This is a genomic window from Candidatus Methanoperedens nitratireducens (genome assembly GCF_900196725.1).
GTDB classification, from domain to species: domain Archaea; phylum Halobacteriota; class Methanosarcinia; order Methanosarcinales; family Methanoperedenaceae; genus Methanoperedens; species Methanoperedens nitroreducens_A.
Map to the genome: position 1 here is coordinate 1 of NZ_FZMP01000219.1, position 56668 is coordinate 56668.

Here is a 56668-nt window from a genome sequence, read left to right on the forward strand (position 1 = left end):
ATTAACATTACAATGATTCAATACTTCCAGGCATTTCATCCATCTTATATTTCCACTTAAAAATCACAGGCATTTCATTGATTTCATCAAGATACTGACCTATGCGTTCAATCAACTCATTTTTAGATGACACCCTTATTCCTCTTAACATACTTCTGGTCATTTTACTGAATAAACTCTCAATAATGTTCAGCCAGGAAGCATGTTTTGGAGTAAAAACAAACTGAAATCTTTGCGGGACAGTTTCGAGATATTTTTGGGTTTCTTTTGATGTATGCATTCTGAGATTATCAAGAATTACAACAATTTTTAATTTTTCAGGATAGTATGAATCCATTTCTTTCAAAAATTCAATGAATTCACTGCTCCGATGCTTTTCATGTATTTTGTAATGAATTATACCAGTCAATAAATCAATTCCAGCCAGTAATGAAAGGGTCCCAAATCTTTTATACTCGTAATCACGTGATACCGTTGAATATTCCCCTGCCACTGGCATTAAATCTGGATACTTATTACCTATTGCCTGTATTCCTGGTTTTTCATCGCATGAAACAATCGCTATATCGATATCGTTTCCTTCATTCTTCAATTTTTTTAATAATTCAACCTTCTTGTAGGTATGTAAGACAAGGACACTCTTTGATTCGAATTCGGGATCTACACGATGAATATATGAAGAAATTTTATGGGGTTTTATATTACTTGCTCCAAGAATTTTTGAAATTGTTCCGGAAGATATCTTTGACGCTTCGGGAAATCCCATTGCTACACAATTTTTTTGAATATATTTAGCCAGCAATTGATGTGTCCAGAGTTCATGCGGATATCCAAAATCCTTTGGTTTCATGCAAGCAATTGAAATAATCCAGGCACGGGCTTCTGCAGTGATGTCCCGTGGTTTTCCGCTTCTTGGAAGATCATCGATTGCTTCTTTGATCCCATATGCAAGAGCTTTCTTGATGCATCGAATGACTTTTTGACGATTTGTGCCTAATTTCTCTGCAATTTTGGAATCGTTTATCCCTTGATAAGTTAACAGCAAAATTTTTGCTCTTTCTATTTCTCTCATAGGTTTGGTGCGAGAAATGCTTAAAGAAGTAAGATATTCGATTTCCTTTTCGGTCAATTGTAATTTCGAGCGCGTGCTTAAAAATGGCATATTATTATATTAGCGCTCTTTAGTAATAAATGTTGTTATGTTATTTTGGAATTGTTATACTAGATTTCTTCGGAGGATAGCGAACGCATTTTAGATGTGCCTCTATCGGACCTTCCCAGCCTTTTAATTTATCTGGGTCCTCATCAATAAGCTTAAGAAGCTCATCCTCGTCTTTTGCTTCATATTTCTTTAGTTTCATAATATTCACTTAGCTTTATCATTATATATCTCTTTGTATTCAGAAGCAGGTCTTGCACTTAACACTTTAAGCCCGCTTTCTTACGGGATAGCAATAACCATTATCAGTCTTCCGAAAGCCTCCCCAATTACTTGATATCTTAGTTCTTTATTTACATATATCTTTCTTTTATAAATTTTACCTTTAAAAATTTGCTCGATTTCATAATCTTTCACCCTATGTTTAAAAGCATGCTCATGTATCTCTATTTCTAAGTTTTTCCAATTAACCATACCTTTGGCTCGTGGGGCTTAATTACATGCTCTATTTAAATTATTTTTGCAAAAGTGCGCCCTTGCTGATATTTTGAGTTTTACACAATCTATGCCACATTTTTGTACTATTCAATTTCACCCTTCTCAAACACCACAATTCCCGTTCTCAGCCCTTCAGCTTCCTTTTCCGTAAGCCCCCTGCGCATCGCATTAGTGGCAATAATGGCGCTATTGCCTATCGGGTCTTCGATTATAACAGTGATCTCAAAATCCCCCGCCTTTACTTTCTCGATTATACACAGGAGTTCCTGCGCGCGCTCAGTCTTATCCGGCTCGTCCCATCGCGTTACCATCTCAAGTATGTCCTCCACTCTATCGAGAACCCCTTCGACGTTCGAGACAAAGGATTCCGAGGCAGGTCCGGGCTCTATATCCACACCAAGCTCAGGTATCCTTACCGTACCGGAAGTTGAGCGAACGACCCGCGCATCCAGGTCATCTCTGCCGCTTATCTTTAATTCGTAATGCACAGGCTCGTGCTGTGCAAGGATAAGCGTGTCCGAGTACTTGAATCCGCAATCGCACAGGGAAGTGATATGCATCACCTCTCCAAAAAAAGGGATGTCGTCAGGGACCCAGAGCGTTACAAGCTCCTTACAGCACAGCGGACAGGTATTCCTGGTAACTGTCAGAGGGGCAGGGTATTCCGGGTTCACTTTAGCTTTTGCCTGTCGATACGTATGCTGCGCGGGGTCACAATGACCTGGTCTTCTTTTACCAGCGCAATATCACCATGTACATCGGTAACGACCTGTTTCAGGTCTTTGACCGCCCTGTCGAACAGCAGCTTGTCGTGTTTTGCAGGCGATACATCAATAATAACAACGTTTCCTTCATACACCTGTTTCTTCAGTTCAGGCAGTATATCAAGTCCTGTAAGCTCTGCCACGCGTATGAACATACTCGTCGGCTCATCCTTAAAACCTTCCTCGAATTCAGAAAGATCAAGTTCCTGATACTCCTCTACCTCAGATTTTGCCTTCTTCCCGCTTCCAATGAGCTTATCTAAAAATTTAGCCATGAATTCATCACCTGTCCTTTTTAATGTGTATTTCTATTTATAACTATGGTGGCCAATGAATTAATCAAATATAAGCGTCGGATGCATGCTGAAGCAAAGAAAAGTATAGTGTGGTTATTTATTGCTAAGGTTTCAATCCCTTATGGGTTTTCCAATGCGCTGCGATTCGATGAGAGTATCGGACTACCTGAATATCGAAGTGTTTCAATCCCTTATGGGTTTTCCAATGCGCTGCGATGGCATAGTAAAAATGCTTCTTTTGCCGTATAATCCTTTCCAAATCCTCAGAATTATGTGGTCATTTCAGAGACCTTATGCATACCCGTTATTTATATACGTTCAAGAAGAATGACCAGAAATCGATGGTTTATATAACATTTGATTTTTTCACTTGCGTTTGTTCGCCAAGTTCGGATATGTTATTAATGCATCTTTCGCATAAAGAATAAATCCGGATCTTATCATTGCTCTCAATAATGCTCTTCAACCTGTCTTCCAGTTCAATCCTCTCAATGCTATCAATCTCAAGCTCAAAAACACTGTACTGTTTCCAAGCGCCAAATTCCTGAAGTGTCCTGAAAACATGCCTTCGGATGCCGTCATCGCTAATATCGTAGGTGATTACAAGTCTCATTTAGGATACTCCAGTGGATAATACTCTTTCAGTTCGCCAGTAATGGCTTTTCGCAAAAGTATAGCCTGCATCCTGATGGCTTTTCTGCGATTGACAGTATATTCGAACTTGGGATGGTTGAACTCTTCCTTCATATACTCATCGTACTTTTCAAGATATTTCTTGAAAGCATCCTTTATCAGCCGATTATCCACCCCAAAATCATCATGTGTAATCTCACCGCGGTTCACAAGCCTGAGCACGAATGCATCAGCGAATATAGCCCTGAACTCCTCTATCAGATCAAGCGCCAGTGCCGGTCTCCCGTGTCTATCAGCATGCATTATACCGAGGAACGGGTCAAGGTTGTACTGGCGCAGTCCGCTCTGCACTTCGTTCTTTATCATCGTGTATGTCAGGGACATAAGCGCATTGATATGGTCTTGCGGCGGGCGCCTGGTGCGTTTTTCGAAAGTCCAGTCACCTACAAGGCACTCGTTGAGCAGGCTGAAATAGATATCTGAAGCCATCCCTTCAAAACCCATCAGATCATCGATGTTTTTGATATTCTTATCTTCGAGTACCCGCACCTCAATATCCAGCAGCTTGTCCGTGGATTTCACGCCTTTTCTTGAAAGGAGTATTCTTGAATTGTGTATCTTTGCCCGGATTATCCTTTTGGCGATGACAAGTTTTTCAGCATCGGTCTGAGCATACTGGCGCCGCCTTATCTCAGCGATAGTGTTCATCTCAGGCACAAAACTGCCGCGGTAGGCGCCGTTCTCTGTGAAATAATTGAGAACGATGCCGTGTTCATTTGCGCTTGCGACAAACGGCGTGGTGAAATTTACACCTCCGAAGACGTTGATGGTGTCCACTTTGCCAATCGGGAAAGAAGCAAGCTCCCCCTCGCCTTTCTTCGTTACCCTGATTCTCCCGCCGTCGATGCCAATGACGCTTCCCTGCGTGGTCACGAATATCACGCTGTCGTCGAATATGCCTTCGCTTTCTTTCATTTCATACACTCTCCAGTAATTTTGATTCAACAGGCAGGCAGTACTGCGATGTACTGCATTTTGTGCATTTTTTCGGATTGTCGGTGAAATCGGGAATGGAATCAAGCGACATGTTCCTTATTTTTTCCACCGTCTCGATCACCTTTTCACGGTGCCATCCTGTTATTGTGATGGCGTAGCGTTCGTTTGTGCCGAAAAGGTAGATGTAGCCCAGGCGCACGGGTTCTTCGAGATAATCTTCAAGGAGCATGCAGTAGGCGGCGAGCTGGATCTCGTCGTTGTCGAAATAGGAATCGCCATGTTTTCGCTCGATTGGGATCATGTCAGCCTTCCCCTCTATAATGTCGATCTTGCCATGCATGTGCATTTTTTCAGACTTAAGGTATATTTCGCGATACCAACCGCCTCTCCTGCTCTGGTTCTTATGTTTTGAGCGCCCGTCCGCGAGGTAGTAGTTCAATCCCTGCGTCTGGTAGAACATAAGGTAGTAGAGGCGGCGCGGGCAGTAGAGGTACTGATTGAGGTCGGAGACATTGACGAGGTAGAGGTCGTTATCAGTTATCATCCATAGCATCCTCTGATAGTGATATGACCTTTCTATTCCAGAGAATTATCTCATCTGGCAGTATTATGTGGTCAGGCTCGATTGAATAGTACAATGACCGAATACAAGCAAGGAGAAATCCTTGCTGTTTTTCAGGGAAAACATCAACTGCTTTTTTGGCGATAGTCTCTATTTTTTCATTAAATTGCTCTCTACGCTTTTGATAATCCATTAAATCTGGAAAATAGGGAAGTTTTATTGCACTTATGAATGGACCGGTTTCTTCACTTTCGACCTCTCTAATAATGAATCCCTCAGTTGTTCTTTCCACAACCGCAGAAACTCGATTCAAAACTGAAAGAAGATCATACATCGTTTGACGTATTTCGTGCCCCCGTGTGTAAATAACTGGATGTCTCAGGGATCTGCCGCGCAAACTTTTGCATGCATCTTTAATGTCATCAATGAGCAATTTTAATCTTTTCAAGTTCGGATTACTTAATCCACCGTTGTTGTATTTGTTCAGCAAAATAAAAAAATTAAGCCATAACTTATAGCTATATCCGGTATCGACTGCAAAATATGCTCTGAGGTCATCTTTTCGGTGTACATATTTCTCAATTGCGATTGCCTGTCTAAATGTGAATAATGTCCTTACACTTTTTGTTTGAATATTAAATTCACCTGTGATATACGACATCTTCTCTAAAAATGTATGATATGCCACAATTTCATCTGTAAATATTGGATTTGCTTCTTTTTTTGTATAAATGTAACAATTGGCAGGTTCATGTCGAGCAGCACGACCAAAACGCTGGACAAATGAATCGATACTGAAGCCATCTTCCATGAACAGCATTTTTATTGGGTAATCAAGTCCTACCTCACTTTTATTGGTTGAGACCAGAATAGGTTTTGTGAAATCCGGTATATCCCCAATCTGATTTGTATCATAACCGTTATCTTTCTCAGCATACTTGTATATTTCAGGATATTCCTTGAATAAACGAGTAAAAAACAAATTGCTATCCTTCACAGTATCAAAAATGAATAGAATTTGTGGACTTCCTGGTTTTAGTTCTCCAATTACTTTATGAAGCACATCCGCAATATCTTTAATATTCTCAAGGATTTTTCCCTGGTGAAATTCCACTTTCGTTTGATATCGAATAATTTCGCCTTCTTCCATAGAGCAAGGTGTGGCAAAGATATTCTCTATTATAGGAGCATGTCTCTCCTTTCCGATTCTGACAAGATTGAGAAGTTCGATTATTTCTTTTTTTGGAGTCGCGCTACTCAAAATCACTTTACAAGCACTCATATTTTGAAATAACGCAATCTGTGTAAGGATTCCGCTTAACTCAAATTCCCTATATGCATGAAATTCATCATAGATAACATACTCAAAAAGATGAAATGATTGCTCCAAATTCTCTTCAGGATTGACATACATACCCCCAATTATCGCTTGAAAAATATCTGGATTGGTTAATATAATATCATATCTCTTTATCAATCCATATAGTTCTTGGGCGCGCTCGTATCCTTTTTTGAGAGAATTTTTGATGAAATATATATCGGATTGAAACCCTTTTTTTTAAACCGTTCCATCTGGCTCTGAATTAGCGCATTGGTTGGATAGACGAGAAGTACCTTATTCCCTTCATGCAACAGATATTCAAAACAGAGTGTTTTTCCAGCACCTGTCGGAGCTATCAATTGAATAACATCTGCTTTATTATATTTCACGCAATCGATGAATTCTTTCTGGAAAAGACGCAATTTTCCCGAAGGAGTAAAATTATGTGTATCCTCCATCACTGGAAGATGAACCTCCCCGACGATCACCATGAGTTATCACCTTAATACCATTGGTATGAGATTCTCATTGACAAATTTGAAATCCACATCGAGAAAATGCTGTTTTCTGAAATCACTGCCTCGTGAAAACTTTCCTGATATTTTAATTATATCATGAAGATTTTTCTCACTTATCCCATAAACTTCTTTCAGCATATACATATTCAGGTGAACCTTTTCAGCAAGTTTTGTTTTTTTCAATCTCAATTCCCCACTTCTTCGTATCCCTAAATTTAACAAAATATCATCCGGCAGTGATTCTTTTGACCAGACTGTAAATTCAAATATACTCCCAGGAGCAAGTCCGATATACCGTCTTACTTTACTTATGCCTACTGGAGAATCCATACATCGAGGTTCAGATTTTTCGAATCTGCCCATATCTCCTTTTGGCTGAGATGTAACAGTAACTGTCAAACTTCGCTCGGATAGATATTCCGTGCTTTTGAAAGTCTCTTCTTTAAAACTGACATCGATTGGCTTCCCATCACTTATGAATAAACCGATATCGTTAAGTTCCTTATAATTATGGTTGGCAGCTTCTTCATCAATGAGCCTGTAATGTTTTTTTAATAATCCTAGGGAATAGGCAAATGAATATGTGAGTGCTGTGCTTCCTAATATTCGATCAGCGTTAATCAGAACCCCTTCTGAACTCGAATAAAAAAGGGGAGAATAGAGAGTTGCATTGTATGTTGTTATCTCCACATTTATCACCAATAATGTTCTTATTTCTTCAGAGGGTTGCTGTTATTAGGAACTTGTGTTGTTTTATCATCTGGTTTTTTATTAACAATTTCAAGTCCTTGTGCGCGCAAAATTTCAAGCACATTCTTGAGAACCAAGGATTGCTCTTTTTTTAAGCGACTTCCTACCTCAATTGAATCTAAAATCCATTGAGGAAACTCACTGCCTTCATCCAATTTAAAATCTTTAGCATGATATATTTTCCAATCAGCGCGTTTATGTTCCTCGATATAGGCTGAAATCGCTGCTTGAATAGCTGACCTTGATAATTCATTTTTTACATCTTTAATATGATCACAAATGAGTTCACCACAACTGAGACTGCTATCACTCTCGGAGGTAATCAAGCCAATAATTTCGTTTTTCATGTTTCTGCCAGTACGGGTTTCTCGCGCTCCATATCGTCCCGTGTTAAGGATGTTGTGGATCAGATACAGAAACATCTCTCTTGTACCAGCTTCAAGCGTAATGAAATGAACAAAATGTGTTCCAGGCTGCACTTTTACAGGATTGAACAGAGCTTCAGATTGACCCCCAGCTTCATCTCGCATCGTTCCACTTTCAAAGAGAGCATTATGTGTTTCCTTATTCATCAGGTCGTAAGGTTCTAAACTGTATGTATATCCCTCGATCACTCGGCTTTTTTGAGAAAAGGTGGCGCCTGAAACTGTGCCTGCAAGACCATATGTTAATAAATCGGCTGTCTGGGATTTCGGTAGGCTTGGAATTGGTTCATTGTATGTATATTCTGCTGAGATTATATTTTCTTTTTCATCAAGCTCGCGGCAGAGGTTCAATCCAGTTAATCTCTCCTTACTTACAAACTTCTCTCCATTCACCTGCGCGTGGATAGTGCTATTGAATTCCTGTGTTTCAGCGCGTTCAGAATCCGTGCTTCTAAAGAGAATAGGATCAGTAACAGTTCTTAAAACTACTAACGTTACTGTTGGTCTTGCTCTTCTATATATTTCATACTTTTCAGCAAATCCATCATCTGGTATGCTTTTCTTAAGTTCATTCCAATCCATTATTGATCACCTCATGTCTTAATAGCTAAAATATATTCAAATTCATACAAATCAGTCAATGGATTTCCCCATTGCGATATCTTCTTCACATTCCATAGTCCGTGCTTTTTAAGATATGCTACAATGCTCTGAATGTAGTCAAGACAATCTGCGGGAATATCTTTTCCTTTTTTAGGAGAATATTGCTCCCTTTCAACATCTTTCATGACTTCTGCTGCTGCAAATCGTATGGCTTCTTCTTCGGAATATTTCTGTGCCATAGATGACATCAGTGAATCAAGTGCTGTTCTGAATATTTTAACTCGTTTATAGGAACTGTTACCAAAGTGTTTTCCAAAAAGGATTTCCCCTTTTTTGGCTATTTCTTTCATTTCCAAATTCTCATCTCCTGACAATTTTTTCAAATAATCTCCATTTCTATTTACCCAGTTTGCGAAGTTTTCAACATTACTTTTCACAAAAGGAACTACATTTATTGGAATAAATTTTTGAACACGATGTAGTCCTTTCAATCCATCAAGTTGATTGATTAATTCTAATTGTTCTGTTTTTAATCCTGCATCCCTAAAATTACTGATCTGGTCAATCCCAATATTCTTTTCAAGTGTTGTTGGTTTTTCATTGTAAAAAACTTGATCATATGTTCTCATCAGAGTGTATGGACTGGTTGAAACGCATTTACATCCGCAATTAAGACAAGCTTTTATGGCAGTATGAATCGCCCTTGCCCGCCTTGTGCTTATACTTGAATTATCTTTTTTTGAACGAATAGCCATCGGCTCGATGTGGAATGGCGTATTGAAATCTCCAAGTGTAAAGTCTAAGCCAAGTTTTTCTGTTTTTGTTCCTTGTACATCAAAATCAACTTTGCTCATTTGTTCGTGGAATGGATCCACATTAATAAAAATCGAATCAAAATAGAAATAGAAAAAAATCAAAATGTCGATTTCTTTAAATTGTCTAACTTTTATAATATCATTTATTAATTGAAATTCTATCTGACAGGCTTCACAATAACGCTTATATTGGTCTATAAGTGAAGTACGTTTGGTAAAGCCACGTGTTTGTAAGAAGTGTTTTCCTGGTTTATATTCCATTTCAGCGATTGCACCACACATAAAGCAAACCTGTTTTTTACCATTTGGAAAAGTTTCAGCCACAATCCCTTTTGATGTTTCTTCATTATATGTGCAGATTAATTGGATTATCGAATCTAATAAAGACGATTCTGCTTCTAATTTAGATAAGATGGCATTTTTTACAGAATCATGCAATAATTTGAGAGGTTCAATGTAATTATTGTTATTTTGCACAAGTTCGTGAACAGTATATGGCTTGCATTTTTGCCCACCAACATCCTCTTTATCTGAAAAATTCTGGCGAATTTGTCCAATTTTATGCAATATCTCTTTTAAATTATCATCATTACAGAATTTTTCTAAATCTGGAAACTTTGTCCAATCAGAGCCTTTTTTATCACTATAAATAAAATACGTGATACATGCGAGAGATTCTTGAATTACTTTATCTTGTGGATATATTGTTTTTCCAAGAGCTGTTAATAGACCGGATTCTGTTTTCTTACGTACAGCTTCAACGTAAACTTCGAAACGTTCATTTTTATTGAGAGGAACCGAAAGAAGAGGTGCTAAATCAAATTTTCTATCCGTAAAATCGGGTTTAGCATGCATTTTTTCAATAAGTTCTGTAGTGATCAACAATTTTAATTTTGAGGGATCAATATTAATTCTATTTTTGATAAATATAGTATGCCTTGAGGAGATATTAATAGTGGAATACCACCGGACGTTACCAAAAACTTCTTTGCGTTTCGATATACAATTTGAGATAAAAGTTGCTGAGGCATTTCAGGTAACAAAAGAAGATGAACATCATGACCTTCATTTTTTAATCTTTTGTAAATCTCTTGCAAAGGATACTCTGATTTGCTTAAACTCGAAACTTTATCTCCCAATTTTATATAAGGCATGAGTCTGGCATATTTAGGTCTTGAGAACCTTGTTTCGTACTGCGCTTCATCAGATTCTTGTGCATGCTGGACAAGAAATGCAATCTCTTCAAGTTCATCCTCCCATTCAGGAAAATAAGTTTTGAGATTGAATGGGTCTGTTACAAAATAATCCTTTATCAATGCAACGTGATTTCCTGAAAAATCAGCATTTCTGGTTTCATTATAATATTTATTGGCATCATGGAGCGTCAGCGCCGTACAGAGTAATTTAATTTCATGTGGTTTTGGAAGCGCCTGTCCGGTCGAATAACGGTCATGGATATAAAGAATTGAACCTGTAAAAACTGCTGTAATAGTGTGTGCTGGGAAACTCAGCGCCCGCTGAAATTTTGCGTCTAATCGAGCGGAATTTTTGAATAGCGGCGCAACAACTGTTGAGACATAATCTGTGAGATATAATTTAATAGTTGTATATGCATCATCCTTTTCACTGATTATCTTTTCCAGATTCTCTTCTGAGAACTTTTCTAATGGATCTTCTATATTATTCATCTCTCCGCCTCCTCCACCCTCACTTCCACCCACCCGCACCCCCGGCTCACCCCGCTCCCCAGCCCGCTGTATTCCGCGAACTGCGCAAGGATGAGCGCCGCATTCCTGACAGATACAGGCGCATCCTTTGTGAACCAGTATGTGCAGCTTCCTGTAAAGCCCTGTTTGAAGATGGGGCGCGGATGCCCTTTGTTCCCGTCAAATACTGTGTTCACCATCACGGAATGAGTTCTATATGCCTTTGCATCTGGTTTTTCCACAAGATATCTCTCAATATCATCATCTGAGAGCGCAAGCCTCATCTCTTCAGGGCACACGCTATTCCACTTCGACTGGAGAGACCTGAAAACAGCCAGCCTGTGGGGGAACATCTCAGTTACCTCGCTGTTCCTGTACTGGATGCAGGTTGGACTTAAGAAGTCAAAAATGAGTTTCGGGCGGATACATCTTGATGCAGACTCAAGTATCTCTTCGAAGGTCTTTGTTGTGCTTGAAAAATCTTCGATCATGAGTTCTCCGCTTTCAAGGTCAAGATTTCGTCTGTCAAAGATGAGGGGCTTCACCATCGCCTGAAATATCTTTGTCTCAGCAGGGTCTGTCACGCCAATATGGAACATGTACCTCTCACCCGGCGCCACCCTCTTGAAGTTGGGGCGGTCGCTTCTGAAGAACCTGCCCTTCAGCCCGCTTAAATGGATTGAACTCCTGTATGAATCATGCACAAGGCTGCTTGCTTCATCATCTGCCTCTTTCATACACGAAAGGAGAGATGAGTACAGCCTGTACCCTTCACTTGTGGGAATATCGAATTCTGATAGGGGTCTTGTGGTGACCTTGATTTGCTGCACCATGCAGATTACCTATGAGACGCTTATATATAAAGTTTCCTAAATATTGAAATAGTTTCATAATTGTGCATATTTGATATTTTGATTGCACAAATTTGAAATATAAAACTTAATATGCAATAAATGCATACTTTAATTCGATGAAGACATATATTTCAACTATCGGATTCGATGTTTCCCAGATCATCTCTCTGATAGTCAAATACGGTATCGAGAAAGGTGACCGCTTCGTGCTCATACGACCTGAAGAAGAGAATGACAAAAGAGCTGAAAATACGCTGAATGAGATTCAGAAATTCACAAATCAGATACATCATGAGATAAAAATCGAGGTATTCCGTGTTCCTCATAATGATTTTGAAGGGTGTGTGATAAAACTGATGGAACTCATTAGTTCCTCAGAGGGTGAGGTCATAGCCAACATGTCAGGCGGTCCGCGCGAGGTTCTTGTTCCCTTTGTAGTTGCCTGCCTTGTGGATTCTCATAAAATAAAGAAGACGGTCTCCTTCAGCGATATAGACAGAATGGCTCGCGAGATATCGCTTCCCCGGATAACCTGCTTATTGGATGAAAAGACAAAGCGCATATTATCAGATATAGCAAAACATCAGCCCACAACCATCACCGGGATAGCAAAAAGGACAAAACTCTCGGAAAGCACGATCTCTCGATTCATAACAAGACTGGCAGATATGAATGCTGTTCTGATCGGTCAGAAAGGCAGGATAAAAAAGATTACTGTATCATTTACAGGTAATGTTTTATTGAGGAGCAGCTAATGCAATGGATTCTTGATGTGCATTTCAGGTATATATAAAACTTTTTTAAGTCATATGAGAGTAGTTTACTCATTTCTGTTCCAGATTCCACAACTCATCCCCGACGTAATGTATGGATTTGATAGCCTTGCCTTTTTTTCCTGGCATCTCATTGCCCGCCATAAGCGCCCTTCCGATCGCCAGAGCCTTGCCGTGTGCCTTCTCCACCACTATTACGAGATCACCCTCTTTTATCGAGGGATCGGCTTCCACTACCCCTGGACCCATCACATCAGCGCCGTTTATGATGAATTTCACGGCGCCGGAGTCAACTACAACCCTCCGGCGTATCGGGTTAAGTTTGAGTGCGCCCTTTACCGTGGGAAATACCTTTCCTTCGACTTTAAACAGCATCGGCTCACCTTCCACGAAGATGAAATCCCACTCATCCGTCGCAACATGTTCAAGCTTTTTATTTATAAAAGCCGATGCGTCCCCGAAAGCTTCTACAATATCGTTTATAAGGGCCTTCTCATCGGTCTTTCTTAATACATTCCGTGATTTTATTTTCATTGCCACCAATAGTTTTAAGTATTCTACTGACAACTTTGGTGCACTATTGTGTTAATGGTTTAATAACTTTATCAGGAGCGTTTTATGGGAAACAGACCCCTCGACATTCTAAACAATGCGTTAAACAAATCAGTGTTGGTACGGCTAAAAGGAGCCAGGGAATTCAGAGGAGAATTACAGGGATACGATATGCATATGAACCTTGTACTGGCAAATGCCGAGGAAATAAAAGAAAGTGAATCAAAGAAACTTGGAACAGTTGTGGTGCGCGGGGATAATATTGTATTCATTTCCCCTTAACAAGAGGTGATAATAAATGTCAAAAGGTACGCCTTCAATGGGTAAACACCAGCATAAAACACACGTTAAATGCAGGAGATGCGGACACGTATCATTCAATACCCATACAAAGATGTGTGCATCATGCGGGTTCGGTAAGACCGCACGCATGAGATCCTATAAATGGCAAGAAAAATGCGGATATTAAGGTGAGAACTGTTGCATGAAGAATGCGGTGTGGTCGGAGTCTCATTTAAAGATGAGGCACCCGCCGCGCTGTCTATCTATTATGCGCTTTATGCTCTTCAGCACAGGGGACAGGAATCCGCAGGCATAACGGTCCACGATGGAGCCCAGGTCAGGACTTTAAAAGGCATGGGACTGGTGCCCGAGATCTTTAATCGGCAGGATATCCAGAGGTTAAAAGGGCATGTGGGCATCGGGCATGTCCGATATTCGACAACAGGCAGCTCAAAGATCGAGAATTGCCAGCCGCTCCTTGTCAGCTTCAAAAGCGGTAATATAGCGATAGCCCATAACGGCAATCTTGTCAATTCAAAGGAACTGAGAACCGAGCTTGAAAAAGAAGGCAGGATATTCCTTTCCGATTCGGACACCGAGGTCATAGCCCATCTCCTGGTCAAAAAACTGATGAACTATGAACTGGAGGATGCTGTCCAGGAGTTGATGAAACTCCTCATCGGTTCTTATTCGCTCGTCATCCTGATAGATAACAGTCTTATTGTCGTTCGGGACCCCCTGGGCATCAAGCCCCTGTGTCTTGGACAGATAGATAATGGTTATGTTGTGACTTCAGAAAGCGCTGCCATCGATATTTTGAACGGACAGCTTATCCGTGATATAGCTCCGGGCGAGATGCTCATATTCAGCAACGGCAGCTATGAGAGCAAGCATCTTGTAAAATCCAGGAACCATGCCCACTGCGTGTTCGAATACATATATTTTGCCCGGCCTGATTCGGTCATAGACGGCGAGCTTGTTTATAATGTGAGGATGCGCATTGGCAAAACGCTTTTTGAGGAGCATCCGGCTAAAGCGGATATAGTTTCTCCTGTTCCCGACTCCGGGATAACATATGCAATAGGTTTCTCAAAAGAGTCAGCTATAGACTATATGGAAGGGCTGATGAAAAACCGCTACATAGGCAGGACGTTTATTATGCCGGGGCAGGACATGAGAGAGACCGCTGTACGTCTAAAGCTCAACACCATAAGACCGAACATCGAAGGCAAAAGTGTGGTGCTGGTGGATGACAGCATCGTGCGCGGGACGACTTCGAGACGTATAATTGACCTGATGCGCAAGTCCGGGGCAAGGGAAATCCACGTGCGGATCGCAAGCCCGCCCATCATCTCACCCTGCTACCTGGGTATTGATATGGCTACAAGGGAAGAGCTCGTAGCGGCACATAAAGCTGTAAAAGGCGTTGAGGCTGTGATAAACGCTGACTCGCTTGGATATATAAGCCTTGAGGGGCTGGTGAAGTCTATCGGGATTCCGCTTGATGACCTGTGCGTCGGATGCCTGACCGGTGAGTATCCGGTTGAAATCCCGGGCGAGAGGTGTACAAGGAGACAGTTGAAGCTGTCGGAGTTTTGAGATTTTTTATTAATACTATTGCAAAAATCAATATAATAGTGTCGTATAGTAATATTAAACAATTTGAAAATCTAATAAGAAAATCAGACAAGTTTATGCAATCATTTTCTGTAATGCCTAATATACAAAACTTAATACGCGATGCGAAATATTTAGAGCGGCAGGCAACAAAAATCAAGATATCCGTTGTTTACCAATCCTGAAAGACCCGTCTGGATGCCTTCCCGCGAGTACACCGAGCAGGACGCTGACGACGCCTTACAGAAAAGCAATAGCTATCTTAAAAGCTATTAAAATGTTTCATAAAGTTAATAGAAAACTAAAAATGAGGGAACTTATATTAAAAGACTGAGGCATAAGTATGGGCATAATAAAAAGACTGGGGATAAATTTCTCCTGGTTAAAAAAAATATTCAAAAAAAAGACTGCGAGAATTGGAATATACGGTCCTCCCAATGCGGGTAAGACCACACTGGCGAACAGGATCCTCCGTGACTGGACCGGCGACGCGATGGGTTCGGTATCCCATATACCCCATGAAACCCGGAGAGCGCGAAGGCGCGAGGATGTGACAATCCAATCCAATGGCTCTTCTGTGATGCTGGACATTATCGATACCCCGGGGCTTGCTACAAAGATAGATTTCCACGATTTCATGCAGTTCGGTCTATCCGAGGATGAATCGAAGAGACGCGCGAAAGAAGCCACAGAAGGTGTGATCGAGGCTGTGAAATGGCTGGATGAACTTGACGGCGTGATACTCGTTATGGACGCTACCGAAGACCCCTATACGCAGGTGAACGTAACGGTTATAGGTAATATGGAGGCGCGGAAGCTTCCGCTTTTGATAGCAGCTAATAAGATAGACCTGCCCAACTCCTCGCCTGCAAGGATACACAGTGCCTTCCCACAGCATCCCCTCGTACCAATATCTGCCCTTGAAGGACAGAACATAGATTTGCTGTATAAAGAAATCGCAGAACACTTCGGGTGATAATCATGAAAGGACCTGTAATAAAAGGAATTCAGTTGGACTTAATATCGGAAGATATGCTTGAGAGCATGACCTCAATGGAAAAGGTGCGTTTGATCCTTGACGAGGTAAGGAACGGGAAAATCCTTATACTTGAAAAAGGTCTTACCCCGAGCGAGCAGACAAAACTGATAGAGCTTACCATGACGGAGATAGCGCAGGATGATTTCGCGGGAATAGAGATAGAGAGTTATCCTGTAAAACAGAGCGATACTTTCTTTAACAAACTGCTCGGGAAATCCTCGCTCAAGACCAGGCTTACCGTTATCGGTCCTGCCGCGCAGCTAAAGACCATAAAAAAGGACAGGGACCTGATAAGTGCCCTTGTTTCACCGTAATTATGCCTCATAAATGCACAAAATGTGAAAATATATTCAGGGATGGCGCAGCTATCATATTGAACGGTTGCCCCAAATGCGGCTGGAACAAATTCCTCTATGTCAGGGATGAGAATACACCCCTGCCGGAAAAAACACAAATGCCTGCCGGTTCGATCCCGCCGGCTGCCTCTAAATTCATCAAGGAGGTCGATGAACTCCTGGGAAATAAACCTGTCCCGCCCCAGCCTGTTCCAAAAGAGCTGAAGGTTGAGACAAAGCCGGAGGAAGTGGGCGAGAGGGTGGAATCCGTAAGGATATTGTCCCCGGGCTCATATGAGCTGAACCTTGATTCGATCATGAAGCGGGACGAGATTGTAATGGCACTGAAGGAAGACGGCACCTATATCGTCCATTTGCCATCCATTTTCCAGAAAAAGAAACATCACGAGCGATAGTAGAAAGGAGGCGTTGAATTGATCAGGGAATATTCTTTAGCCCGGGGAGAATCGGTTGTATATATATACACCGTATCTATCGTCTCACCAAACTTTCGCGATTCATGGAAGTAATAATCCTTATCCAGCCATGAGATATTTTTTACTCTCAGGATAGCTTTATCCTGATCCATCTTAACTATCTCATAATCAAAATTCGAGAACATAAATTTTATTTTTGGCTCAAGGCTCTTGCTTCCAAGAAGGAGAATATACATTTTTGGCAGATTGTCCATATTGTAATTCACTGTGAACGTCGCATCAGTTTTATCAAACTTGATAGTGAGCGAGGATATATGCAGTGTTTGTCTCTCCTGTTTCCCATCTGAAAGGATCGCTGTAAGTAATAGCACTGTGAAAAGTACCAGTATTAAACCTTTCATATGTAGGACAATATACATTCTGTAAATATATCTTTTTGCTATACTTCCGGCTGTTAGTAAGCAAAGCAATGGTACGAAAACAAATAAATGCCTTTAGGACATTATCATATTGAGGAGTCGGCAGCAATTCATAAAATATAAATAATTAAATAAAACATTTTATAAACATGATAATACCGAAAATAGTGTTCTTAACCAAAGGGGTGGGCGTCCACAGAGATAAACTTGCCTCATTTGAGCTTGCGCTGCGGGATGCCGGTATAGAGAAATGCAACCTTGTGTCGGTATCAAGTATCCTGCCGCCGCAGTGCAAGATAATACCAAAGGATGAAGGATTAAAGCTCCTGAGCCCGGGCGGGATAACCTTCTGTGTATATGCAAGAAATGAAACGAACGAGCCGAACCGCCTGATCTCCGCTGCTATCGGGGTCGCTATACCCAAAGACACAGGTATTTACGGGTACTTATCCGAGCATCATTCGTTCGGTGAAGTTGGAAAAAAGGCTGGTGAATATGCAGAAGACCTTGCCGCGACCATGCTTGCAACGACCCTGGGCGTCGAATTCGATATAAATAAAGCCTGGGATGAGAGAAAACAGATATACAAAGCAAGCGGTCATATATTCAAGACGACGCACATCATCCAGTCTGCAGAAGGCAATAAAGACGGACTGTGGACGACAGTTTTTGCTGCTGCCGTCTTTGTCGAATATGCCTAATTCCGATTCCCCTGCCGGGGCTATGATTTTTTAGTAATGTTCATATCTATCTATGAACTACCGCTCTTAGCCGACTTTGCGGTGTTTAATCTTATCAATCCATTGAATATCTCATTTTTCAAAAAATCGAATTATAGACAATATAAAACTAAAATAAGTTTTTATAAACAAAAAATAAATTCAAAAACAGTCACTGGATTTATACAGGTGAAGCTATTCAAGCAATATCATTGCCCAGTACGTTTGTAATAAGGCAATAAAAAGGAGGAAAATAAAATATGAAAATAGGAGAAATAAACAAATGAGTAGAAACACAGTACTTGAATTATTTTTGATAATATCAGTAGCTCTGTTCTGGATGCCAGGGGCTTTGGCATCTCCGCAATATCTGGACGCTTACAATTCAACCTTTAGCACAAATACTAGCTGCGGCGTCTGCCATGTTGATCCTGCAAGTGGAGGACCACGCAATTCTTATGGGATGCAATTTGAGAACCAAACCAACCATGTCACAAATCCAGGTGCGGCATTAACATCAATAGGACCAGCCTACGTTATAACACCAGGGGCAACAACCGCTACTTCGATGGTAACAGTAACATCGACTGAGACTTCAACTGCTAACTCGACAGAGCCAATAACATCGACTGCGACCCCAATTGCCACAGAGCCCCCTTTAATTGCAACTCCTGAACCCATGGAAACTCAGATTCCTGTTGAAACTCCAATAATTACAACCCCGGTACCTACACCAGCTCCATCAACTCCAGGGTTCGGACTCGGTGTTTTCATAACCGGGTTACTGGCATGCTACTTCATATTGAAGCGGCGTAACAACAACTGAGGCAGGAAACCTGCCCTCTTTTTATTTTTGCGTGTACACCTATCAATATCTTCGCCATTCCGTTAGTAGGAATTATATGAATTCTGATATAGACCATATCGTAAGCCTGAAAAATTTAAAACTGATACGAACCCACACAACCGGAGTTCGTTGTGAGTTCGTATCAGTTCGTTGTTAATGGCTTAAATGCTGATAAATAACACATTGCTGATTTCTAACCTGAACCACCATTAACCTTATATATTGCGATTCTCTAATTTATTATTAGATACAGTAGTGTATCTTTAATGAGTCGAAGTGGAGGAAAATTATGGTATATTTACTTGCAATTGGTAAAGTTAAAGATTATTCTAAGTGGAAACCTATGTTCGATGAGTTCGCTAATAGCCGCAAAGAGTATGGTTCTAAAGGGGGACGCCTTTTCCGTATTGCTGATAAACCGAATGAGCTTGCAATTCTATATGAATGGGAAAGCATTGAAAAAGCGAGAAAATTCGCCCAGTCCGAGGATTTAAAAAAGTATTTTGAGCGGGCGGGTGTTATTGGTAAGCCTGAGTTCTACTACTTAGAAGAAGTTGAACAGTTATCCGCATAATTAACGGACACTGAACACACCGTGACGGACTATTAGTTACGTATAGATTAAAAGCCATCCATTATTTGCTTAGTTTACTCTTCAATAATAGTTTATTTTTGAATTATCAAAAGACTGCTATAGACGTTGAAAATAATGTTCAACTAATTACTATAGGACACTACCGATTTTTTTCGCAACTGCAGAAATCATATGCCGCGTATAGCTTTTACCGTTAAATCTCTTTTCTTTGCGGGATTCGGAAATCATGCATGAAAAGCCATTTAAAAGTTCTTCAAGTTCGGTTATATTGAAATAATGGTAAATAATGCCGTTTTTCCTTGAGAACGTATTGGGTTCGACCTCGCGCCCGCCGTATCTCATGTCCCCGTTCCCCATGACCTCTATGAACAGCAGACCGTCTTTTTTCAGGAGCCGTCTGAATTCGCTTATTGCAGATTTCCGCTCATTTAATAAGAGATGCTGGAGGACGCCGTAGCACCAGATAACATCAAAAGATTCATCGGAGAAGGGCATCTGGTAAACATTAGATGCCAGAAGCCCGATATCCAGGTCCAGGCTTGCACTTCTTTCACCTGTCATCTTCAGAGCGTTAAGCGACACATCGGCAGCAATTATATCAAAACCGCGCATACGTAAAGGCAGAGCGTACTTCCCGCCTCCGCATCCGGCATCCAGCAGGCGCCCTTTTTTCAAGTGAGGCGGGAGGAGATCGAGGGAATAGTATCCTCCTTTCCAACTTTTCGCCTCATTGTTCCATGCTTTGATGTGACCTGTCATATGAGATTTACTCATTTCGACTGGAACTATTATAATGTATGGGGACAATTATTATTTGATGCCTACAGCACTGACGATCGCAGGAGTGGACTCAGGCGGAGGCGCAGGCATAACAGCTGATATAAAGACTTTTGCTGCGCTGGGGGTCCACGGGACTTGTGTAATAACCGCATGTACAGCCCAGAATACGAGAGAAGTCAAGGATATTTTTGATATTCCTGCCGAGTTTGTTGAGAGACAGTTCGATGTCGTGATGAGCGATATCAGGGTAGATTGCGCCAAGACCGGGATGCTCTCATCGCCCGAAATTGTCAGAACGGTTGCAAGGCTGATACGAAAACAAAACATTCCTCTTGTCGTTGATCCGGTGATGGCGGCGGGGTCAGGAGGAAAACTCCTGCAGGATGAGGCTGTTGACGTTATGATAGATGAACTCCTGCCTCTTGCAACGATACTGACACCAAATATTTTCGAGGCGGAACGGTTGTCGGGCGTTAAAGTTCGCGATATGAACGACGCAAAGATAGCTGCTGCGAAGATCAGTGATCTCGGGGCAAAAGCAGTTATTGTAACAGGCGGGCATCTTGACGGAACAGATGTGTTTTATTCTAATGGGGAGTTCACGTATATCCTGGGGGAATTGATAGCTGGCGGCACGCATGGGACCGGATGCACTCATTCTGCGGCAATAACAGCGGAGCTTGCTAAAGGAACTCCTCTTGTTGAAGCAGCAAAGAGAGCCAAGAAATTCGTTGAGAATGCGATACTTACGAGCGTAAAGATAGGCAGAGGAGCCGCACCTGTGAACCAGCTCGGGCATACGCTTGCAGAAGCACGGAGGTACGGAGTCTTAAAGACCGTGGAGGAAGCCGTAGAGCTGATCGAAAGTAACATGGACTTCTCTGAACTCATCCCCGAGGTGGGATGCAATGTTGCCATGGGAATACCTAATGCCGCTCTTATTTCTGATGTTGCCGCCGTTTCAGGAAGGATCGTAAAATTAAAAGGTACGCCTCATGCGGTGGGTTGCGTCGAGTTCGGCGCAAGCAGCCATGTCGCAAGAGTAGTGCTCACGGCGATGCAGACCGATAGTTCCGTGAGAGCTGCGATGAATATACGATATTCCGAGGAGGCGCTTGTAGCCTGCAAGGAAATAGGGCTTAAAGTGGCATCATTTATACGGGACGAAGAGCCGCAGGGGGTTTCTACGATGGAATGGGGCGTGGGTGATGCGATACAGAGATCCGGAAGGGTCCCTGATGTTATCTTTGACACAGGCGACATCGGAAAAGAGGCTATGATACGGCTTCTTGGGACGGATGCCGTCGAGGTCGTGAAACAGGCGTTTGCAATATTGAGCGCAATGATGAGATGAACTCGCTGATTTTATGATGAGGATCTTGAGTACTGAGCGCTTATACAGTACTTCCTAAAACTCCCAACATCTACAGCCACATCCAATGGAATTTCCTGCTAAACTCAAAAGATACTCTCCGCCATATTCTCCCTATGGAACTTTTAAGTCGCCACTCAACGAATTTTACATATAGATATGGCACTATCAAAAAGAATGCCAACACTATGATTAACTTCACCCATATCATCGCAGGCGGCTCCGGGAAAAACTCCGGATACAGGTTCCTGACTAACTCTATATTGGGTGACATTAAAAGAGTATTTGTTTTTGAACTTAAGTAGTTTTGCATCCCCTGGTTAACAGCCAAAAGCATCCAGCAACATCTTAACAGAACCTGTACGATGCATGTATATAGCGTTCACTAAATTAGGGAGCGGCTCTCTTTCTGACCAGGAACACAATCAGCAGGACGATCGCCGCGTATTCGAATCCCGGTGATTCCGGTGTTCCGGCGGGAACCGGAGCCGTCGTGGCTGTGGTCCCGGCTGTTCTTGCCGGCGTATGTTCTTTGGAAGAAGCATATGCGTACACGATCCCATTATGGGTTGCAGCATACAGCATATTTCCGGAGATGGCTGGGGATGTTACATAATCGCCGTCCTTTCCTCCGGTTGAGTTGCTCCAGAGGAGTTGTCCTGTATTTGCATCAATGCCATATATCACATTGTTCGCTGACCCGAAATAAACGACACCATTTGAAATGGCAGCCGACGAGGTAACAAAGCCTGAGGTAGGGAACTTCCATTTCAGTTTCCCTGTTGCGGAGTCGATAGCATAAAAATTAGAGTCCTTTGAACCGACGTATACTGTGCCGTCCTTTACAGAAGGTGACGGCTCGATATTATTTCCTGTAGAATACTTCCATTTCAGAATGCCTTTATCCGATGTCAGGGCATAGATCACCCCATTGTTCGAACCGATAAAGACAATTCCATTTTCAATCGCTGGCGAGGATTTGATCTCCGTTCCGGTATCGTAACGCCATTTCTCTTTCCCGTTCACTGCATCAAAAGCGATGAGAACACCATTCCTATTACCAACATAAACGGTTCCTCCTGAAACAGCAGGAGAAGAATCAATGCTGCTGGCTGTGGCTTTCGACCACGAAGTTTCTCCGGTCAGGATATTGATCGCATAAAAGTTAGCATCTTTGGAACCCACATAAGCCAGGTTATCAACTACAGCCGGAGAAGACAGATACCCGTCTAAAGATTGTGTGTATGTCCATCTTACGCTGCCGTTTTTTGCATTGATGGCGTAGAACCGTTTATCATTCGGTCCAACGTACAATACTCCATCTACGACCGCAGGAACTGCTCTGACAAAACCGTTGGTCTGGTATTTCCATATCTCTTTTCCGGATACGGCATCAATCGCATGTATCCCATAGCTTGAACCAATATATAAAATGCCGTTCACAACAACCGGAGATGAATCAGTACTATATCCGATATTTGAAGACCATTTCAGGGTGAGCGGAGGATTGACCGTATCTATGGTAAATCCCGAATGTGATGCATCTTTCTTAAACATGTTCCAGTCCGAAGCAAGCGCCGGTGTAACCAGCATGACCATTAACAGTAGATAGATAACCGCTCTCATTTATGTCCTCCTGAACTTTACATAGCATTTTGATTTATAAAGTTAACTGTATATGTTGTGTCCGTTTATTTAGAGCCGTCAAGGATTGTTAGAAGGGACTAATAATTACTATCAGTAATAAAACTTTTCACAGTTTTACATTCAAAGCTTTGTTATGCCTTATTTTCCTCAAAATTGATCCGGTAACTTATAATTAAAAAGATATTTATACTTAGCAAGTTATGTCTATATTTAACTGAGCCGCCATAAGGCAAGCGGCATTTCCACAGAGGTCGAAGTATGGAAGCAAGGGTATCCGGAAAAATGAAAAAATCCGCAATAGAAGTAGTTGTTGCGATACTTGTTTTAACTGCAACCGTATCAATGAGCGGGTGCATCCAGGATAAGCCGGCTACCGCAGCGCCGGATGACCAAAAACTGGTAACCTCGGCACCGACTGGAAATATCCCGGTAACAACGATAGAGAAAGTCTCCAATGAACTGGATATACTCAACTCGAAGGGATGGAACAGACTTGCAGTTCAGTTAAACCGACCCAGGACAACCACTTTGTTATGGTATCACTTGAAAAAGACCATTGGATTCGAACCGAAGATAGTTTTCGGAAATCCAAATAAACTCAATACCTCTATCGCAATCCCGGTCAAACAGGGAGGAAACAGCACACTTCCGAAAATCAGAATTAAAGGTGTCGATTATTACATTATTGACCCGATGACGCCATCTATTATAAACGAATTCAATTACGGTTACATGTACGACGACCCGGGAAGCGTCGCCCCGGGATTCTTTAATGATTTCAGGCTCAACACCGGTGATATCGGCATTGTTGAGCAGTGGATGAAGGAAACAGGTGTAAATGTCTATGACACTGATTTTCCGATCAAATAACACATGATATAATAGAAGGAACCGCTACAATAAACCAAGCTCCCTCAGCTTCTCCTCAGCCGGCACACCTTCATCACTCCAGCCCCTGAAATGATAGTATTCGTCCAGCGCCTTTTCAAACTCTGCCCTGTTAATCCCGCCTCCCCCGAAGAACCTCTCCGGAAGCGTATCATCCTTTCGCGTAAATCCTGCCCCGATATTGAACAATCTCTCAAGGTTCCATATCCTTTCCCCGCATTTCAAAAATTCCTCTACCGAATAATCCATACCTGTTGCAGAGCTCAGCATGTTCACGAACTCTTTATCCGACATCGTAAACGATGCGAACGTACACAGCACCGATGAATCAAGAGCAGCCTTTTCATTCTGGAAAATCTGCACAAGCTCTGCTTTTCCTGAAAATGTATGGGGATCGACCTTCATGGGTTTTCCGAAGATTTCCGGCGCAATCATATAGGCGCGCAGATGGCATCCTCCGCGGTTCGATGTGGCGAAAGCCAGAGCCATCCCCAGAACACCGCGCGGGTCATATCCGGGAAACTCAAGCCCTTTGGACTGCATCGCAACATCTTTCCCGTGTGATTTTGCAAGAGCCTTCGAGCCCCTGCCCAGTTCCTTTCCAATGCCCTCACTCTCACCTATCTTTTTAACAAGCGCAAGTAACTCATCGATATCCTCACCCATTATTTCAGCATAAGCCGCGAGCGTAGAGCCTGAGGAGATGGTATCAATGCCGTAATCGTTACAGAGGCGGTTTACCCTGATGATCGTATCCATGTCAGCATTGTTGCTGTCGGGACCGTAAGCCCACAGTGTCTCGTATTCAGGAACCTCGTGATTCTCGAACATCCCGCTCTTTATGATATGTTTGCATGCGATAATGCAGTTATAACAGGCGTGAGACTTAATATCGTAATTTTCTTTGATAAATTCGCCTGAAACTCTATCTGCGCGGTCAAACCCCCTCTGGCGGAAATTCTTTACAGGCAGGATTTTCGTATAGTTCATCAGGTTCAAAGCCGAAGACGTTCCATACGTACTCAATCCTTTTGAAGCTGCAGGTCCCTCTTTTATAAGATGCAGCGCCTCACGGCACGCTTTTTTAAAACTCTCTTCATCAGCGATCGCAGGCTTTTTATCTCCTTTTACCACTATTGCCTTAAGCTTCTTTGAACCCATGACTGCACCCATACCCCCGCGCCCGCAGGCATGGAAATAATCGTTCATGACGCTGGCGATCGGGACAAGCCGTTCTCCTGCGCGCCCGATGCAAGCCACGCGTCCTTTTGATGAGAGTTTATCCGTACATGACCTGACGTTCTCTCCCCACAATCCGTTTGCAGGGTGAATCTCAATGTCATCATTCTGTATAGAGATATAAACAGGTTGCTCTGCCAAGCCCTTTATTATGAGCGCATCAATCCCCGCGAACTTTAATTCTTTCCCGAAAAACCCGCCGCTGCTTGAATCGAATATCGTGCTTGTAAGCGGGGATTTTGATACAATCGCGTGCCTGCCCGACATCGGGGCTGCCGTCCCTGTAAGAGGACCGGTTGCAAAGATGATTATGTTTTCCGGGCTCAGTGGGTCGATATTCGGGTTTATGGCATCATAATAAAGCTTTACACCCAGCCCCCTTCCACCGATAAAGGCATGAAGGGAACTGGTGTCGCTTTCGTTTTTAGCGATTCTATTGTCTGATAAATCTATTGTTACGATTTTTCCTGTCCAGCCGTGCATATGGGTTTTACAATAGGAGGTTAGTATATTAAAGTTATGGTAGAATCGCTTCTTTGTCAACAGCCGGAGGCATCAGCCCTCAGTTCCTCCATGACCCTTAATACCGAATCAACGTCAGTCATCCTGTTTATCTTCACTCGCACGGGTTTTACATTTTTCATGCCTTTTGTGAACCACTGGGCTTTTACGACTATATCCCTGAACCCCAGCAGTCCATATTTACGGCACAGCCCCGCATATTCAAAAAAATCATCCAGCCGTTCACCCGGCGTCTGGGGAGGCAATAATTCCCCTGTATCCAGATAATGTCCAAGCCTCCTGAAAATATGCGGATTGCCCATCGCAGCCCTGCCTATCATAAGCCCGTCGCACTGTGTATATTCAAGCACGTACTTCGCGGTTTTTTCATCCTTGATATCTCCGTTGGCAATCACTGGAATGGATAGCTCTCTCTTGATATTCTTAATAAATTCATAGCTGGACTTTCCGGAATACTGCTGCTTCTGGGTTCGTCCGTGAACGATAAGCGCATCAGCGCCTGCTTTTTCAATCAACCGCGCGAGTTCCAGCGTTTCCTCCAGGCTATTCAGGATTCTCATTTTTGCGGTGACAGGGACTTCAAGAGAACCGGAAAGCGCCTCTACTATTTCCACGACTGTTCCCGGCTTCTTTAAAAGCGCTGCACCGCACTCGTTTTTGATCACGCTCTGGGCCGGGCAGCCAAGGTTTATATCTATGAGCTCAGGTCTGAATATTTTAGTTACGATACGAGCCGAACGTACTATCGAATCCGCTTTTGCGCCCAACAACTGGATTCCCAGGGGCCTCTCTTCGTCGCATGTGAAACCTCTTGCTATGCTCGTTTCGTTTTGCCGCAGGATAGCTTCAGAGAAGGTCATCTCAGAATAAACAAGCGCCACCCCGTATTTCTTGCACAGCAGCCTGAATGGCAGGTTTGTCACAAGGGACATGGGGGCAAGAATAAGAGTTCCATTTAGCATTAATTTTCCAATATTCATACATTTTCCGTAAGTAAACTTCTGGTTTTAAATCTTTACCGTACCATGAATCTAGCTCCTGAAAGAAAGAGAGAAGCAAAAATTAAAATAACATTGAGAATTGATATATGGATACAATGGAAAAAATTGCAGGAATTATAGAGAGAATGCTATTACCCAGACTGAGTGAGCTTAGTGGAAAAATGGACAGTATGAACGCAAGGATAGACTCCCTTGAATCTAACATGAATACTAAATTTGAGAGTGTGAACACTCAGTTCAAAGGAGTTGACATTAAAATCCAGAGCTTAGATGACAAAATCACAAGCCTGCGAAATGAAACAATGACAAGATTCGATTCTCTGGATGAGAAGCTATCAGTACTTGAAAAGAAGTTGGCAACAGCCTGATAATGAGAAAGGTAGGTAAAAGGCGGGTAAAGTAACTACCGCCGATTCCACCCACAATCTAAGTTCTTTTAAAAAATCATGATTTGATACAGATTTATATGAGCCTAATTATTTTATTGGGTTACCCGAAAACTATATAGGTACACAAAATCTTATGGTTAGGCATACCTAATCAAAGAAGGGGAAAACATGTTAGCAAGCTTTTTAATAACATTCAGGGAAGCTCTTGAAGCAGCCCTGATAATTGGAATAATCGCAGCCTATCTGGCTAAGATAGGGCGCAAAGACCTGTACCGCTACCTCTATATTGGAATCATCGGTGCATTGTTCGCAAGTACGGGTGTGGCTCTCGCGTTTAAGTTGATATATGGCGAGCTTGAGGGCACGGCAGAAGAACTGTTCGAAGGTATCGCTGCTCTTACCGCCTCTGCCGTCCTCACGTACATGATTTTCTGGATGGCATCGAACTCAAAGAAGATAAAAGGGGATCTCCAGGAAAAGATCGATGTTTCCATATCAGAAGGTCAGATGCTGGGGATTGCAGCACTTTCGTTTATATCCGTGTTCAGGGAAGGGGTGGAAACCGTACTTTTCCTTGGTACGCTGGCGATAACCTCTCCGCTGGACACGCTGCTCGGTTTTATACTTGGGGTCGCTACCGTGGTGTTACTATCGTTCGCTATGTTCAAAGGGATACACCGCCTCGATGTGGGCAGGTTCTTCAAATACACAAGTATATTATTGGTACTGTTCTCAGCCGGTTTAATAGCAACAGGCGTACATGAACTCAACGAAGCTGGCATCATACCTCCGGTAGTTGAGCATGTATGGGACCTGAACCCGCCGGTTAATACCGATGGCACATATCCTGCGCTTCATGAGAATGGCATTATCGGCAGCAGCTTGAAATCCCTTGCAGGCTACAATGCCAACCCCTCGCTGACCGAGGTCATCGCCTATATCGGTTACTGGCTGGTTATAGGATTATTCGTATACAGGACTTACAGAGTAACAGCGGCATCAAAAGTCGGGGAGGTGAAATCTTATGGAAGCTGATACCCCAAGAACTGAAGAGTATCTTGAATCAATTTATAAACTCCAGCAGGAGCATCGACCTGTAAGTACATCCAGCCTCGCGGAGCACTTGAAACTCTCTGCCCCGTCTGTTTCCGAAATGGTAAAAAAACTTGAGGGTAAAGGTCTGCTTTCGCATACGGAAAAAGGGGTATGCCTGACAGAAGAAGGCAAATCCCTGGCTAAAAAGGTCATAAGAAGGCACCGCCTTTCCGAGCGCCTGCTTACCGATATCCTGGGCTTCAAATGGGACGAGGTGCATGAAGAGGCGTGCAGGCTTGAGCACGCGATAAGCCCGGAGATGGAAGATCGCATCGCAGAAAGCCTCGGGAACCCCATGACCTGTCCTCACGGGCATCCCATCCCGGATAAAGATGGCGTACTGGTCAAAGAAAGGGTAAGGCCGCTTTCAGAATTAAAAGCCTCAGGCAAGGGGATCATCGTGAATGTGTTCGAAGAAGACCCCGGTATGCTTAAGTATCTCGCATCCCTCGGATTGATCCCAGGGGTTTGCGTGAGAGTGGAAGAAGTGGCGCCCTTCGGAGGGCCGCTCATCGTATGTGTTTCCGGCTCGCGATATGCTCTTGGAAGGGAGGTCGCCTCGAAGATAAAGATAAAATGACGTTTTCATGCCACGGGGCTCTCAAGGATATAAAGGGAAATACTGATTTCACCTTCGTACTTGCAGGCAATCCTAACGTGGGGAAGTCCAGTATATTCAACCGGCTGACCGGTATGGGTGTTGTAACAGCCAATTATCCCGGCAAAACGGTTGAACTGAATATGGCGACAACTACTTTTAAAGACCTGCGGATAGGCATAATCGACCTGCCTGGGAGTTATGCGCTCGGTGCAGTATCAGAAGACCAGTGGGTTGCACGAAGGGCTGTGCTTGATAGCAACCCTGATGCTGCAATAATGATCCTTGACGCCACCAACCTTGCAAGGAACCTGTACATGACGCTACAGTTCATAGACCTGCGCATCCCTCTTGTTGTTGCTCTTAACCTGATAGACGAGGCAGAGAAAAGGAATATTATAATCGATGCACCGGAACTATCAAGGCTTCTCGGCGTCCCTGTGGTGCCGACCATCGCCACAACAGGTCAGGGTCTTGATGAACTGATACAAAAGGCTATAGATGTTGCAGGAAATAAATCTGAAATCAGATACAACCTGAAATATGGAATTGATATTGAAACGGATATAAAGAAAGTCGAAGAGATGCTTTCGCCGTATGATTTCGGAATTAACCCCAGGGCACTGGCAATACTTCTGCTTGAAGAAGATACCGAGTTCATAGAACTTGTAAATAAAAAAACAAATGGCAGCTCCATTCTTGCAGAAGTAAAAAAGATAAGCAGGGATATAGAGAAAAAACACGGTGAGAAAACGCCGATGCGCATCGCCCGTGAAAGGCACGGACTTGCCGGCAGCATTGCCTCGCAGGTGCAGAGCGATGCGGCACCGGTAACATCCGATAAGCTCTGGGACTATACAACTTCGCCACTGACAGGCATTCCTTTGCTTATCGGCGTCCTTGGTGTTATTTTCGCTTTCCTGTTCTATGGCGGGAACATCCTCTCAACAGCATTCAGCGACCTCTGGGCATCCTACATATCGCCGCTGATCGACGGGGCGATATTCTATTTTTTCGGCACAGGACATATCGGCAAAACGCTGGTGTGGGGTTTTGATGCCGGAATACTGGCAGCGCTTGCTGTCGGTATCCCGTACGTGCTGACCTTCTACTTCATGCTGGCTTTTCTTGAGGATTCAGGATACCTGAACTCTGTGGCGTTCCTGACAGACAGGCTGATGCACAAGTTCGGGCTTCACGGGCGCGCTATCATCCCGCTCGTGGCGGGCGCAGGATGCAATGTGCCCGCGATTATCGGTACGCGGGTCCTTACGACAATGCGCGAGCGGACAATAGCCAGTACGCTGATAACGCTCATACCATGCAGCGCACGCACTGCTGTTATCCTGGGCGCAGTCTCTTTGTTCGTCGGCTGGAAACCTGCTGTCGCAATTTACATAATCGTGCTGGCTCTTGTATTCCTGGTTGGCATCGGGCTGAACCACGTCATGCCGGGCACCTCTACAGGGCTTGTTATGGAGATGTTCCCGTTCAGGGCACCCCTCATGTCGAATATCATAAAGAAGACCTGGTACAGGTTCAAGGATTTCGTGTTCGTGGCTTTCCCGATTGTGCTTATAGGTTCTCTCGTTCTGGGCGCCCTGTACGAAACAGGCTACCTGTGGAAGCTCTCCTCGCCTCTTTCACCAGTGGTTGAAGGTTGGCTTGGGCTTCCCGCAGTCGCTGGGCTTACGCTTATATTCGCGGTGCTCCGGAAAGAGCTGGCGCTCCAGTTACTTGTGACGCTTGCGATAGTGGCTTATGGGGGCGGTGCAGAGAACCTGCTGCTGTTCATGACACCTGCGCAGTTGTTCGTCTACGCACTTGTGAACACTATATACATCCCGTGTGTGGCTACCATAGCAGTGCTTGGCAGGGAGCTTGGATGGAAGCGCGCGGGCGGCATCATGGCATTCACCATCACTCTTGCGATAATCGTCGGCGGGATTGCTTACAGGGTTATAGGATACTTCGGGTTACTATGATGACACAATGTCCTCTCTGCGGAGCAAGGTTTGATACAAAAGATGCGGATATGAGTTTCCCAGCACTGTTAAAAAGCCGTAAAGTATATATCGTCAGTTGACGTAGCCATGGATAGGCAAAAGCCGTCATATAGTTTCCTCCTATATCCCGTCAACGATACTATTCTTTTCCGGCTTTTGCCACATCCTAAATAACCGGAAATTTTGAATAAGCTTTAATATACACTTCACCATTACGGGATGGATTTAAGATGAATATCATTTTACTCGGCCCCCCGGGGGCCGGAAAAGGCACGCAGGCTAAGAAAATCGCGGAGCATTATTCACTGCCCCATATATCTACAGGCGATATACTGCGCGAGAATATAAGTAACAATACATCTCTCGGTGTAAAGGCCAAATCCTATATGGCAAAAGGAGAACTTGTCCCGGATGAGCTTTTAATAACTATCATAAGAGACAGGCTTTCAAAACCCGATTGTTCAAAAGGGTTCCTGCTGGATGGGTACCCCAGGACAGTACCGCAGGCAGATGCACTCCAGATGATCCTTACAGAATCAAATAAAAAACTGGATATAGTGCTGAATATCGACGTTGATGACGAGGAATTGATCAAACGCCTGTCCGGACGCAGGGTTTGTGCATCATGCGGCATGAGCTATCACATGATATTCAATCCTCCTAAGGAGGATGAGATATGCGACAAATGCAAAGGGAAATTATACCAGCGCGAGGATGATAAGCCTGAGGCGATAAGGAACAGGTTGATGGTGTATAAGAAACAAACACAGCCCCTTATAGAGTATTATACCAGAAAAGGCCTTCTTAGGATGGTAGACGGAGGAAAGGACATCCCGGAGATATTTGAAGATATTAAAAAAATACTGGAGAATTATGATTAAAAAAGCTTTAAGCAAAATAGTATTGTACTTCGGGGTATTCCTCCTGCTCAGTATCATGCTATTCCCCGATTTAAGAGATGTCATAGGCAGAGTCGTGGGGGTTCTATTAGATCCTCTCCTGTCGCTTCTTCCGATCCATATAATAATATTCATTCTTGCAGCTATAACAGGGCTTTATGCCTCGCTCATCCAGAAATATACTATGGACTGGGATCTGATGAGGCGCGTTCAGGAGAGAATGAAGATGATACAGCAGGAGTTCAGGCAGGCGCAGTTGACCAACAACGCCAGAAGATGAAAAAACTGCAGGCGCAACAGGCGGAAATGATGACGGACCAGATGGAAATGTTCAAGCAGCAGTTCAAACCGATGCTGTATATAAGCGTCATCTCGATCCCGCTGTTCTACTGGGTGTACCTTGTTATAAGCCAGCATCCGGACGCTGTGATGGTTTTTCCTTTCTGGGGAGAACAAAAATTGGATACATATATAATCGGACCTTTCCAGCACTGGCTGTTCTGGTACTTCATATGTTCGATCCCGGTAAGCCAGGTGACAAGGAAGGCTCTGAATATAGGCGGTATGTAATTGATAATAACGATAAGCGGCCCCCCCGGCAGCGGCAAGAGCACATTATCCCGTATATTATCCGTGAAGCTCGGCATGGAGCATATTTCCATGGGAGATATTTTCAGGAAATGCGCAGAAGACCGCTGCATGTGTCTTGCTGAATACGGTTTACTCGCAAAACAAAACAGTGATATAGACAGGGAACTCGATGAAATGCAGAAAAGGATAGCAAAGGAAAAGGATAACATCATTCTTGAAGGAAGGCTTTCGGGTTTCCTTGTGGATGCGGATTTAAAGATATGGCTGAAAGCTCCTGTTGAAGTAAGGGCAGAGCGCATAGCGAAGAGGGAGAACAAACCTGTCACTATTGCGATAGCCGAGACCTCGGAAAGGGAAGAGTGCGAAAGAGAGCGATACCTTGGTTATTATAATATTGACATAAAAGACCTGTCCGTATACGACATGGTGATCGATTCCAGCAAGTGGGACGCTGAAGAAATAAGCGAAATAGTGATGAAAGCGGTTGAATGCCTGATATGAACTTGCTACCATCCGAGATAAAAAGAGAGACGCTGGTAAAGTCTGAAGATACTACAGATGAGAAGTTCGGTAAAAGACCGGCGGAGCGCACGATACAGGAGTACATGCAGAAAGGGGTGATAAACCTCGATAAGCCTGCAGGCCCCACAAGCCATGAAGTTACATCATGGGTCAAAAAGATCCTGGAGCTTGAGAAAGCCGGGCACAGCGGTACGCTTGATCCTAACGTCACAGGTCTCCTTCCTATTATGCTGGGTGAAGCGACAAAGGCTGTGGATGCGCTTCTTACTGCAGGTAAAGAGTATGTGTGCCTTATGAAGCTGCATACGGAAGTGCCTGAGAGAATGATCAAAAGCGTTCTCGCCGAATTCACAGGCGAGATATACCAGAAGCCTTCTCTCAAGTCGGCAGTAAAACGCGAAACAAGGACAAGGACAATATATTATATGGAGCTTCTTGAGATCGAAGATAAAAGTGTCCTTTTTAAAGTCGGATGCGAGGCAGGTACGTATATCAGGAAATTATGCCATGATATGGGGCTTGCCCTCGGCACAGGGGCGCATATGCAGGAGCTGAGGCGCACCAAAAGCGGTCCTTTCCGCGAGGATGATACCATGATAACGCTCCACGACCTGAAGGATGCGTACATCGAGTGGAAGGAAAATAATAATGAAGAGCCAATAAGAAAAGCAATACTCCCTATGGAGGCGGGGCTCTCTCACCTTCCGAAGCTCGTGATACGCGACAGCGCGGTGGATGCGATCAGTCACGGCGCCGGGCTTGCTGCCCCGGGTGTCCTCACCGTCGAAAGCGGTATCGAAAGAGGAGACCCTGTTGCTGTATTTACGCAAAAAGGCGAGGCGGTATCATTCGGACTGGCTAAGATGAAATCTGTGGAGATATTAAAAGCAGCTACGGGAATCGTGGCTACTACGGACAGGGTGCTTCTTGAGCCCGGCACGTATCCGAAAGGGTGGAAAGCAAAAGAATAAGAGTCATCGGGTTTATTATGAGCGCGCATGCCGAGGTAGTCTAGCGGCCTAAGGCGCAAGCCTGGAAAGCTTGTGGGGCTTTGCCCCTCGGGAGTTCAAGTCTCCCCCTCGGCGCTACTGTTTTTGACAGTGACAGTGTAAAAAACATACCTAAAGTTGCTTTGAGTGGTATTAGAACCTGGTATGAAAAAATTGTACAGCTTCAACGTTGAAGATTGATTCAAAGTGAATTTTTAGAGATGCAGCTTCATCGGCTTAGTATATTATTTTATTAAGTAAAGCCCCTCAAGTTCAAAATTGGTTATAAAATACTTTCATCCAAGATAGTCCAAGCTAAACAGAATATTGGAATGTTTATATTCTGAAAAGTTTTTAGCGGGAACTCTGAAAAAAGGTTACACTCCCATACATTAAGGGTAAACTTGTATTGTTACTTTGCTAATCCACTATGTTTCTTTACTTTTGCGCAACCCTCTACTTTCAGTACCCAAAAAAGGAAGTATTAAATACTACCTCTTCAAGAACTTAATACGGGAGGTTAGTATGATAAAAATATTATTAATTGTAGCTGTTTCTTTATTACTGTTAGTTTCGGGATGTATAGGTCCTACAACGACATCAACACCCACACCTGCGGTAACGTCCACAGAAACAACTACAGTAGTAGCCACAGAAACACCTGTGGCAACATCTACAGTAACATCTACAGGAATACCTGCTGTAACAACCACCGGAACGCCCGTGTCACCAGCAACGCCAGTTTCAACGACTACACCCACAACCAATGCAACTGCCGCAGCAACTACGGCAGCGATAAATGTAACATCTTACCCCGCAAGCGTGCAGGGGGAGGCAAACTTTACGATCAGATGGGAAGTATCAGGCGGCACTCCGGGCACCATCAGCAATACCTCGATGATCTGGGGCTTTAACAGCGGCGGTATGAACATCACGGATTATCCCAGGAGCAGCGCGGCCCAGACGGGTAATACGCCTCAGACATTCAGTGCTGATTTGAAGGCTCCTTCAGGCGGGGGTCCGGTTTATTTCAGGGCTCATGCCGTAGTTGATGGCGTAGATATTTACTCACCTGAATACCAGATAACAATCACTCCCCTCTATACGGGCGGCGGAGGCGGGTACTGATTTAATGCGCTTGCACGCGGGCAGGCAAGCATCAATTATCTGCCCCGCCTTTTTTCTTTATGCATACCGTCCTCTGGCTTCTATCTCTTTTACCCTTTCGATCACTTCTTCCGCATCTCTGAATGTCCTTCTATATTCTCTCTTAAAAGCTTCGATAAGTTCCTCATGGTTCTCATGTGTGCTCTCGTATGTCTGGAAAAGGACGTGTATATCCACCCCTCTTGCTTCTACGGACTTATCGAGATATGCCAGACCGAAATCTATCAGGAACAGCTTTCCATCTTTGAATAAAATATTTGAAGTGGTAAGGTCGCCGTGTACGATCCCGCATGTATGAAGCCTTCCTACAAGTTCTCCTGTCCGTTCGCTGAGCGCAGGGGTTATAATGTTTTTCAATGCAGTCCCGTTAATATATTCCATCCTTATCTCATAATCAACAACATCCCTGATTATCGGCGTTGGAACGCCGCACCGCCGCGCCTCTGATATCAATCTTGCCTCAGTCCTCGTCCTCTCCCGCCGCAAATTCTCATCTATCTCTTTCAGCCTGTACCTCTTCTGTATCCTTGTTTTGATTATCGTATCCCCTTCCAGGGATATCACTGCCTCAGCGCCGCTTGCGATCACAGCCATTTTACCTCCACATCGTCGGGCCTGTAGTTCGGATTTACTTTGGAATCCGGAACTGGCGTCCTGTAGCCTGCTTTATACATCAAAAGCCCAAGATACGCTATCATCGCGCCGTTGTCACCCATAAAACGCTTCTCAGGCACATAGAATTCAATACCTCTGTCTTCGCACATGAGCTTCAGCATCTCACGGAGGCGAGCATTCGCACCTACGCCGCCTGCAAGAAGAACTTCGTTCTTTCCCGTATGCGCGACAGCCCTCTCGGTAACTTCCACCAGCATTGCAAAAGCGGTTTCCTGGAATGAGTGGCACACATCAGGAAGCATATGTTTTTTTACGCTCTCCTGTGCTGCGGTCGTAAGACCTGAAAAAGAAAAGTCCATGCCTTTTACGGTATAGGGAAGGGGAATATATCGTGAAGCCTGCTTTGCCAGTTCCTCCACCTTCGGGCCTCCGGGATGCGGTAATCCTGCCGACCTTGCGAATTTGTCAAGAGCGTTACCTATCCCGATATCAAGCGTCTCACCGAAAACCCTGTAGTATCCTGTCCTGTAAGCTAAAACCTGCGAATTTGCGCCACTCACGTACAGGGTGACAGGGTCCTTCGCCGGGGTCTTCCATCGCCCAACTTCAATATGGGCTATGCAGTGGTTGACCCCGATAAGAGGGATATCGAGAGATAATGCAAGAGCCCTCGCTGCTGTCGCTACGGTGCGAAGGCACGGCCCGAGTCCCGGTCCCTGGGAAAAGGCAACCGCATCGATATTCCTCCCGCCTTTTCTTAAGGTTTCCCTGATTACTTCTTTTATGTAGTTCGCATGATGCTGTGCAGCTTCGCGCGGATGTATTCCTCCTGCCGCGGGCTTGTATGTCGCTGTCGTTTCAGCTATCACGTCATCTTCATCAACAATAGCGGCGCTCAGGTTCCAGGCTGTTCCTTCAATACCGAGAATTGAGATTTTGGACATGTGGTTTTGTACCGACTTCATTATGATATCTTCAGAAATAACTATCGGATAATTTCATAGCATTATTTACAATTAATCAAAGTTCATAGCCAAAATTAAAGTATGTCAGAGTAGTAATAACCCCCTGTTTATGGCTACTAAACGCGACTATTACGAGATTCTTGGTATAGACAAAAAGGCATCGCAGGATGATATTAAAAAAGCATACCGCAAAATGGCGATGCAATACCATCCGGACAGGAACAAAGCTCCTGATGCGGAGGAGAAATTCAAGGAAATATCTGAGGCTTACGCGGTACTATCCGACCAGAATAAGAGGCAGCAGTATGACCAGTTCGGTCATGCAGGCATTGATATGAGATACTCCCAGGAAGATATCTTCAGGGGCGCAGCACCGGACATAGAGGATATTCTCAGGGATTTCGGGATTGGCGGCTTTGGTGGCGGCTTTGGCAGGGGAAGAGGGGGGAGCATTTTCGATATATTCTTCGGCGGCGAAGGGCGGCGGGAGGGACCGAGGCGCGGGTCAGACCTCCTCTATGAGCTGGCTATAGACCTGCAGGATGCCGCGTTCGGGAAAACCGTTAACCTGGAAGTCCCCAGGACCGAAAAATGCGACACATGCGGAGGAAGCGGAGCAAAGCCCGGAACGTCGCCCAAAACATGCCCGACATGCCACGGCAGCGGTCAGGTGAGCAGGACACAGAACACGCCTTTTGGCAGGTTCATGACCACGACTACATGCGGTACATGCAAGGGACGCGGGGAAATAATAGACAGCCCATGCCCGACATGCCATGGCTCAGGTATGGTCCAGAAGAGGCGCAAGATAGAAGTGAAAATCCCGCCCGGAGTTGATACAGGTTCAAGGCTCAGGGTGCCGGGGGAAGGCGAAGCAGGGGAAAGGGGTGCACCGCCTGGAGACCTTTACGTTGAAATATACGTCAAACCTCATCCCGTTTTCACCCGCGAAGATAATAATTTAATAATGGAAGCCACCGTCAGCTTTACGCAGGCGGCGCTTGGGGATGAGATAATCGTACCTACCCTGGACGGCAAGATAGAGATGAAAATCCCGCCCGGAACCCAGAACGGGCAGGTGTTCCGTCTTAAAGGCAAAGGCATTCCGGGTCTTCACATGCCGGGGAAGGGCGACCAGCTTGTGAGGATAAAGGTGGATGTCCCGACGAAGCTGAATGATAGGCAGAAGCAGCTTTTGAGGGAGTTCGCTGAGATAAGCGGGGAGAAGAGGAGCAAGGGGATTTTTGAGAAGGTGAAAGAGAGGATTTGATCGAAAAGGTCTGAGTATTGATCAGCATCAGTGACCTCGGTCTGACGAATCCGAGGCGTCGCTAACACTGGCTCATTCACAGGTTCAAACCCCATGTGCAGGAAATATATTTTGTTGTGTACCCTGTACATGTGTTGTCTCTATATGTAGTCTTTCTATGTAGCGGCACTATATAGCCACGCAACATCCTCGTATTTCTCAATGTTTTTTAAAGTAGTAATATTATTAACTGTTTGTACTACGATTTAGAAATCTCCGAATAATCCACCAGGAGTTGGATGTCCAGAAAATACTGGAATATCAGGCGGAGAGAAACGGTGAAACGGGAGGAAAAATATGCAAAAAGAATTGATAGCATTACTGTTAATATCAGCAGTAATCGGAATGGCAATACCGGCAATGGCAAACCTCGATATTACCAGGGAACTCAATGTTGATATGCCAGGGACAAACGAGGCAACCAGCTCGGCGGCCCAGACCCAGCAAGACATGGATAACCTGCAGAACAATAACAATCAAGATGCGGCAGGCGGCGATGCAACAGCAAGCTCTGACGCAAGTGCCAATGCAGACGCCGTGGACAAATCATATTCTGATTCAACTTCCACTGATTCTCCAACCTCCGCTGATACTCCAACCTCCACTGATACTCCAACTTCTACTGCAACATCCTCACCCAATCCTGCTTCAACCCCAACAGCAACATCAACTTCACCTGTGGATTCAAATCCTTTCCCTGACTCCACTACCACCTCTGGTGCAACTTCATCTACGTCGGCAAATGCTCCTGACGGCGGGGGTGAGAGTAGCGGATGCGAAGGAGGTGCAATAACCAGAGAGAATCTAACCAATATTAAACAATATGAAAGCAAAGAGATACAGGTATCAACAGGCGCAATTGAGTTCAGGTTTACAAAACTGGATGTTGTAAAAGGAGCCGGATTTACTGCCAGGACAAAAGAAGGATGTGTAATGGCAAGGGCGGAGCTTCTTAAAGGAAGACCGACACGGGCTACATCAGATGTTCCTGGCGCCATATACTTTAATGTCTGGGTCAGCGCACCGGAATATGGTAACTCTTCAAAAGTAGAGGCCCCATATGTAGTATTCAGTGTGCCTGATGAGAAAAATGACCAGCCTGTCAGGCTTTTGATGTTAAATAACTCCTGGATAGACCTGAAAACCGAGAAGATAGGTCCGGGCACTTATAAGGCATATACCGGTGGGTTCGGAAGTTTCGCTATAGCGGGAACACACGCAGAACTATTGCGAACTTCACCAGAGATAGTAACACAACCTGCGGTCTCTCCTGCAGCGACAATTATTGCTGAGCCGGTGTCATCCCAGAAGCCGGTAAGCCTGTTTCTTATACTGGTCCTACTGGGGGTCTTGTCTGCGATAGTATATTTCCTGAAGACATGAAAAAATACATGACTATTAAATTTTTTAAGAAACAGTATCAGTCTAAGAATATAAGTGTATACTGTTTTGGAGTACTATTCTCTACAGGGAAATCTGGCAGTGGGATATCCAGTCTTTCAAGTGTTTTATCAAGCCTTATACCAAGTCCCATAATACATGGTCTGCGAATAGTAGGGTGATGGCACTCATCTTTAAAACGGGCACAGTTGACCTCTGAATAGTCACTATTTGCGCACCATGTACACATTCCGGGGACGGTGGCAAGGGCGGTATTATAACCAAGAACCCATGCAAGCTTCTCAAGTTCAAGACTTCCCGGCTGTATTCTTTGTTTTCTTTCTCTTATTACCGTTTTTAAAGACTGTTGATATTGTTCCTTCAGTTCATTATTTTTGGGGGGAGACACGCCATATTTAACGAAGTTCTCACTTATCTCCCTGGAGAGTATATTTTCAGACTTCCAGTCAACAAGCAGAGCCCACTGGTATTCCGCCAGCATTTTCCTGAACTCATCAACTGTGGGTATGAACGGGGGACAGACACGACTGCCCCATCCATTGCACCCGAAAATACATTTCAGAATAGTTCTGTTCTCAACCACAATGCTCTTTGCAGGGATCAATATTGCTTCGTTAGCTCCAAGTTTCTTAGCTTTTTCTTGCAGGAGTTTGAGATTGGCTTCGGATATCATAATTGAGCATTGTAGCAGATTGTATTTAGTTTTTTGCTGCCCTGCAAAAGCATTCCAGCCAAAGTAACGGAAGGGAAATTAGAGAATTATTTCCCTTTCAAATACGCATCTATCGCCCTTGCCGCCTTCTTCCCTGCACCCATAGCGCTTATCACTGTCGCCGAGCCCGTCACCGCATCGCCGCCGGCATACACGCCCTCTTTAGTGGTCGCTCCATCCTCTTTTGCGATCACAGTGCCGTGCTTTGAGACCTCAAGCCCCTTCGTTGTGCGCGGCACAAGAGGATTTGGCGATGTGCCGACTGCTATAACCACAACATCAGCCTCGATCATATGCTCGGTTCCGGGCGTCGGCGCAGGCTTGCATCTGCCGGATTCGTCAGGCTCGCACAGGTGCATGTTGATACATTCAATGTGCGTCACCCAGTTCTTCCCATCGCCGACTATCCTGACAGGGTTCGTAAGAAGCCGGAACTTGATGCCTTCTTCCCTGGCATGCTCTATTTCTTCGGCGCGTGCAGGCATCTCCTCTTCCCCGCGGCGGTAAACTATAGTAACTTCCTCAGCCCCAAGCCTCAGGGCGCACCTGGCTGAGTCCATCGCCACATTGCCGCCGCCTACCACGACCACGCGCTTTCCTTTCTTGACGGGCGTATCGTATTCGGGGAATTTGTAGGATTTCATGAGGTTCACGCGGGTCAGGAATTCGTTCGCGGAATATACACCGTTCAGGTTCTCTCCATCGATATTCAGGAAAGCAGGAAGACCTGCGCCTGTTCCCAGGAACACGGCATCGAACTCGGAGAGCAACTCATCTACGGTGTCTATCTTGCCGATGACCGAATCAAGAAGAACGTTCACTCCGAGCTTCTTTACGTACTCCACTTCGGCGCTTACTATATCCTTGGGTAATCTGAACTCAGGGATGCCGTATATGAGAACGCCTCCTGCTTCATGAAGCGCCTCGAATATTGTGACCGAATGCCCCATCTTTGCAAGGTCTGCGGCTGCTGTTAATCCGGCAGGTCCTGAGCCAACTACCGCTACCTTCTTTCCTGTGGGTTTCGGAAGTGTTGGGATTTCCGCCCCTCTTTTGCGCTCGTAATCGGCAAGGAAGCGTTCAAGCCTTCCTATCGAGACCGATGCCCCTTTTTTACTTAACACACAGGCTTGCTCGCACTGCGTTTCCTGGGGGCATACACGCCCGCAGATAGCGGGAAGCGCATTATCGACCTTTATTTCTTTTATCGCGCTGTCAAAATCGCCCTTTGCAACACGATCCAGGAAGGCAGGTATCTTCACTTCAACAGGGCAGCCTTTCATACACGAGGGTTTCTTACACTGGAGACACCGTTTTGCCTCCTTTACCGCCTGTTCCTCTGTAAAGCCCAGCGCCACCTCATTAAAATTCGATTTCCTGACCGCAGGGTCTTGCTCCGGCATTTTCTGGCGCCCTAACATGTGCATCCCTCCCTCTTGCACTTGTGCTTTTCTACCGCAAGCTTCTCTTCAGGCTGGTACATGGCAAGGCGGTTCATCAAAAGGGTGAAATCCACAAGATGTGCATCGAATTCAGGTCCGTCCACGCATGCGAACTTCGTTTCGTTGCCAACAAGCACGCGGCACGCGCCGCACATCCCCGTGCCGTCAACCATAATTGAGTTCAGGCTGACTATCGTTTTGACATTGAATGGTCTTGTCACTCCTGCCACCGAGCGCATCATTACAGGCGGACCGATAGCCACAACCCTATCAATCTTTGTTCCGCCTTCGAGCAGCTTCTTGATAATATCGGTGACAAAGCCGTGATGACCTTTCGTCCCGTCATCCGTGGTGATATAAAGCTCATCGCTTACTCCCCGCATCCTTTCCTCCCATAAGAGAAGGTTAGCGCTGCGTGCCCCGATGATCGAGATTACCCTGTTGCCTGCTTCCTTGAAGCCCGAGCCTGCGGGAAAATGGGCGCAACCCCGACGCCACCCCCGACTAACAGTACGGTACCTTCATTTTCGATATGTGCAGGATTCCCAAGCGGTCCTATAAAGTCCCGCAGTTCGCCGCCTGCTTTCAGTGATGATAGCTGCATCGTCGTCTTGCCGACTACCATGAAAATAGTTGTTACGGTTCCTTTTTCCCTGTCAAAATCAGCGATTGTGAGCGGTATCCTCTCTCCGGTTTCGTCTATTCTCAGGATGACGAATTGTCCAGGCTGTGCCTTTTTAGCTATACGCGGAGCGCTTATGTCCATTAAATGTATTGTTGGTACAAGCTCCTGTTTTTTTAAAATTTTAAATGGCATGATTCTCCTTCTGGCTTAAAATGAACTTTGATACAAAAAGGCTTTGGTTTTTTCTATTTTATTTTTGGCGCTTTAAGGTTTTATGTGATGTGAACAGAAAATTTATTTCCTTCGTCGAATCTCAGTCCCGAACCTGACAAGAGCCGCTTCAAAATCCGAAAAACAATAGGGAAGGGCAGCCTGCTCCAGGAGTCTTTTAAGCTCTTCGAGGATTTTTCTCTTCTCTTCATCAGTGTGTCCCTCCAGGCTGGTAAGTCCCAGTTTACGGGCAGCAATAATCACCGTATCCCCCGGTATCGGGTCGGCTTTTTGCCAGATATCTCTCAGTTCCCGAAGGAATATGTTCACCGTTACCTCGCCGACGCCTTTAAATTCCATGAGCCTTGACTCCAGGTCCCCAGGGTCACGGGCTTCTTCATGCAGGCGGTTCAGGTCGCCGCTGTACCTGTTATTTAGCATCTCTGATATACCGAGCAGTTTTGTTGCCGTCTTGAAATCGTAGCGTGCATACCCGCCTGCATCAAGTATTTGTACAAGACCGTCCCAGCCTGTCTTGAGGATAGCATCAGGCGTAAGCACTCCTCTTTTCTTGAATTCACGATAGGTTTGCATGGCTGCGCTCTGCCTTATCCTTGTGCCGAAAAGAATGGAGGCGAGGAACCATTTGAATATCTCTCCGGAGCTGCCTGAATCTATGTTGATACCCAATTCAGTGGAAAACCTGCTGCCCCATTCCTTTAAGAGCTGCTCGATTGCTTCTCTCTTGCTCATTAATTTACTTATGATCTTTAGCCACCATGAGATTATCGCAAAATATTGTTTTTTGTGCTATGTTATTGCCAGGGTCGAACAAGCTGTAGAGCAAAGTCTCACTCCAACATGGTGCCTGCATAGAAGCATATTAAAAAGAAGTTCCGGGGAAACCTGCAGTGCATTTATTAGGCACAAATTTATAATAAGCTATGCCGCAGCAAGCTTTTTCTCAATATCTGCAATCTTAATTTTGAGAGCCGTTATCTCTTCAATAACCGGAATACGCATTTCTATAGAGTCAAGCCTTGTATTGATTGCCTCAAATCTATGATCCATGCCTTCAAATCTATAATCCAGACCCTGAAATTTAGATATCATTTCTTTTCTGTTGCTCTCAATTTCTTTTCTAAGACCTTCAATCTCAATCTTAGTCTCGTTTCTAAGACTTTCAATCTCTGTCTTAGTCTCATTTCTGAGGCTCTCTATTTTAACATCCAAAGATTTGATATCGCCGCTAATCTCACTGAGCTTAGGTAATAACAAGCGTTCTATCCAGCCAGGTATCTTTTCAGCGGGCATAGTCTATACTTAAAGCACATTCTATTTAACTTTTGGCTAAAGTTAACTGAAAATTACATGTAGAAATAGAAACAATTAATAACAATCTCAGGCATTTTATGTCCGTTTTAGGAAACAGGGATTATGATGAAAGATTATATAATAAAAGATATAAACCTCGCAGAGGCAGGTAAACAGCGTATCGAATGGGCACGCAGACACATGCCGGTCCTCCAGAAGATCAAGGAACAGTTCGAGAGCGAAAAACCGCTTGAGGGTGTCAATGTAGTTGCATGCCTTCATGTGACTGTTGAAACCGCGAATCTTATCTATACACTCAAAGCCGGGGGTGCTAATATCGCGCTCACAGCCTCAAACCCGCTCAGCACTCAGGATGATGTGGCAGCCGCACTTGCTTCCGGAGGAATAAAAACCTTTGCGATAAAAGGGGAGAACGAGAAACAATATTATGAGTGTCTTGAAGAGGCGCTCAAAATCAAGCCTCATGTCACGCTTGATGACGGTGCTGATACCATCGCGCTTGTCCATTCAAAGCACCAGGAGCTTATAAAAGACATCAAAGGCGGATGTGAAGAGACAACCACTGGCGTGATAAGGCTGCGCGCTATGGCTACAGATGGTGCACTTAAGTATCCTGTGATCGCAGTGAATGATGCCGAGACAAAGATGATGTTCGATAACCGTTACGGTACAGGGCAAAGCACCATACACGGGATAATGAACGCCACAAATATACTGTTCGCAGGGAAAACGATCGTCGTAGCAGGTTACGGCTGGTGCGGTCGCGGTGTTGCGTCGCGGGCGCGGGGACTTGGAGGAAATGTGGTCGTGGTGGAAGTTGAACCGAGAAAGGCTCTGGAAGCCGTCATGGACGGGTTCAGGGTCATGCCAATGATGGAAGCCGCAAAAATCGGGGACCTGTTCATAACAGTAACGGGCGATATATCTGTAATTCGTAAGGAGCATTTCCAGGCGATGAAGGACCAGGCGATAGTGTGCAATTCAGGGCATTTCAATGTCGAGATCGATATCCCGCAGCTTACAAAGTTATCAAAGGAAGTCAACCAGATAAAGAACGATGTGCAGGAATACGTCATGCAGGATGACCGCAGGATTTACCTGCTTGCAGAAGGCAGGCTCGTGAACCTTGCAAGCGCGTTCGGGCATCCGCCTGAGGTCATGGACATGAGTTTTGCGAACCAGGCGCTTGCAGTAAGGTACATAAATGAGAAAGGCAGGACACTTAAGAACCAGGTTTACAGGGTTCCTGCTGAGATCGACAGCAGAGTGGCAAAACTCAAACTTGAGGCTATGGGCATTGAAATAGAGACCCTGACAGAGGAGCAGGATAAATATCTCCATTCATGGACTCTGGGAACATGATATTAAAGAAAAAAGACGTTGAGGACTATTTATCAGGACTATATGGAAAAGCAAAAGTCACAGGCATCAGCGAGCTTGGCGGTATACCTGTCGAAGTTGAAGAGGGAATAAAAGGATTTGGTTACGGGAAGCCCTACCTCATCGAATTTGAGGTGAATGGCAAAACGAACTCCGTGGTTCTTTCAACAATGCGCGTTCAGAAAGGCTTCGGGCACGACCATTTCTCAGACCGTGCGCAGATCCTGATATGGCAGCATTCGGTTTTTAGTAAACTGCCCGACCATGTACGCTCTCTTGACGTTGGATACTTCACCGGCGAGGGAAGGCTTTTCTCAACAGGAATGGCTGAGGAATATTTCATTTTAATGGAAAAGATCGAGGGAAAGGAGTATTTCCTTGACCTTGAGAGAATAAAAAAGGACGGAAAGCTCATCTCGCTTGATAAGGACAGAGCCGGGGCGTTATCATCCTATCTTGCCCGGATACATGCCAGCAAGCATGACGACCGCGAACTGTATCTCCGGAAAATAAGGGACACGGTGGGACATGGCGAATGCATAATGGGACTGACTGACAGCTACCCGGATAACCTGGATTTTGTTAGCCGGGACGACCTTTGCGAGATCGAGAAGAAATGCGTTGGCTGGCGCTATAAGATAAAAGGGAAAGCGCATCGGCTGTGCATGACCCACGGCGACTTCCATCCATGGAATATTATGTTCCGCGAGGGCGCGGATTTCACGTTACTGGACAGGAGCCGCGGCGAGTGGGGAGAGGCAGCAGATGATGTTTCATCCATAACTATGAACTATCTCTTCTATTCCCTTCAAAAATATGGGGAGCTTGCGGGACCGTTCCGGGAATTATACGAGCTTTTCTTCAAGAATTACCTTGACAGGACGCATGACGACGAACTTCTGAAAGTCATCCAGCCTTTCTATGTGTTCAGGAGCCTTGTAGTGGCAAGTCCAATATGGTACCCCAGCCTTGAGCCGTCCGTCAGGAAAAAGCTTTTCAATTTTATATATAACGTTCTGGACAGTGAAGAATTTAATTACCAGAACGTGAATTCATATATATCGTAAATATCGTAAGGTGAAAATGGCTTTCGCAGTATGGTTCACGGGTCTTCCGGGAAGCGGAAAAACAGCGGTTGCATCGCGCACGGCAGCTCTTCTCAAGAAAGAAGGCATCAAGGTCAAAATCCTCCAGCTTGATGAGATCCGCAGGGTTCTTACCCCGGACCCGAAATATACCGATGAAGAGAGGGACATAGTCTATGCTTCTCTTGCGTATATGGCAAAACTCCTGACCGAATGCGGCGTGAACGTTTTTATTGACGCGACGGCGAACAGAAGAAAATATCGCGACGCTGCGCGCAAAATAATCCCGGAGTTCGCCGAGGTGTTTATCCGGTGCCCTATTGAGTTATGTATGGAGCGCGAAGCGCATAGAAAAGCTATTTTTTCACCTAAGGGTATTTACAAAAAAGCATCCATGCCCGGAGCAGCCGTTCCCGGGGTCAATGTACCTTATGAAGAACCCCTGAACCCTGAAATCGTTATCGATAGCGATAAAATGACTCCGGATGAGAGTGCAAGGAAAGTGCTGATGCGATAATCACTCTTTTTAAAAATAATCAGGACGAAGCATCTTTTGAGTCCCCGGAGAGATAAGTACGTGGAGGAGAACATGGAGATTGAAACTTTAATCGAAATAGGGACCGAGGTCAGGGATGTGATATGCTCATACATCAAAGAGAACGTGGATTACGGAGAAATGATCGTGCAGAGGGCAAAGGATATAACGCGCAAGATGGATATGGCTGCCGAACATGCTCTTGATGATGCGCTTCTTGCCCGCGATCTCTCTGCAAGGATAATATCCGAGGAGCTCGGCGACCGCGTGGTCGGGACGCAGCCCGGGTTCATGCTTGTTTTTGACCCTATCGACGGCTCTACAAACGCAACATGCGGCATCCCTTTTTTCTGCACTTCCCTTGCTTACACGGAAAAAACGGATGTAGCCACGTTCGACGATATCAGCATGGCAGTTATCTGCGATATACAGGGAAATACTTACTGCGCCGAGCAAGGAAAAGGCGCTTTTTTCAACGGCAAACCGATAAAGAACGAAAGGCGGGGAACAAGATTAAAACCTGTTGTATCTGTGTATTCATACGGCGTACCAGATGTCCCGCCCGGATTGGTCGAGCTTGGAAAATCGCTCATAATCAGGGCGCTTGGCAGCATCGCGCTGGATATGTGCTATGCGGCTGACGGGACGCTTGACGGGGTTATTGATACACGGGGGCTTGTAAGCGGCTACGATATCATGGCATCTGCGCTGATATTGAAAGAAGCGGGCGGGAGGCTCACCGATCTTGGGGGAAAGCCCGTTGCCAATGATGTGCGTGTGACCGGATTATCGATTATAGGAACAAAAAACAGTGAGCTGCGCGACAGGATTGTTAGAACCCTGGCTATATGAATCAGGACACTTCCGTTGACATATTGATAGCTACCTCTGCAATATCTCCGCTGTAGCTTGCTATTCTCCCAAGGCTGTCAAGCATCGTTTTCATCAGGATGGCGGATTGGATATCCTCTATTTTGAATAATTCTTCTGAAATATCGGAATGGGACTTCTCAACTTTTTTCAGTTCATGAAAAACCGTTTCAGCCATTTCACCGTTTCTTGTGAATAGCGCCTGGACCGATTTTTCAAAAGTTGCGACCATATTATTGGTGAGTTCTATAAACTCGTCCAGTTGTGTTTCTTTCTGGACCTCAAATAACTGGATGTAACTTTTTGCTATTATCTCAATATGGTCGGCGATCCTTTCAAGGACTTTTACCACTATCCTGTAACCAAGGCAATCCCTCTGGGATTCTATCCCGAGTTTTTCCGCTACCTGCTGGTATTCCACCGCGCTCTTAAGCTGCCTGACAACTAAAAAGTAGAGCCTGTCGATCTCTTTCTCTCGTACTATTATATCTTTAGCAAGCCCGATATCCCTGTTTTTTAACGCCTTGGCAAGATCAAGGATCATCGACCTGTCTATGGAAAACATCCTCTGGAGTATCTGCATTGTACTCATGCGTTTGTAATCCAGCATTATCTCAAGTGTCATTGCTTCGTTGGTGTCTTCGACTATTTCCACGCCTATCAGGTAGTCCAGGATATTCCGTATGCTCTCCCTGTATGCAAGATGGTTCTTCCTGTCAAGCTTTATCTTGATCGTATCATAACCTACAAGATAAAAAGCGATCAATATACGTTCAAGAGCTTCGCTTGATGCCACCTGTGAGATCCTGATCTCCTTCGTTTTTGACTCTTTTTCAATAACACTGGTCTCGATCAATAATGAGCTGCCCTGCTCCGTGACTACCAGGGAGTCTCCCGGCTTCAGGTTGGTCTTCTTAACCCATTTTTTGGGCAGCGAGATCACATAGGTAGAGCCGCCGCTTACGTAAACTTTACGTGCTTCCATGTCAATCGTTTTCTACTGATAGTTGATGGTATATATAGATTATTGAAAAAAATATATACTTTTTTCAGGTAAGGCCATCGATCAGGGAAAATAAACGGAAAAAGAGATTTTCAAGTTAAGTAAAATTTCAATCCATTGTGTAGTCCCGAAAAAATTTCAATGCATACAAAGCTTAATATTCTTTGTGGATGTATCACCGTGCCATGGCGCGAGTTGAAGTTCTTCTGGCAACTGACGGCTCGGAGTCAGCAAAAAAAGCCGAGATGGCAGCTCTTAAGATAACTAAGTCCTACAATATCAGGATGGCAGCCCTGTTCGTGGCGCAGGTCAAGTCCGAGGATGAAAGTGAGAAAATCATACGCTACGGCGAGCAGGTTCTGGATGGCGTCGTCGAAGACGGTAAAACAATGGGTGTTGAGGTGCAAAAGATCCTCAAGGTAGGAAGCCCCGCAGAAACCATACTCAATGTCGCAAAGAGCCTGAACGTGCATACCATAGTGGTCGGCTCTGAAGGGAAGAAGGGACTTAAACGCGTGCTCCTCGGAAGTGTTGCTGAAAACGTGGTGCGCAACGCGGAATGCACTGTGCTTGTAGCGAGATGAGGGCTAATTATTTTTCAAGAACCGATTGGCTTATATAGCTATCTCACTATCAAAATAAGCCAGTTCGAATGCTTGGACTGATTCTACATGCTAAATACGCAGTATATTTTTGAGGCGTCATTCGGATTCTACATACTTGGCGCAATTATCGCTGTCATTCTGAACAGCAGGCTGCGCGCATGCACCTTACTGAGCTACGGATGCTCGATAGCTGCATCCCTCCTGGGACTTGGCGGAGCGCTTTCCGTGATACTCTCAGGTCCGGTCAGTATCAAGCTTCCGGGTCTTATCCCATTAACTGACCTGAGCCTGTTCATCGATGGGCTGTCTGCTTTCTTCATCGCGGTAATTTCCCTTGCAGCCCTTGCGGTTTCCATATACTCTATCGGGTACACAAGGGAATACTATGGCAAAAAGAGCACAGGACTGCTGGGGTTTTTATATAATCTCTTCATACTCTCGATGCTGCTGGTCGTATCAGCCAACAACGCAGTCATGTTCCTCATAGTCTGGGAGGTCATGTCCATAAGTTCCTATTTCCTCGTGACTTACGAGCATGAGAAACGGGAATCAAGGAGTTCAGGCTATCTGTATATCCTTATGACGCATGTCGGCACAGGCTTTATCATACTCTCATTTCTCATATTCGGAAGCGCGGCAGGAAGCTTCAGCTTTGATGCGTTCCGGGCATCCGGGGGAAGCCTTCTTCCCTGGATGCGGGATGCAGCGTTCCTGCTGGCGCTGGTAGGCTTTGGCACCAAAGCAGGCATTGTTCCGCTCCATATCTGGCTACCATACGCGCACCCCGCAGCACCGAGCAACGTTTCGGCGCTGATGTCGGGTGTGATGATAAAGACCGCTATCTATGGGCTTATCAGGGTATCATTCGAGTTCCTGGGAGCAAAAGAGTTCTGGTGGGGCATGCTGATATTGATCATCGCTTCGGTCTCTGCGCTCCTCGGTGTGATGTATGCGCTCATGGAGCACGATATAAAACGCCTGCTCGCCTACCACAGCGTTGAGAACATAGGGATAATACTTATCGGGGTAGGGATATCCATCATTTTCATGTCTGAAGGGCAGCCTGCGCTTGCGGCGTTCGCACTGATAGCAGGTCTTTACCACCTGGTGAACCATGCGGTGTTCAAGGCTCTTTTATTCATGGGCGCAGGTTCTCTTATTTATTCGACGCATACGAAGAATATCGAAGAGATGGGCGGCCTGCTAAAGAAAATGCCGTGGACCGGATTATTTTTCCTGGTAGGCTCGATATCGATATCCGCGCTTCCGCCTTTTAACGGCTTCGTGAGCGAATGGCTTACGTTCCAGTCACAGCTATTTGGAGTGAACCTTAGCGATAACATCGCCAAGATGATAGTGCTCTTCAGTGGGGCGGTGCTTGCGCTCACAAGTGCGCTTGCAGCGGCATGTTTTGTCAAGGCTTTCGGGATTAGCTTCCTTGCGCTGCCCCGCAGCGAGCACGCTGAACATGCAAAAGAGGTCCCTTTCCCCATGCTCTCAGGTATGGGTTTTCTTGCACTCCTTTGCGTAGTGCTCGGGATATTCCCCCAGTATGTTATACCGCTTCTTGATACAATAACTGCTCCGCTTGTGGGCATAAATATCGCAAAGGATATCTCATTCAGCCTGTGGCTTGGTACGTTCAGTCCCCTGGGAGGGAGCATTTCCACAACAATGATGCTTTTCCTGTTGATCATACTTATCCCCCTGCCGTTCATACTCGCGCTTCTTATCGGAGGCAGGACTTTGACCGTAAAATACGAGACATGGGGATGCGGGCAGCCTGTGTCTGCAGCCCGGAACGAATATACTGCAACCGCGTTCTCAAAGCCCATACGCATGTGGCTCGGCAATATCTACCGCTCTCACAGGGAAATACAGACCACTTACACGGGTTCGCCGTATTTTAAGCAGAGGATGGTCTTTGATACGCAGGTTGAGCCGATATTCGAGAAGTATCTTTACGCGCCGGTCATATGGCTTGCGCTTACGGCATCAAGGATACTCAGGGTCATACAGACAGGATATATCCAGACGTACCTGCTTTACATACTTATCACGCTGATCATAGCGCTGATATATGTGGGAAGCGGGGGATGATGCTTTCAACATTTTTAAAATAAAAACACGCTTGCAATTAACCCGACTATGATCGCAATAGTAAAACTGAGCAGTGTTCCGATAAGAACATACTCTCCAACTTTTCGCGATCGGCAAGCAGGTGCGCAATTATCAGGCGGATGAGCAAAGATGTTTCAATCTTGGTGACCATTATAAGCCTCCAAGCTTATTTTTCATAATTATTATGTTCTAACCTTATATTCGATGAGCGTTCCATATCTCTCCAGAGCTGCCTGCACAGCCCGGTATCCCGCTATCCTTAGACGCTGGAATACCGCGGGCTGGGATATTTTCAGGGTTTTAGCTATTTCTTCCTGTGTTGATCCCTGAATATAATACAGGATCGCTTCAGCCTGTTCCTTTGTCCATCGCTGCATCAGCGTATCAAGCAACGCGCACTCGGTTCTCAATTCATCATCTATCTCCTGCCAGGGTGTTTTTACGGTTAAATTCCGCTCCGCCTTTTTCATCCTGTCAAGCTCAATGCCCGAGTTCCTGAAGGCTTCGCCATCCCCTTCTCCTGCCCGGTTTCCTGGCGGAAGGTAGTCTATTGTTCCTAAACCGATCGCTATCCTGGCATCAAGGCGCGCGGTCTTTAGCTTGAATTTTGACAGCAGACCGGCGCGGATGATTATTGCAGCCCGCATGGCTTCCTGCGGCATGGATATTACACCCTGGAAGCTGTCCCCGCGATATATCACGAACGGCGATGCAATAATCCTGCGCGGGATTTTCTTGAAAGAGTCTTTAAGGAGCGATAGAATCTCAAATCGCTGTTTCTCTTCAAATTTCGTGAAGCCGATCAGATCGCCGGTGAGGGCTGCATAGATTTTTCGGTTTTTCATAAATGGCTGTAGTTCAATTAAATATAAGCTTACAAGCTTATTATAGTGTATTATAAGTCATTACACTTATATTAACATTTCGTACTTCCAAATGACCTTGTTCTTACCAGGCAAAATCCTACATTAATAATCAATATCTAATTTGTGATTTTTTATGGTTAACCTTAAATACAAACAGTAAGGTAATGGGAGGCCCTGTCGTTCATGGAATAAAATTTAAAAGCTGGTATTAAAATGGCGTTTGTATTCTTTCTTAAAAACGTAATGCGATAATCAATAGATCGAAGGTGGTGATTATGGTATATACAGGTTTATTTACAGGGCTTGTTGCCTTTTATCTTGTTGGCGCGGCAGCTTCTATCATCCTGAACAAAAAAACAATCTCTGCGCCCGTGTTCCGTTCCTGAGCGCAGCCGTCGCGTCAATTGTCGGGATCATCTTCTCGTTGTCGGTAGTTTTCGGTGAAACTTTTACTCTCACGCTCCCGGGTTCATCGTTTCTGGAATTTGGCTTTTTTGCGGACAGGCTGGCTGCGTTCTTCATTCTTGTGATATCCATCGCAGTCTTTGCGGTCTCGATTTACTCGATAGGGTATGTAGAAGAGTACTTCGGAAAAAAGAATATCGGCAGCTTCGGTTTCCTGTATAACATATTCATTCTTTCAATGATCCTTGTGGTCACTGCCAGGAACGCCCTCATGTTCCTGATAGTCTGGGAACTGATGTCCGTAGTATCATATTTCCTCGTGGTTTACGAGCATGAGAAGCCGGAAACAAGAAAAGCCGGGTTCATCTATATTGTGATGACCCATATCGGGACTGGTTTCATACTCCTTTCTTTTCTTATCATGGCAGGCGCAAGCGGCAGCTTTGATTTTGGCAAGTTCAGCGCAGCCGGGGCATCGATGCCGCCAATGCTCAAAGACCTCGTGTTCCTCTTCGCCCTCATCGGTTTTGGCGCAAAAGCGGGTATAGTTCCACTTCACATCTGGCTTCCATACGCGCATCCGGCAGCCCCAAGCAACGTCTCGGCGCTAATGTCGGGTGTGATGATAAAGACTGCGATTTACATGCTTATCCGCGTTTTCTTCGATTTCCTTGGCGCCGGGGTGCTATGGTGGGGATTCCTCGTACTTGCCATTGGCGCGATATCGGCGCTCACAGGGATCATATACGCAGTTGTTGAAACGGATATCAAAAGGATGCTTGCGTTCAGCAGCATAGAGAACATCGGGATAATCCTGATCGGGCTGGGAGCCTCGATGATCTTTTTCGCAAGCGCAAGCCCCGGTCTTGCAGCAATAGCGATAATAGCGGCCCTGTATCACCTGTTAAACCATTCCGTATTTAAAGGATTGTTGTTCATGGGAGCAGGCTCCATAATGTTCTCTACCCACACAAAGAACATCGAGAAGCTGGGCGGTCTAATAAAAAAGATGCCCGTCACAGCCGTCCTTTTCCTGATAGGGGTACTGGCTATCTCTGCACTGCCGCCATTTAGCGGTTTTGTGAGCGAGTGGCTGACCCTCCAGTCTCTGCTCCTGGGCTTCGGTTTAAACGATACATTTACCAGGATCGCCCTGCCGGTCGGCGCAGCAGCGCTGGCACTTACAGGCGCGCTCGCAGCATTCTGTTTCCTGAAAGCGTTCGGCATAGGGTTTTTAGCGCTTCCGCGCAGTGAACATGCAGAGCATGCGAAAGAAGTAAATATGCCAATGCTGATCGGCATGGGGATATTCGCATTATTATCGGTTCTTCTGGGTATCCTGCCGTTCTATATCCTGCCATATCTTGACAGGATATCGCAAACATTAGTGGATGCAAGCGTGTATCATTCCGTTTCATTCGGGGTACTCGGGACAATTTCCATGCCTGCCGGTCAGATATCCATGTCAACGCCGGCTCTTTTGCTTCTGATGTTCATTTGCCTCTCGCTTCCGTTCATATTATATCTCTATAAGAAGGAACATCGGGTGCTCTACGAAACATGGGGATGCGGGCAGCCGGTTTCCATGTCGAGGAATGAATATACGGGTACAGCTTTCACCAAGCCTGTAGAGATATGGCTTGCCAGTATCTACCGCCCCGTCAATGAAACACAGGCAACATATTCCGTGTCCCCGAAACTTAAAGAATCTTTTAAGTTCGAATCCAGGATAGAGCGGGTATTCGAGCAGCATATCTATTCGCCTGTCATCGGCTTCATCCTGGGCAAATCAAGAACCATAAAAGCCGTACAGACCGGAAGCATCCATGCATATCTTTCCTATATTTTCGGGGTGCTGGTCGTTCTTTTCATGTTCATGATATTAGGAGGCAGATAAATGCTCACACAATTTGCGATCGTGATTTTCCAGGTAATAATCATTCTTGCACTTGCGCCGCTTTTAAGCGGTATGATCAAAAAAGTAAAGGCGTTCCTCCAGATGCGAAAAGGGCCGGGTATATTCCAGCCTTATTACGATATCGCAAAACTTCTTCGTAAGGACTCTGTGGTATCCGGGAACGTATCGTGGATATTTCATGCAGCACCCATAATCTCATTTGTGGCGGTACTCACGGCAGGTCTTATCATCCCGGTCTATATCTCGAACATGCCTTTTAGCTTTGCAGGGGACCTTATCGCGGTTGTTTACCTTTTTGCCCTTGCGCGGTTCTTTATCGCCCTTGCGTCGCTGGACGCAGGAAGCTCTTTTGGCGGGATGGGGGGCAGCAGGGAAATGTTCGTAGCATCCCTTGTCGAGCCTGCTATGATGCTCTCGATATTCGCAATAGCGCTTAACGTGGGCACGACAAACCTGAGTGTCATCTCAGGCACTGTATCATCTATGGGTCTTGATGCCATCTCGCCGTATCATCTGCTTGCATTTGTTGCGCTGTTCATAATCGCGATCGCGGAAACGGGCAGGATACCTGTGGATAATCCGGCAACGCATCTTGAACTGACGATGATACATGAAGCCATGATACTTGAATACTCAGGAAAACAACTGGCGATAGTCGAACTCGGGGCAATGATGAAACAATTGCTTGTCTTCACACTGCTGGCTAACATCTTCTTCCCCTGGGGCATAGCTTCGGAGCTGAGTGCAGCCGGGATAGCGATATCCTTGATCGTAATTATCATTAAAGTGGCTGTTCTCGGGGTATTAATGGCACTGGTTGAGACATCGACCGCCAAATGGAGGCTGTTCAGGCTTCCCAATTTATTATCGATCTCGCTCATGCTTTCGTTCCTTGCTCTTATCTCGTTCATTATTGTAAAAGGAGGATAATATGTCAGAGCTTGTTTTCGGTTCTAAGATGATGCAGTTGCTTATCGCATTGATACTTGTTTCTACCTTCATGATCCTTGGTTCCACGCGCCTTTATTCCTGCGTGCGGGCTTTCGCGATACAATCTTTTTTACTGGCGGGAGTGGCAGGTATAGTCGCTTATTCGACAGGAAAATCGGATATTTACATCGTCGCCATTCTCACATTGGTACTGAAAGCCGCCGTGATACCATACATTTTTATTTACATTATCCGTGAAATAAAGGTAAAAAGGGAGATAGCCCTCTATGTGAACATCTCACCGTCGCTCATAATCGGGGGCGTGCTCGTCGTTATCTCCTATTATCTTGTACGCTCCATAAACATCAGGACTGAGCTTTCAAGCTTTGCGCTCTCAGCATCGATATCGCTTGTATCCATCGGGCTGTTCATCATGATAAGCCGAAAAAAAGCGATAATGCAGATGCTCGGAATCCTGCTCATGGAAAATGGGCTTTTCCTTGGCGCCATATCCCTGACATACGGGATGCCGCTGCTGGTCGAACTCGGGATATTCTTCGATGTCCTGATAGGCGTTCTTATCATGGGGATCCTGATCTTCAGGATAAACAAAACATTTGAGAGCATAGATACCGACATGCTTAAGACATTGATAGGGTGAGCACATGATAGAATACCTGCTTCTTGCGCCTGTACTCACAGGCATCTTATGCTTTTTCACAAAAACGCGAAAACAGGTCGAGTTCGTAAGCATAACCGGCTCTGTAGTCACGCTTCTTCTCGGCATGGATCTCGTAGTTGAAGTTTACAGGCATGATATTATCGTAACATGGCAGGATGCACTATTTGCAGATGCCTTCAGCGCGTTTATCGTCCTTATCGTCTCTATAGTGGGCTTTGTTGCGTCCCTCTACTCTACAGGCTACATGGGACACGAGTTCGAGCACAATATCATTGACATGAAACGGTTGAAAATGTACTATGTCCTTTTCCACAGCTTCATGTTCACCATGCTCCTTGTGGGCGTAACGAACAACCTCGGTCTCTGGATCGCGATCGAGATGACCACGCTTGTCTCAGCCCTGCTGATGATACTTTATTCCAGGAAATCTTCGG

63 protein-coding genes, 1 tRNA gene and 1 pseudogene (1 of these 65 cut by a window edge) are annotated in these 56668 nt (G+C 45.0%); 35 read left to right on the top strand and 30 right to left on the bottom strand.

All coding sequences use genetic code 11. From position 1 onward, the window contains the following. Positions 1-7: 7 nt before the first annotated feature. The 14 genes from MNV_RS15895 to cas6 form a co-directional block, all read right to left on the bottom strand. Positions 8-1162 carry an IS630 family transposase gene (locus MNV_RS15895; protein WP_096206927.1) on the bottom strand — a complete coding sequence of 385 codons (1155 nt, stop codon included), beginning with the start codon at positions 1160-1162 and terminating at the stop codon, positions 8-10. Positions 1163-1202: 40 nt separating this feature from the next. Then, entirely contained in the window at positions 1203-1361 is a 159-nt protein-coding gene (locus tag MNV_RS19875; RefSeq protein WP_179294030.1) for a hypothetical protein, read from the bottom strand. A gap of 379 nt (positions 1362-1740) precedes the next feature. Further along, positions 1741-2331, bottom strand: a complete 591-nt coding sequence (locus MNV_RS15905) for a ZPR1 zinc finger domain-containing protein (protein ID WP_096206929.1) — start codon at positions 2329-2331, stop codon at positions 1741-1743. Then, complete coding sequence (locus MNV_RS15910) at positions 2328-2696, bottom strand: cell division protein SepF (protein ID WP_096206930.1); 369 nt, start codon at positions 2694-2696, stop codon at positions 2328-2330. The genes MNV_RS15905 and MNV_RS15910 overlap by 4 nt, the downstream gene beginning before the upstream one ends. A 367-nt stretch (positions 2697-3063) precedes the next feature. Next, positions 3064-3330 (bottom strand): CRISPR-associated endonuclease Cas2, encoded by a 267-nt coding sequence (gene cas2 / locus MNV_RS15915; RefSeq protein WP_096206931.1) that lies wholly within the window; start codon positions 3328-3330, stop codon positions 3064-3066. Beyond that, positions 3327-4325: a type I-D CRISPR-associated endonuclease Cas1d gene (cas1d, locus tag MNV_RS15920; RefSeq protein ID WP_096206932.1), complete on the bottom strand. Its 999-nt coding sequence runs from the start codon at positions 4323-4325 to the stop codon at positions 3327-3329. Before cas1d ends, cas2 begins: the two co-directional genes overlap by 4 nt. Position 4326: 1 nt before the next feature. Next, positions 4327-4899 carry a CRISPR-associated protein Cas4 gene (gene cas4 / locus MNV_RS15925; protein ID WP_257000089.1) on the bottom strand — a complete coding sequence of 191 codons (573 nt, stop codon included), beginning with the start codon at positions 4897-4899 and terminating at the stop codon, positions 4327-4329. After that, positions 4880-6385 (bottom strand): type I-D CRISPR-associated helicase Cas3', encoded by a 1506-nt coding sequence (gene cas3, locus MNV_RS15930; RefSeq protein ID WP_179294031.1) that lies wholly within the window; start codon positions 6383-6385, stop codon positions 4880-4882. The genes cas4 and cas3 overlap by 20 nt, the downstream gene beginning before the upstream one ends. Next, on the bottom strand, positions 6382-6720 hold the full coding sequence (locus tag MNV_RS15935) for a DEAD/DEAH box helicase (protein ID WP_096206935.1): 339 nt from the start codon (positions 6718-6720) through the stop codon (positions 6382-6384). Before MNV_RS15935 ends, cas3 begins: the two co-directional genes overlap by 4 nt. A gap of 6 nt (positions 6721-6726) precedes the next feature. After that, positions 6727-7437, bottom strand: coding sequence for a hypothetical protein (locus MNV_RS15940; protein ID WP_143311849.1), 711 nt, complete (start codon positions 7435-7437; stop codon positions 6727-6729). Between the two features lie 20 nt (positions 7438-7457). After that, positions 7458-8504 (bottom strand): type I-D CRISPR-associated protein Cas7/Csc2, encoded by a 1047-nt coding sequence (gene cas7d, locus MNV_RS15945; protein WP_096206937.1) that lies wholly within the window; start codon positions 8502-8504, stop codon positions 7458-7460. Between the two features lie 11 nt (positions 8505-8515). After that, on the bottom strand, positions 8516-10222 hold the full coding sequence (locus MNV_RS15950; protein ID WP_143311851.1) for a hypothetical protein: 1707 nt from the start codon (positions 10220-10222) through the stop codon (positions 8516-8518). Between the two features lie 5 nt (positions 10223-10227). Then, positions 10228-11061 carry a hypothetical protein gene (locus MNV_RS15955; protein WP_143311853.1) on the bottom strand — a complete coding sequence of 278 codons (834 nt, stop codon included), beginning with the start codon at positions 11059-11061 and terminating at the stop codon, positions 10228-10230. Beyond that, a complete protein-coding gene (gene cas6 / locus MNV_RS15960) occupies positions 11025-11879 on the bottom strand; it encodes a CRISPR system precrRNA processing endoribonuclease RAMP protein Cas6 (RefSeq protein ID WP_096206940.1) in 855 nt (284 codons plus the stop codon). Before cas6 ends, MNV_RS15955 begins: the two co-directional genes overlap by 37 nt. A gap of 137 nt (positions 11880-12016) precedes the next feature. On the opposite strand from cas6, the gene csa3 reads away from it, so the two are divergent. Beyond that, positions 12017-12655: a CRISPR-associated CARF protein Csa3 gene (csa3, locus tag MNV_RS15965; protein WP_096206941.1), complete on the top strand. Its 639-nt coding sequence runs from the start codon at positions 12017-12019 to the stop codon at positions 12653-12655. Positions 12656-12724: 69 nt separating this feature from the next. On the opposite strand, the gene MNV_RS15970 is transcribed toward csa3, so the two are convergent. Next, entirely contained in the window at positions 12725-13207 is a 483-nt protein-coding gene (locus MNV_RS15970) for an RNA-binding protein (protein WP_096206942.1), read from the bottom strand. 84 nt (positions 13208-13291) lie between these two features. Between MNV_RS15970 and MNV_RS15975 the strand changes: the two genes are divergently transcribed. The 6 genes from MNV_RS15975 (at position 13292) to MNV_RS16005 (ending at position 16914) form a co-directional block, all read left to right on the top strand. Continuing rightward, the gene (locus tag MNV_RS15975) at positions 13292-13507 is read left to right on the top strand and encodes an LSm family protein (protein ID WP_096206943.1); all 216 of its coding nucleotides are present in this window, start codon (positions 13292-13294) and stop codon (positions 13505-13507) included. A 16-nt stretch (positions 13508-13523) separates the two neighbouring features. Beyond that, positions 13524-13694 (top strand): 50S ribosomal protein L37e, encoded by a 171-nt coding sequence (locus MNV_RS15980; protein WP_096206944.1) that lies wholly within the window; start codon positions 13524-13526, stop codon positions 13692-13694. A gap of 11 nt (positions 13695-13705) precedes the next feature. Then, positions 13706-15106, top strand: a complete 1401-nt coding sequence (purF, locus tag MNV_RS15985) for an amidophosphoribosyltransferase (RefSeq protein WP_096206945.1) — start codon at positions 13706-13708, stop codon at positions 15104-15106. Positions 15107-15467: 361 nt separating this feature from the next. Continuing rightward, positions 15468-16100 carry an Era-like GTP-binding protein gene (locus tag MNV_RS15995; protein WP_096206947.1) on the top strand — a complete coding sequence of 211 codons (633 nt, stop codon included), beginning with the start codon at positions 15468-15470 and terminating at the stop codon, positions 16098-16100. A gap of 5 nt (positions 16101-16105) precedes the next feature. Next, positions 16106-16477, top strand: coding sequence for a DUF2073 domain-containing protein (locus tag MNV_RS16000; RefSeq protein WP_257000090.1), 372 nt, complete (start codon positions 16106-16108; stop codon positions 16475-16477). A gap of 2 nt (positions 16478-16479) precedes the next feature. Continuing rightward, positions 16480-16914: a Zn-ribbon domain-containing protein gene (locus MNV_RS16005; protein WP_096206948.1), complete on the top strand. Its 435-nt coding sequence runs from the start codon at positions 16480-16482 to the stop codon at positions 16912-16914. Here the strand turns inward: MNV_RS16005 and MNV_RS16010 are convergent. Beyond that, a complete protein-coding gene (locus tag MNV_RS16010) occupies positions 16902-17336 on the bottom strand; it encodes a hypothetical protein (protein WP_096206949.1) in 435 nt (144 codons plus the stop codon). The genes MNV_RS16005 and MNV_RS16010 overlap by 13 nt on opposite strands. A 170-nt stretch (positions 17337-17506) precedes the next feature. Here MNV_RS16010 and MNV_RS16015 point away from each other — a divergent pair, with 170 nt between their 5' ends. The 3 genes from MNV_RS16015 (at position 17507) to MNV_RS16020 (ending at position 19494) form a co-directional block, all read left to right on the top strand. Further along, positions 17507-18055, top strand: a complete 549-nt coding sequence (locus tag MNV_RS16015) for a pyruvoyl-dependent arginine decarboxylase (RefSeq protein ID WP_179294037.1) — start codon at positions 17507-17509, stop codon at positions 18053-18055. Between the two features lie 301 nt (positions 18056-18356). Then, a complete protein-coding gene (locus MNV_RS19110; protein ID WP_143311855.1) occupies positions 18357-18899 on the top strand; it encodes a hypothetical protein in 543 nt (180 codons plus the stop codon). Between the two features lie 310 nt (positions 18900-19209). After that, entirely contained in the window at positions 19210-19494 is a 285-nt protein-coding gene (locus MNV_RS16020) for a cyclase (RefSeq protein ID WP_096206951.1), read from the top strand. Between the two features lie 150 nt (positions 19495-19644). On the opposite strand, the gene MNV_RS16025 is transcribed toward MNV_RS16020, so the two are convergent. Then, positions 19645-20274 (bottom strand): class I SAM-dependent methyltransferase, encoded by a 630-nt coding sequence (locus tag MNV_RS16025; RefSeq protein WP_179294032.1) that lies wholly within the window; start codon positions 20272-20274, stop codon positions 19645-19647. Between the two features lie 58 nt (positions 20275-20332). Here MNV_RS16025 and thiD point away from each other — a divergent pair, with 58 nt between their 5' ends. Next, a complete protein-coding gene (thiD, locus tag MNV_RS16030) occupies positions 20333-21649 on the top strand; it encodes a bifunctional hydroxymethylpyrimidine kinase/phosphomethylpyrimidine kinase (protein ID WP_257000091.1) in 1317 nt (438 codons plus the stop codon). A 134-nt stretch (positions 21650-21783) separates the two neighbouring features. Beyond that, positions 21784-21972 carry a hypothetical protein gene (locus MNV_RS19115; protein ID WP_143311857.1) on the top strand — a complete coding sequence of 63 codons (189 nt, stop codon included), beginning with the start codon at positions 21784-21786 and terminating at the stop codon, positions 21970-21972. 85 nt (positions 21973-22057) lie between these two features. Here the strand turns inward: MNV_RS19115 and MNV_RS16040 are convergent, their stop codons facing one another. Then, entirely contained in the window at positions 22058-23293 is a 1236-nt protein-coding gene (locus MNV_RS16040; protein ID WP_096206955.1) for an outer membrane protein assembly factor BamB family protein, read from the bottom strand. 279 nt (positions 23294-23572) lie between these two features. Here MNV_RS16040 and MNV_RS16045 point away from each other — a divergent pair, with 279 nt between their 5' ends. After that, entirely contained in the window at positions 23573-24184 is a 612-nt protein-coding gene (locus MNV_RS16045; protein WP_096206956.1) for a hypothetical protein, read from the top strand. 24 nt (positions 24185-24208) lie between these two features. Here the strand turns inward: MNV_RS16045 and MNV_RS16050 are convergent, their stop codons facing one another. Beyond that, positions 24209-25924: an aldehyde ferredoxin oxidoreductase family protein gene (locus MNV_RS16050; RefSeq protein ID WP_096206989.1), complete on the bottom strand. Its 1716-nt coding sequence runs from the start codon at positions 25922-25924 to the stop codon at positions 24209-24211. A gap of 56 nt (positions 25925-25980) precedes the next feature. Next, positions 25981-26943 (bottom strand): tRNA dihydrouridine synthase, encoded by a 963-nt coding sequence (locus tag MNV_RS16055; protein ID WP_096206957.1) that lies wholly within the window; start codon positions 26941-26943, stop codon positions 25981-25983. A gap of 116 nt (positions 26944-27059) precedes the next feature. Between MNV_RS16055 and MNV_RS16060 the strand changes: the two genes are divergently transcribed. From MNV_RS16060 to MNV_RS16105, 10 genes and pseudogenes are all read left to right on the top strand, one after another. After that, positions 27060-27332: a hypothetical protein gene (locus tag MNV_RS16060; RefSeq protein WP_179294033.1), complete on the top strand. Its 273-nt coding sequence runs from the start codon at positions 27060-27062 to the stop codon at positions 27330-27332. Positions 27333-27521: 189 nt separating this feature from the next. Next, positions 27522-28388, top strand: a complete 867-nt coding sequence (locus MNV_RS16065) for an FTR1 family iron permease (protein WP_096206959.1) — start codon at positions 27522-27524, stop codon at positions 28386-28388. Then, on the top strand, positions 28378-29028 hold the full coding sequence (locus MNV_RS16070; RefSeq protein ID WP_096206960.1) for a metal-dependent transcriptional regulator: 651 nt from the start codon (positions 28378-28380) through the stop codon (positions 29026-29028). Before MNV_RS16065 ends, MNV_RS16070 begins: the two co-directional genes overlap by 11 nt. Further along, entirely contained in the window at positions 28965-31031 is a 2067-nt protein-coding gene (gene feoB / locus MNV_RS16075) for a ferrous iron transport protein B (protein WP_096206961.1), read from the top strand. Before MNV_RS16070 ends, feoB begins: the two co-directional genes overlap by 64 nt. Before the next feature lie 251 nt (positions 31032-31282). Beyond that, positions 31283-31933: an adenylate kinase gene (locus tag MNV_RS16080; RefSeq protein WP_096206962.1), complete on the top strand. Its 651-nt coding sequence runs from the start codon at positions 31283-31285 to the stop codon at positions 31931-31933. 55 nt (positions 31934-31988) lie between these two features. Further along, positions 31989-32521, top strand: a pseudogene (locus MNV_RS16085) (DUF106 domain-containing protein). Then, positions 32522-33043: a (d)CMP kinase gene (gene cmk, locus MNV_RS16090; RefSeq protein ID WP_096206963.1), complete on the top strand. Its 522-nt coding sequence runs from the start codon at positions 32522-32524 to the stop codon at positions 33041-33043. Then, positions 33031-34035 (top strand): RNA-guided pseudouridylation complex pseudouridine synthase subunit Cbf5, encoded by a 1005-nt coding sequence (locus tag MNV_RS16095; RefSeq protein WP_096206964.1) that lies wholly within the window; start codon positions 33031-33033, stop codon positions 34033-34035. Before cmk ends, MNV_RS16095 begins: the two co-directional genes overlap by 13 nt. Positions 34036-34064: 29 nt before the next feature. Beyond that, positions 34065-34149 (top strand) — tRNA-Ser (locus tag MNV_RS16100). A gap of 429 nt (positions 34150-34578) precedes the next feature. Continuing rightward, the gene (locus tag MNV_RS16105; RefSeq protein ID WP_096206965.1) at positions 34579-35181 is read left to right on the top strand and encodes a hypothetical protein; all 603 of its coding nucleotides are present in this window, start codon (positions 34579-34581) and stop codon (positions 35179-35181) included. A gap of 57 nt (positions 35182-35238) precedes the next feature. Here MNV_RS16105 and MNV_RS19880 read toward each other — a convergent pair whose 3' ends face one another. Beyond that, positions 35239-35814: a Kae1-associated kinase Bud32 gene (locus MNV_RS19880; protein WP_179294034.1), complete on the bottom strand. Its 576-nt coding sequence runs from the start codon at positions 35812-35814 to the stop codon at positions 35239-35241. Then, positions 35805-36800 (bottom strand): bifunctional N(6)-L-threonylcarbamoyladenine synthase/serine/threonine protein kinase, encoded by a 996-nt coding sequence (locus MNV_RS19885; protein ID WP_257000092.1) that lies wholly within the window; start codon positions 36798-36800, stop codon positions 35805-35807. The genes MNV_RS19880 and MNV_RS19885 overlap by 10 nt, the downstream gene beginning before the upstream one ends. A gap of 109 nt (positions 36801-36909) precedes the next feature. Between MNV_RS19885 and dnaJ the strand changes: the two genes are divergently transcribed. Together dnaJ and MNV_RS16120 are read left to right on the top strand one after the other, a co-directional pair. Further along, positions 36910-38070 (top strand): molecular chaperone DnaJ, encoded by a 1161-nt coding sequence (gene dnaJ, locus MNV_RS16115; RefSeq protein WP_096206966.1) that lies wholly within the window; start codon positions 36910-36912, stop codon positions 38068-38070. 336 nt (positions 38071-38406) lie between these two features. Then, the gene (locus tag MNV_RS16120; protein WP_096206967.1) at positions 38407-39492 is read left to right on the top strand and encodes a PGF-pre-PGF domain-containing protein; all 1086 of its coding nucleotides are present in this window, start codon (positions 38407-38409) and stop codon (positions 39490-39492) included. Between the two features lie 37 nt (positions 39493-39529). Here MNV_RS16120 and MNV_RS16125 read toward each other — a convergent pair whose 3' ends face one another. The 6 genes from MNV_RS16125 to MNV_RS16145 form a co-directional block, all read right to left on the bottom strand. Next, positions 39530-40183, bottom strand: coding sequence for a DUF2284 domain-containing protein (locus MNV_RS16125; protein ID WP_096206968.1), 654 nt, complete (start codon positions 40181-40183; stop codon positions 39530-39532). Positions 40184-40269: 86 nt separating this feature from the next. Next, the gene (gene gltA / locus MNV_RS16130) at positions 40270-41643 is read right to left on the bottom strand and encodes an NADPH-dependent glutamate synthase (RefSeq protein ID WP_096206969.1); all 1374 of its coding nucleotides are present in this window, start codon (positions 41641-41643) and stop codon (positions 40270-40272) included. Next, positions 41637-42098: a sulfide/dihydroorotate dehydrogenase-like FAD/NAD-binding protein gene (locus MNV_RS21545; RefSeq protein ID WP_306453661.1), complete on the bottom strand. Its 462-nt coding sequence runs from the start codon at positions 42096-42098 to the stop codon at positions 41637-41639. Before MNV_RS21545 ends, gltA begins: the two co-directional genes overlap by 7 nt. Then, positions 42098-42481 carry a hypothetical protein gene (locus tag MNV_RS21550; RefSeq protein ID WP_257000093.1) on the bottom strand — a complete coding sequence of 128 codons (384 nt, stop codon included), beginning with the start codon at positions 42479-42481 and terminating at the stop codon, positions 42098-42100. Before MNV_RS21550 ends, MNV_RS21545 begins: the two co-directional genes overlap by 1 nt. 102 nt (positions 42482-42583) lie before the next feature. Continuing rightward, positions 42584-43252, bottom strand: a complete 669-nt coding sequence (locus tag MNV_RS16140) for an HhH-GDP family DNA glycosylase (RefSeq protein ID WP_096206970.1) — start codon at positions 43250-43252, stop codon at positions 42584-42586. A gap of 189 nt (positions 43253-43441) precedes the next feature. Then, complete coding sequence (locus tag MNV_RS16145; protein WP_096206971.1) at positions 43442-43813, bottom strand: hypothetical protein; 372 nt, start codon at positions 43811-43813, stop codon at positions 43442-43444. A gap of 123 nt (positions 43814-43936) precedes the next feature. On the opposite strand from MNV_RS16145, the gene ahcY reads away from it, so the two are divergent. The 4 genes from ahcY to MNV_RS16165 all read left to right on the top strand — a co-directional run bounded on the left by ahcY (position 43937) and on the right by MNV_RS16165 (position 47686). Continuing rightward, positions 43937-45196, top strand: coding sequence for an adenosylhomocysteinase (gene ahcY / locus MNV_RS16150; protein WP_257000094.1), 1260 nt, complete (start codon positions 43937-43939; stop codon positions 45194-45196). Next, the gene (locus MNV_RS16155; protein ID WP_096206973.1) at positions 45193-46281 is read left to right on the top strand and encodes a phosphotransferase family protein; all 1089 of its coding nucleotides are present in this window, start codon (positions 45193-45195) and stop codon (positions 46279-46281) included. The genes ahcY and MNV_RS16155 overlap by 4 nt, the downstream gene beginning before the upstream one ends. 16 nt (positions 46282-46297) lie before the next feature. Beyond that, complete coding sequence (locus MNV_RS16160; RefSeq protein ID WP_096206974.1) at positions 46298-46816, top strand: adenylyl-sulfate kinase; 519 nt, start codon at positions 46298-46300, stop codon at positions 46814-46816. 72 nt (positions 46817-46888) lie between these two features. Further along, entirely contained in the window at positions 46889-47686 is a 798-nt protein-coding gene (locus MNV_RS16165; RefSeq protein ID WP_096206975.1) for an inositol monophosphatase family protein, read from the top strand. A gap of 1 nt (position 47687) precedes the next feature. Here the strand turns inward: MNV_RS16165 and MNV_RS16170 are convergent, their stop codons facing one another. Then, positions 47688-48689: a phosphate uptake regulator PhoU gene (locus MNV_RS16170; protein ID WP_096206976.1), complete on the bottom strand. Its 1002-nt coding sequence runs from the start codon at positions 48687-48689 to the stop codon at positions 47688-47690. 203 nt (positions 48690-48892) lie between these two features. Here MNV_RS16170 and MNV_RS16175 point away from each other — a divergent pair, with 203 nt between their 5' ends. Next, complete coding sequence (locus MNV_RS16175) at positions 48893-49291, top strand: universal stress protein (RefSeq protein ID WP_179294035.1); 399 nt, start codon at positions 48893-48895, stop codon at positions 49289-49291. Between the two features lie 87 nt (positions 49292-49378). Continuing rightward, positions 49379-51412 (top strand): hydrogenase 4 subunit B, encoded by a 2034-nt coding sequence (gene hyfB, locus MNV_RS16180; protein WP_096206978.1) that lies wholly within the window; start codon positions 49379-49381, stop codon positions 51410-51412. Positions 51413-51615: 203 nt separating this feature from the next. Here hyfB (MNV_RS16180) and MNV_RS16185 read toward each other — a convergent pair whose 3' ends face one another. Next, positions 51616-52278 (bottom strand): SatD family protein, encoded by a 663-nt coding sequence (locus MNV_RS16185; RefSeq protein WP_096206979.1) that lies wholly within the window; start codon positions 52276-52278, stop codon positions 51616-51618. Between the two features lie 424 nt (positions 52279-52702). Between MNV_RS16185 and hyfB (MNV_RS16190) the strand changes: the two genes are divergently transcribed. The 4 genes in view from hyfB (MNV_RS16190) to MNV_RS16205 are tightly spaced (at most 4 nt apart) and all read left to right on the top strand, a layout consistent with a single transcriptional unit that may run on beyond the window. Continuing rightward, positions 52703-54601, top strand: coding sequence for a hydrogenase 4 subunit B (gene hyfB / locus MNV_RS16190; RefSeq protein WP_257000096.1), 1899 nt, complete (start codon positions 52703-52705; stop codon positions 54599-54601). Continuing rightward, positions 54602-55552, top strand: a complete 951-nt coding sequence (locus MNV_RS16195) for a respiratory chain complex I subunit 1 family protein (RefSeq protein ID WP_096206981.1) — start codon at positions 54602-54604, stop codon at positions 55550-55552. 1 nt (position 55553) lies between these two features. After that, on the top strand, positions 55554-56213 hold the full coding sequence (locus MNV_RS16200; protein ID WP_096206982.1) for a hydrogenase: 660 nt from the start codon (positions 55554-55556) through the stop codon (positions 56211-56213). Between the two features lie 4 nt (positions 56214-56217). Continuing rightward, a protein-coding gene (locus MNV_RS16205; protein WP_096206983.1) for a hydrogenase 4 subunit F crosses the window boundary here: on the top strand, positions 56218-56668 show its start. The gene runs 1004 nt beyond the window's last position; 451 of the gene's 1455 nt are visible here — the first part of the coding sequence; it begins with the start codon at positions 56218-56220; the stop codon falls past the right edge of the window.

What these genes read in the sequence shown, in the direction of transcription:
- MNV_RS15895 (WP_096206927.1), bottom strand. Translation starts at nt 1,162, where the DNA reads ATGCCATTTTTAAGCACGCGCTCGAAATTACAATTGACCGAAAAGGAA.
- MNV_RS19875 (WP_179294030.1), bottom strand. Translation starts at nt 1,361, where the DNA reads ATGAAACTAAAGAAATATGAAGCAAAAGACGAGGATGAGCTTCTTAAG.
- MNV_RS15910 (WP_096206930.1), bottom strand. Translation starts at nt 2,696, where the DNA reads ATGGCTAAATTTTTAGATAAGCTCATTGGAAGCGGGAAGAAGGCAAAA.
- cas2 (WP_096206931.1), bottom strand. Translation starts at nt 3,330, where the DNA reads ATGAGACTTGTAATCACCTACGATATTAGCGATGACGGCATCCGAAGG.
- cas1d (WP_096206932.1), bottom strand. Translation starts at nt 4,325, where the DNA reads ATGAAAGAAAGCGAAGGCATATTCGACGACAGCGTGATATTCGTGACC.
- cas4 (WP_257000089.1), bottom strand. Translation starts at nt 4,899, where the DNA reads ATGCTATGGATGATAACTGATAACGACCTCTACCTCGTCAATGTCTCC.
- MNV_RS15935 (WP_096206935.1), bottom strand. Translation starts at nt 6,720, where the DNA reads ATGGTGATCGTCGGGGAGGTTCATCTTCCAGTGATGGAGGATACACAT.
- cas7d (WP_096206937.1), bottom strand. Translation starts at nt 8,504, where the DNA reads ATGGATTGGAATGAACTTAAGAAAAGCATACCAGATGATGGATTTGCT.
- cas6 (WP_096206940.1), bottom strand. Translation starts at nt 11,879, where the DNA reads ATGGTGCAGCAAATCAAGGTCACCACAAGACCCCTATCAGAATTCGAT.
- csa3 (WP_096206941.1), top strand. Translation starts at nt 12,017, where the DNA reads ATGAAGACATATATTTCAACTATCGGATTCGATGTTTCCCAGATCATC.
- MNV_RS15970 (WP_096206942.1), bottom strand. Translation starts at nt 13,207, where the DNA reads ATGAAAATAAAATCACGGAATGTATTAAGAAAGACCGATGAGAAGGCC.
- MNV_RS15975 (WP_096206943.1), top strand. Translation starts at nt 13,292, where the DNA reads ATGGGAAACAGACCCCTCGACATTCTAAACAATGCGTTAAACAAATCA.
- MNV_RS15980 (WP_096206944.1), top strand. Translation starts at nt 13,524, where the DNA reads ATGTCAAAAGGTACGCCTTCAATGGGTAAACACCAGCATAAAACACAC.
- MNV_RS15995 (WP_096206947.1), top strand. Translation starts at nt 15,468, where the DNA reads ATGGGCATAATAAAAAGACTGGGGATAAATTTCTCCTGGTTAAAAAAA.
- MNV_RS16000 (WP_257000090.1), top strand. Translation starts at nt 16,106, where the DNA reads ATGAAAGGACCTGTAATAAAAGGAATTCAGTTGGACTTAATATCGGAA.
- MNV_RS16005 (WP_096206948.1), top strand. Translation starts at nt 16,480, where the DNA reads ATGCCTCATAAATGCACAAAATGTGAAAATATATTCAGGGATGGCGCA.
- MNV_RS16010 (WP_096206949.1), bottom strand. Translation starts at nt 17,336, where the DNA reads ATGAAAGGTTTAATACTGGTACTTTTCACAGTGCTATTACTTACAGCG.
- MNV_RS19110 (WP_143311855.1), top strand. Translation starts at nt 18,357, where the DNA reads ATGAGTAGAAACACAGTACTTGAATTATTTTTGATAATATCAGTAGCT.
- MNV_RS16020 (WP_096206951.1), top strand. Translation starts at nt 19,210, where the DNA reads ATGGTATATTTACTTGCAATTGGTAAAGTTAAAGATTATTCTAAGTGG.
- MNV_RS16025 (WP_179294032.1), bottom strand. Translation starts at nt 20,274, where the DNA reads ATGACAGGTCACATCAAAGCATGGAACAATGAGGCGAAAAGTTGGAAA.
- thiD (WP_257000091.1), top strand. Translation starts at nt 20,333, where the DNA reads ATGCCTACAGCACTGACGATCGCAGGAGTGGACTCAGGCGGAGGCGCA.
- MNV_RS19115 (WP_143311857.1), top strand. Translation starts at nt 21,784, where the DNA reads ATGGAACTTTTAAGTCGCCACTCAACGAATTTTACATATAGATATGGC.
- MNV_RS16040 (WP_096206955.1), bottom strand. Translation starts at nt 23,293, where the DNA reads ATGAGAGCGGTTATCTATCTACTGTTAATGGTCATGCTGGTTACACCG.
- MNV_RS16045 (WP_096206956.1), top strand. Translation starts at nt 23,573, where the DNA reads ATGGAAGCAAGGGTATCCGGAAAAATGAAAAAATCCGCAATAGAAGTA.
- MNV_RS16050 (WP_096206989.1), bottom strand. Translation starts at nt 25,924, where the DNA reads ATGCACGGCTGGACAGGAAAAATCGTAACAATAGATTTATCAGACAAT.
- MNV_RS16055 (WP_096206957.1), bottom strand. Translation starts at nt 26,943, where the DNA reads ATGAATATTGGAAAATTAATGCTAAATGGAACTCTTATTCTTGCCCCC.
- MNV_RS16060 (WP_179294033.1), top strand. Translation starts at nt 27,060, where the DNA reads ATGGAAAAAATTGCAGGAATTATAGAGAGAATGCTATTACCCAGACTG.
- MNV_RS16065 (WP_096206959.1), top strand. Translation starts at nt 27,522, where the DNA reads ATGTTAGCAAGCTTTTTAATAACATTCAGGGAAGCTCTTGAAGCAGCC.
- MNV_RS16070 (WP_096206960.1), top strand. Translation starts at nt 28,378, where the DNA reads ATGGAAGCTGATACCCCAAGAACTGAAGAGTATCTTGAATCAATTTAT.
- feoB (WP_096206961.1), top strand. Translation starts at nt 28,965, where the DNA reads ATGTGTTTCCGGCTCGCGATATGCTCTTGGAAGGGAGGTCGCCTCGAA.
- MNV_RS16080 (WP_096206962.1), top strand. Translation starts at nt 31,283, where the DNA reads ATGAATATCATTTTACTCGGCCCCCCGGGGGCCGGAAAAGGCACGCAG.
- MNV_RS16095 (WP_096206964.1), top strand. Translation starts at nt 33,031, where the DNA reads ATGCCTGATATGAACTTGCTACCATCCGAGATAAAAAGAGAGACGCTG.
- MNV_RS16105 (WP_096206965.1), top strand. Translation starts at nt 34,579, where the DNA reads ATGATAAAAATATTATTAATTGTAGCTGTTTCTTTATTACTGTTAGTT.
- MNV_RS19880 (WP_179294034.1), bottom strand. Translation starts at nt 35,814, where the DNA reads ATGGCTGTGATCGCAAGCGGCGCTGAGGCAGTGATATCCCTGGAAGGG.
- MNV_RS19885 (WP_257000092.1), bottom strand. Translation starts at nt 36,800, where the DNA reads ATGAAGTCGGTACAAAACCACATGTCCAAAATCTCAATTCTCGGTATT.
- dnaJ (WP_096206966.1), top strand. Translation starts at nt 36,910, where the DNA reads ATGGCTACTAAACGCGACTATTACGAGATTCTTGGTATAGACAAAAAG.
- MNV_RS16120 (WP_096206967.1), top strand. Translation starts at nt 38,407, where the DNA reads ATGCAAAAAGAATTGATAGCATTACTGTTAATATCAGCAGTAATCGGA.
- MNV_RS16125 (WP_096206968.1), bottom strand. Translation starts at nt 40,183, where the DNA reads ATGATATCCGAAGCCAATCTCAAACTCCTGCAAGAAAAAGCTAAGAAA.
- gltA (WP_096206969.1), bottom strand. Translation starts at nt 41,643, where the DNA reads ATGTTAGGGCGCCAGAAAATGCCGGAGCAAGACCCTGCGGTCAGGAAA.
- MNV_RS21550 (WP_257000093.1), bottom strand. Translation starts at nt 42,481, where the DNA reads ATGCCATTTAAAATTTTAAAAAAACAGGAGCTTGTACCAACAATACAT.
- MNV_RS16140 (WP_096206970.1), bottom strand. Translation starts at nt 43,252, where the DNA reads ATGAGCAAGAGAGAAGCAATCGAGCAGCTCTTAAAGGAATGGGGCAGC.
- MNV_RS16145 (WP_096206971.1), bottom strand. Translation starts at nt 43,813, where the DNA reads ATGCCCGCTGAAAAGATACCTGGCTGGATAGAACGCTTGTTATTACCT.
- ahcY (WP_257000094.1), top strand. Translation starts at nt 43,937, where the DNA reads ATGATGAAAGATTATATAATAAAAGATATAAACCTCGCAGAGGCAGGT.
- MNV_RS16155 (WP_096206973.1), top strand. Translation starts at nt 45,193, where the DNA reads ATGATATTAAAGAAAAAAGACGTTGAGGACTATTTATCAGGACTATAT.
- MNV_RS16160 (WP_096206974.1), top strand. Translation starts at nt 46,298, where the DNA reads ATGGCTTTCGCAGTATGGTTCACGGGTCTTCCGGGAAGCGGAAAAACA.
- MNV_RS16165 (WP_096206975.1), top strand. Translation starts at nt 46,889, where the DNA reads ATGGAGATTGAAACTTTAATCGAAATAGGGACCGAGGTCAGGGATGTG.
- MNV_RS16170 (WP_096206976.1), bottom strand. Translation starts at nt 48,689, where the DNA reads ATGGAAGCACGTAAAGTTTACGTAAGCGGCGGCTCTACCTATGTGATC.
- MNV_RS16175 (WP_179294035.1), top strand. Translation starts at nt 48,893, where the DNA reads ATGGCGCGAGTTGAAGTTCTTCTGGCAACTGACGGCTCGGAGTCAGCA.
- hyfB (WP_096206978.1), top strand. Translation starts at nt 49,379, where the DNA reads ATGCTAAATACGCAGTATATTTTTGAGGCGTCATTCGGATTCTACATA.
- MNV_RS16185 (WP_096206979.1), bottom strand. Translation starts at nt 52,278, where the DNA reads ATGAAAAACCGAAAAATCTATGCAGCCCTCACCGGCGATCTGATCGGC.
- MNV_RS16195 (WP_096206981.1), top strand. Translation starts at nt 54,602, where the DNA reads ATGCTCACACAATTTGCGATCGTGATTTTCCAGGTAATAATCATTCTT.
- MNV_RS16200 (WP_096206982.1), top strand. Translation starts at nt 55,554, where the DNA reads ATGTCAGAGCTTGTTTTCGGTTCTAAGATGATGCAGTTGCTTATCGCA.